General features: G+C 70.0%; 48 protein-coding genes and 2 pseudogenes (2 of these 50 cut by a window edge). 35 read left to right on the top strand and 15 right to left on the bottom strand.

From position 1 onward, the window contains the following. From ACH4SI_RS25665 to ACH4SI_RS25690, 6 genes are all read left to right on the top strand, one after another. Positions 1-64, top strand: partial view of an SDR family NAD(P)-dependent oxidoreductase gene (locus ACH4SI_RS25665; RefSeq protein ID WP_398299387.1) — the end only. It extends 728 nt beyond the left edge of the window; 64 of the gene's 792 nt are visible here — the last part of the coding sequence; its start codon lies off the left edge, out of view; it ends in the stop codon at positions 62-64. A gap of 97 nt (positions 65-161) precedes the next feature. After that, positions 162-1,289, top strand: coding sequence for an LLM class flavin-dependent oxidoreductase (locus tag ACH4SI_RS25670; RefSeq protein WP_398299389.1), 1,128 nt, complete (start codon positions 162-164; stop codon positions 1,287-1,289). A 20-nt stretch (positions 1,290-1,309) separates the two neighbouring features. Further along, on the top strand, positions 1,310-3,052 hold the full coding sequence (locus tag ACH4SI_RS25675) for an amidohydrolase family protein (RefSeq protein WP_398299391.1): 1,743 nt from the start codon (positions 1,310-1,312) through the stop codon (positions 3,050-3,052). Then, positions 3,045-3,848 (top strand): SDR family oxidoreductase, encoded by an 804-nt coding sequence (locus ACH4SI_RS25680; protein WP_398299393.1) that lies wholly within the window; start codon positions 3,045-3,047, stop codon positions 3,846-3,848. Before ACH4SI_RS25675 ends, ACH4SI_RS25680 begins: the two co-directional genes overlap by 8 nt. A 75-nt stretch (positions 3,849-3,923) precedes the next feature. Beyond that, the gene (locus ACH4SI_RS25685; protein WP_398299508.1) at positions 3,924-4,901 is read left to right on the top strand and encodes an endonuclease/exonuclease/phosphatase family protein; all 978 of its coding nucleotides are present in this window, start codon (positions 3,924-3,926) and stop codon (positions 4,899-4,901) included. A gap of 9 nt (positions 4,902-4,910) precedes the next feature. Continuing rightward, a complete protein-coding gene (locus tag ACH4SI_RS25690; protein ID WP_398299395.1) occupies positions 4,911-5,726 on the top strand; it encodes an APH(3'') family aminoglycoside O-phosphotransferase in 816 nt (271 codons plus the stop codon). Between the two features lie 68 nt (positions 5,727-5,794). Here the strand turns inward: ACH4SI_RS25690 and ACH4SI_RS25695 are convergent, their stop codons facing one another. Then, positions 5,795-6,388 (bottom strand): TetR/AcrR family transcriptional regulator, encoded by a 594-nt coding sequence (locus ACH4SI_RS25695; protein WP_398299397.1) that lies wholly within the window; start codon positions 6,386-6,388, stop codon positions 5,795-5,797. Positions 6,389-6,600: 212 nt separating this feature from the next. Here ACH4SI_RS25695 and ACH4SI_RS25700 point away from each other — a divergent pair, with 212 nt between their 5' ends. From ACH4SI_RS25700 to ACH4SI_RS25735, 8 genes are all read left to right on the top strand, one after another. Beyond that, on the top strand, positions 6,601-7,539 hold the full coding sequence (locus ACH4SI_RS25700) for an alpha/beta fold hydrolase (protein WP_398299399.1): 939 nt from the start codon (positions 6,601-6,603) through the stop codon (positions 7,537-7,539). Positions 7,540-7,606: 67 nt separating this feature from the next. Beyond that, positions 7,607-8,332 carry a transporter substrate-binding domain-containing protein gene (locus ACH4SI_RS25705; RefSeq protein WP_398299401.1) on the top strand — a complete coding sequence of 242 codons (726 nt, stop codon included), beginning with the start codon at positions 7,607-7,609 and terminating at the stop codon, positions 8,330-8,332. Positions 8,333-8,712: 380 nt separating this feature from the next. After that, positions 8,713-9,975 carry a dicarboxylate/amino acid:cation symporter gene (locus ACH4SI_RS25710; protein ID WP_398299403.1) on the top strand — a complete coding sequence of 421 codons (1,263 nt, stop codon included), beginning with the start codon at positions 8,713-8,715 and terminating at the stop codon, positions 9,973-9,975. Beyond that, complete coding sequence (locus ACH4SI_RS25715; RefSeq protein ID WP_398299405.1) at positions 9,972-10,685, top strand: aspartate/glutamate racemase family protein; 714 nt, start codon at positions 9,972-9,974, stop codon at positions 10,683-10,685. Before ACH4SI_RS25710 ends, ACH4SI_RS25715 begins: the two co-directional genes overlap by 4 nt. A 40-nt stretch (positions 10,686-10,725) precedes the next feature. Beyond that, positions 10,726-11,409, top strand: a complete 684-nt coding sequence (locus ACH4SI_RS25720) for a GntR family transcriptional regulator (protein ID WP_398299407.1) — start codon at positions 10,726-10,728, stop codon at positions 11,407-11,409. Next, positions 11,409-11,561: a hypothetical protein gene (locus ACH4SI_RS25725; RefSeq protein ID WP_398299409.1), complete on the top strand. Its 153-nt coding sequence runs from the start codon at positions 11,409-11,411 to the stop codon at positions 11,559-11,561. Before ACH4SI_RS25720 ends, ACH4SI_RS25725 begins: the two co-directional genes overlap by 1 nt. A gap of 17 nt (positions 11,562-11,578) precedes the next feature. Further along, complete coding sequence (locus ACH4SI_RS25730; protein WP_398299510.1) at positions 11,579-11,662, top strand: hypothetical protein; 84 nt, start codon at positions 11,579-11,581, stop codon at positions 11,660-11,662. 292 nt (positions 11,663-11,954) lie between these two features. After that, on the top strand, positions 11,955-12,407 hold the full coding sequence (locus ACH4SI_RS25735) for a VOC family protein (protein ID WP_398299411.1): 453 nt from the start codon (positions 11,955-11,957) through the stop codon (positions 12,405-12,407). A gap of 39 nt (positions 12,408-12,446) precedes the next feature. Here ACH4SI_RS25735 and ACH4SI_RS25740 read toward each other — a convergent pair whose 3' ends face one another. Continuing rightward, positions 12,447-13,961, bottom strand: coding sequence for a CehA/McbA family metallohydrolase (locus ACH4SI_RS25740; RefSeq protein WP_398299413.1), 1,515 nt, complete (start codon positions 13,959-13,961; stop codon positions 12,447-12,449). 143 nt (positions 13,962-14,104) lie between these two features. Here ACH4SI_RS25740 and ACH4SI_RS25745 point away from each other — a divergent pair, with 143 nt between their 5' ends. Both ACH4SI_RS25745 and ACH4SI_RS25750 read left to right on the top strand, forming a co-directional pair. Continuing rightward, positions 14,105-14,959 carry an LLM class F420-dependent oxidoreductase gene (locus tag ACH4SI_RS25745; protein WP_398299415.1) on the top strand — a complete coding sequence of 285 codons (855 nt, stop codon included), beginning with the start codon at positions 14,105-14,107 and terminating at the stop codon, positions 14,957-14,959. A 121-nt stretch (positions 14,960-15,080) separates the two neighbouring features. Continuing rightward, positions 15,081-17,675, top strand: coding sequence for a bifunctional FO biosynthesis protein CofGH (locus tag ACH4SI_RS25750; protein ID WP_398299417.1), 2,595 nt, complete (start codon positions 15,081-15,083; stop codon positions 17,673-17,675). A gap of 3 nt (positions 17,676-17,678) precedes the next feature. Here the strand turns inward: ACH4SI_RS25750 and ACH4SI_RS25755 are convergent, their stop codons facing one another. Next, entirely contained in the window at positions 17,679-19,616 is a 1,938-nt protein-coding gene (locus ACH4SI_RS25755; protein ID WP_398299419.1) for a heavy metal translocating P-type ATPase, read from the bottom strand. A gap of 67 nt (positions 19,617-19,683) precedes the next feature. Between ACH4SI_RS25755 and ACH4SI_RS25760 the strand changes: the two genes are divergently transcribed. Further along, positions 19,684-20,040, top strand: a complete 357-nt coding sequence (locus ACH4SI_RS25760) for an ArsR/SmtB family transcription factor (RefSeq protein WP_398299421.1) — start codon at positions 19,684-19,686, stop codon at positions 20,038-20,040. 186 nt (positions 20,041-20,226) lie between these two features. Here the strand turns inward: ACH4SI_RS25760 and ACH4SI_RS25765 are convergent, their stop codons facing one another. After that, positions 20,227-20,643, bottom strand: a complete 417-nt coding sequence (locus ACH4SI_RS25765) for a hypothetical protein (RefSeq protein ID WP_398299423.1) — start codon at positions 20,641-20,643, stop codon at positions 20,227-20,229. Between the two features lie 130 nt (positions 20,644-20,773). On the opposite strand from ACH4SI_RS25765, the gene ACH4SI_RS25770 reads away from it, so the two are divergent. The 4 genes from ACH4SI_RS25770 (at position 20,774) to ACH4SI_RS25785 (ending at position 26,053) form a co-directional block, all read left to right on the top strand. Next, a complete protein-coding gene (locus ACH4SI_RS25770) occupies positions 20,774-21,889 on the top strand; it encodes a helix-turn-helix domain-containing protein (RefSeq protein WP_398299425.1) in 1,116 nt (371 codons plus the stop codon). A gap of 13 nt (positions 21,890-21,902) precedes the next feature. Further along, positions 21,903-22,481 (top strand): HD family hydrolase, encoded by a 579-nt coding sequence (locus tag ACH4SI_RS25775; RefSeq protein WP_398299427.1) that lies wholly within the window; start codon positions 21,903-21,905, stop codon positions 22,479-22,481. A gap of 63 nt (positions 22,482-22,544) precedes the next feature. Then, entirely contained in the window at positions 22,545-22,991 is a 447-nt protein-coding gene (locus ACH4SI_RS25780) for a GNAT family N-acetyltransferase (protein WP_398299429.1), read from the top strand. A 65-nt stretch (positions 22,992-23,056) separates the two neighbouring features. Continuing rightward, entirely contained in the window at positions 23,057-26,053 is a 2,997-nt protein-coding gene (locus ACH4SI_RS25785) for a tetratricopeptide repeat protein (protein ID WP_398299431.1), read from the top strand. Here ACH4SI_RS25785 and ACH4SI_RS25790 read toward each other — a convergent pair. After that, positions 26,041-26,301, bottom strand: coding sequence for a hypothetical protein (locus ACH4SI_RS25790; protein ID WP_398299433.1), 261 nt, complete (start codon positions 26,299-26,301; stop codon positions 26,041-26,043). The genes ACH4SI_RS25785 and ACH4SI_RS25790 overlap by 13 nt on opposite strands. Positions 26,302-26,412: 111 nt before the next feature. Between ACH4SI_RS25790 and ACH4SI_RS25795 the strand changes: the two genes are divergently transcribed. After that, complete coding sequence (locus ACH4SI_RS25795; protein ID WP_398299435.1) at positions 26,413-27,174, top strand: class I SAM-dependent methyltransferase; 762 nt, start codon at positions 26,413-26,415, stop codon at positions 27,172-27,174. A gap of 370 nt (positions 27,175-27,544) precedes the next feature. On the opposite strand, the gene ACH4SI_RS25800 is transcribed toward ACH4SI_RS25795, so the two are convergent. Further along, on the bottom strand, positions 27,545-27,892 hold the full coding sequence (locus ACH4SI_RS25800) for a MerR family transcriptional regulator (RefSeq protein WP_398299437.1): 348 nt from the start codon (positions 27,890-27,892) through the stop codon (positions 27,545-27,547). A gap of 908 nt (positions 27,893-28,800) precedes the next feature. On the opposite strand from ACH4SI_RS25800, the gene ACH4SI_RS25805 reads away from it, so the two are divergent. From ACH4SI_RS25805 to ACH4SI_RS25820, 4 genes are all read left to right on the top strand, one after another. Next, positions 28,801-29,004 carry a cold shock domain-containing protein gene (locus ACH4SI_RS25805; protein ID WP_391171564.1) on the top strand — a complete coding sequence of 68 codons (204 nt, stop codon included), beginning with the start codon at positions 28,801-28,803 and terminating at the stop codon, positions 29,002-29,004. A gap of 245 nt (positions 29,005-29,249) precedes the next feature. Then, positions 29,250-30,701, top strand: a complete 1,452-nt coding sequence (locus tag ACH4SI_RS25810; RefSeq protein ID WP_398299440.1) for a DEAD/DEAH box helicase — start codon at positions 29,250-29,252, stop codon at positions 30,699-30,701. A gap of 57 nt (positions 30,702-30,758) precedes the next feature. Beyond that, the gene (locus ACH4SI_RS25815; RefSeq protein ID WP_398299442.1) at positions 30,759-31,067 is read left to right on the top strand and encodes an SCO5918 family protein; all 309 of its coding nucleotides are present in this window, start codon (positions 30,759-30,761) and stop codon (positions 31,065-31,067) included. Between the two features lie 256 nt (positions 31,068-31,323). Further along, complete coding sequence (locus ACH4SI_RS25820; protein ID WP_398299444.1) at positions 31,324-32,448, top strand: ADP-ribosylglycohydrolase family protein; 1,125 nt, start codon at positions 31,324-31,326, stop codon at positions 32,446-32,448. Here the strand turns inward: ACH4SI_RS25820 and ACH4SI_RS25825 are convergent. The 3 genes from ACH4SI_RS25825 to ACH4SI_RS25835 all read right to left on the bottom strand — a co-directional run bounded on the left by ACH4SI_RS25825 (position 32,426) and on the right by ACH4SI_RS25835 (position 36,609). Next, positions 32,426-33,754 (bottom strand): glycosyltransferase 87 family protein, encoded by a 1,329-nt coding sequence (locus tag ACH4SI_RS25825; RefSeq protein ID WP_398299446.1) that lies wholly within the window; start codon positions 33,752-33,754, stop codon positions 32,426-32,428. The two genes, ACH4SI_RS25820 and ACH4SI_RS25825, sit on opposite strands and share 23 nt — an antisense overlap. A gap of 187 nt (positions 33,755-33,941) precedes the next feature. Then, entirely contained in the window at positions 33,942-35,513 is a 1,572-nt protein-coding gene (locus ACH4SI_RS25830) for a sodium:solute symporter family protein (protein ID WP_398299448.1), read from the bottom strand. A gap of 316 nt (positions 35,514-35,829) precedes the next feature. Next, entirely contained in the window at positions 35,830-36,609 is a 780-nt protein-coding gene (locus tag ACH4SI_RS25835; protein WP_398299450.1) for an SDR family oxidoreductase, read from the bottom strand. A gap of 145 nt (positions 36,610-36,754) precedes the next feature. Between ACH4SI_RS25835 and ACH4SI_RS25840 the strand changes: the two genes are divergently transcribed. Further along, positions 36,755-36,904 carry a hypothetical protein gene (locus ACH4SI_RS25840; protein ID WP_398299512.1) on the top strand — a complete coding sequence of 50 codons (150 nt, stop codon included), beginning with the start codon at positions 36,755-36,757 and terminating at the stop codon, positions 36,902-36,904. A gap of 152 nt (positions 36,905-37,056) precedes the next feature. Here the strand turns inward: ACH4SI_RS25840 and ACH4SI_RS25845 are convergent, their stop codons facing one another. After that, positions 37,057-37,485, bottom strand: coding sequence for a tyrosine-type recombinase/integrase (locus tag ACH4SI_RS25845; protein ID WP_398299452.1), 429 nt, complete (start codon positions 37,483-37,485; stop codon positions 37,057-37,059). Positions 37,486-38,047: 562 nt separating this feature from the next. Between ACH4SI_RS25845 and ACH4SI_RS25850 the strand changes: the two genes are divergently transcribed. Further along, entirely contained in the window at positions 38,048-38,905 is an 858-nt protein-coding gene (locus ACH4SI_RS25850) for a hypothetical protein (RefSeq protein ID WP_398299454.1), read from the top strand. Positions 38,906-39,850: 945 nt separating this feature from the next. Here the strand turns inward: ACH4SI_RS25850 and ACH4SI_RS25855 are convergent. Beyond that, positions 39,851-40,293 (bottom strand): annotated as a pseudogene (locus ACH4SI_RS25855) (dihydrofolate reductase family protein); the annotation flags it as partial. 169 nt (positions 40,294-40,462) lie between these two features. Between ACH4SI_RS25855 and ACH4SI_RS25860 the strand changes: the two are divergent. The 5 genes and pseudogenes from ACH4SI_RS25860 (at position 40,463) to ACH4SI_RS25880 (ending at position 44,221) form a co-directional block, all read left to right on the top strand. Next, a complete protein-coding gene (locus tag ACH4SI_RS25860) occupies positions 40,463-40,681 on the top strand; it encodes a DUF5988 family protein (protein WP_398299456.1) in 219 nt (72 codons plus the stop codon). 91 nt (positions 40,682-40,772) lie between these two features. After that, positions 40,773-41,503: pseudogene (locus ACH4SI_RS25865) on the top strand (thioesterase II family protein); the annotation flags it as partial. A 328-nt stretch (positions 41,504-41,831) separates the two neighbouring features. Beyond that, complete coding sequence (locus tag ACH4SI_RS25870; RefSeq protein WP_398299458.1) at positions 41,832-42,644, top strand: methyltransferase domain-containing protein; 813 nt, start codon at positions 41,832-41,834, stop codon at positions 42,642-42,644. 264 nt (positions 42,645-42,908) lie between these two features. Continuing rightward, positions 42,909-43,259, top strand: a complete 351-nt coding sequence (locus ACH4SI_RS25875) for a hypothetical protein (RefSeq protein ID WP_398299460.1) — start codon at positions 42,909-42,911, stop codon at positions 43,257-43,259. Then, a complete protein-coding gene (locus ACH4SI_RS25880; protein ID WP_398299463.1) occupies positions 43,256-44,221 on the top strand; it encodes an NAD-dependent epimerase/dehydratase family protein in 966 nt (321 codons plus the stop codon). Before ACH4SI_RS25875 ends, ACH4SI_RS25880 begins: the two co-directional genes overlap by 4 nt. A gap of 430 nt (positions 44,222-44,651) precedes the next feature. Here the strand turns inward: ACH4SI_RS25880 and ACH4SI_RS25885 are convergent, their stop codons facing one another. Genes ACH4SI_RS25885 through ACH4SI_RS25900 form a run of 4 tightly spaced genes read right to left on the bottom strand, consistent with a single transcriptional unit; the run spans position 44,652 to position 49,852 of the window. Then, entirely contained in the window at positions 44,652-45,629 is a 978-nt protein-coding gene (locus ACH4SI_RS25885) for a hypothetical protein (RefSeq protein ID WP_398299465.1), read from the bottom strand. Continuing rightward, positions 45,626-48,352, bottom strand: coding sequence for a PEP/pyruvate-binding domain-containing protein (locus ACH4SI_RS25890; protein ID WP_398299467.1), 2,727 nt, complete (start codon positions 48,350-48,352; stop codon positions 45,626-45,628). Before ACH4SI_RS25890 ends, ACH4SI_RS25885 begins: the two co-directional genes overlap by 4 nt. An 8-nt stretch (positions 48,353-48,360) precedes the next feature. After that, the gene (locus ACH4SI_RS25895; protein WP_398299469.1) at positions 48,361-48,972 is read right to left on the bottom strand and encodes a methyltransferase family protein; all 612 of its coding nucleotides are present in this window, start codon (positions 48,970-48,972) and stop codon (positions 48,361-48,363) included. 55 nt (positions 48,973-49,027) lie between these two features. Next, positions 49,028-49,852, bottom strand: a complete 825-nt coding sequence (locus ACH4SI_RS25900; protein WP_398299471.1) for an AfsA-related hotdog domain-containing protein — start codon at positions 49,850-49,852, stop codon at positions 49,028-49,030. Positions 49,853-50,804: 952 nt separating this feature from the next. Between ACH4SI_RS25900 and ACH4SI_RS25905 the strand changes: the two genes are divergently transcribed. Together ACH4SI_RS25905 and ACH4SI_RS25910 are read left to right on the top strand one after the other, a co-directional pair. Beyond that, a complete protein-coding gene (locus ACH4SI_RS25905; RefSeq protein ID WP_398299473.1) occupies positions 50,805-50,945 on the top strand; it encodes a hypothetical protein in 141 nt (46 codons plus the stop codon). A 102-nt stretch (positions 50,946-51,047) separates the two neighbouring features. Beyond that, on the top strand, positions 51,048-57,671 hold part of the coding region annotated (locus tag ACH4SI_RS25910; protein WP_398299475.1) for a type I polyketide synthase (this coding region is incomplete at its 3' end). Its footprint extends 6,281 nt past the window's final position; 6,624 of 12,905 annotated nt are visible.

Raw genomic sequence — 57,671 nt, forward strand, 5'->3', positions numbered from 1 at the left:
GTACATCACCGGCCAGCCGCTCGTCGTCGACGGCGGCTGGCTGAGCGGCGTGTCGGTGTTCTGAGAGCTGCCCGGCCCTTGACGCTCCACCCTCCCGGTGCCATGGTCGAACTCAAATCTGACGGTGCGTCAGATTATTGCAACCGGAGGCGGTGACCCCCTTGGAATTCGGACTGTTCGTACAGGGATACGTGCCGGAGCGCCGACGCCGCGCCGACCCCGAGGCCGAGCATCACGCCCTCATCGAGGAGACCGAGTACGTCATCCAGGCCGACCGGTCCGGCTTCAAGTACGCGTGGGCCTCCGAGCACCACTTCCTGGAGGAGTACTCCCACCTCTCCGCGAACGACGTCTTCCTCGGCTACCTCGCCCACGCCACCGAGCGCATCCACCTCGGATCCGGCATCTTCAACCCCCTCCCGCAGGTCAACCACCCCGTCAAGGTCGCCGAGAAGGTCGCCATGCTCGACCACCTCTCCGGCGGGCGGTTCGAGTTCGGATCGGGGCGCGGGGCGGGCAGCCACGAGATCCTGGGGTTCATCCCGGGCGTCACCGACATGAACCACACCAAGGAGATCTGGGAAGAGACCATCGGCGAGTTCGCCAAGATGTGGCTCAGCGACGAGTACCCGGGCTTCCAGGGCAAGCACTGGTCGCTCCCGCCCCGCAAGGTGCTGCCCAAGCCGTACGGCACCGGCCACCCGGCCATGTGGTACGCGGCCGGCTCCCCGTCCTCGTACGCGATGGCGGGCCGCAAGGGCCTCGGCGTCCTCGGCTTCTCCATCCAGAAGGTCTCCGACATGGAGTGGGTCCTCGACTCCTACAAGAACGCCGTCAAGGACGCCGACCCGGTCGGCGGCTTCGTCAACGACAACGTCATGGTGACCTCGACCGCGATCTGCGCCGAGACCCACGCCAAGGCGGTCGAGATCGCGCTCGGCGGCGGCCTCAACTACCTCCAGTCCCTCCTCTTCCGCTACCACGACACCTTCCCCCGCCCGGACGGCATCCCGGAGTGGCCCGAACTCCTCCCCGAATACACCGAGGAGATCATCGAGCTGCTCATCGCCGAGGAGCTGATGATCTGCGGCGACCCGGACGAGGTCTTCCGGCAGTGCAAGCGGTGGGAGCAGGCCGGGGCCGACCAGCTCTCCTTCGGGCTGCCGATCGGCATCGGCTACGAGGACACCCTGAACACCATCAAGCTCATCGGCGAGCACGTCATCCCGAAGATCGACACCGACCCGGTGCACCGCACGACCCGCTTCCGCCGAACCACGGCGGGCTGACGCCAGAAGGGACCCCACCCGTGCTCGACCACCTCATCAAGGGCGCGACCGTCGTGGACGGCACGGGCGCGCCCTCCCGTCTCGCCGATGTCGGCCTGCGCGACGGCCGGATCGCCACCGTCGCCGAGCCCGGGTCCGTCACCGAACCGGCCCGCAGCAGCGAGGACGCCACCGGGCTCGTCCTCGCGCCCGGCTTCGTCGACCCGCACACCCACTACGACGCCCAGCTCTTCTGGGACCCGTACGCCACCCCCTCCATGAACCACGGCGTCACCACCATCGCGGGCGGCAACTGCGGCTTCACCCTCGCCCCGCTCAACCCCGAGCGCCCCGGCGACGCCGACTACACCCGGCGGATGATGAGCCGCGTCGAGGGCATGTCGCTCGTCGCCCTGGAGGAGGGCGCGCCCTGGAACTGGCACGGCTTCGGCGAATACCTCGACGCCCTGGAGGGGCGGATCGCGGTCAACGCGGGCTTCATGGTGGGGCACTGCGCGCTGCGCCGCCACGTCATGGGCCCGGACGCGATCGGCGGCCGGCCCACCCCCGCCCAGCTGGACGAGATGCTGCGGCTCCTCCACGAGGCGATGGACGCCGGGGCGTGGGGTCTTTCCACCACCCAGTCCTCCACCCACGCCGACGGCGACGGGCAGCCCGTCGCCTCCCGGCACGCGAAACCCGAGGAGCTCCTCGCCCTGTCCCGGGCCGTCGGCGAACACGAGGGCACCCAGATCGAGGCCATCGTGGCGGGCTGCCTCGACCGGTTCGCGGACGAGGAGATCGACCTGCTGGTGGAGATGAGCGCCGCCGCCGGACGCCCCCTCAACTGGAACGTCCTCACCATCGACGCCGCCGTCCCCGAGCGCGTCCCGCGCCAGCTCCAGGCGAGCGAACGGGCCCGTGAGGCGGGCGGCCGCATCGTCGCCCTCACCATGCCGATCCTGACCCCCATGAACATGTCGCTCGGCACGTTCTGCGCGCTCAACCTCATCCCGGGCTGGGGCGACATCCTCGGCCTGCCGATCCCCGAGCGCATCGCGAGGCTCCGCGACCCGGCCGTACGGTCGGAGATGCTGCGCCGCGCGACCAGCCCCGAGGCCGGGGTCTTCCGGCGGCTCGCCGACTTCGAGCGGTACGTCATCGGCGACACCTACAGCGAGGCCAACGCCGGACTCACCGGCCGCGTCGTCCGCGACATCGCCGCCGAGCGCGGACAGGACGCCTTCCACACCCTGGTGGAGATCTGCGCCGCCGACGAGATGCGCACCGTCCTGTGGCCGATGCCGACCGACAACGACCCGGCCAGCTGGGAGCTGCGGAGGCAGACCTGGGAACACGAGGACGTCCTGCTCGGCGGCTCCGACGCCGGCGCCCACCTGGACCGGATGTGCGGCGCCCCGTACACCACGCGCTTCATCGGCGACTGCCTGCGCCGCCGGAAGCTGGTCCCGCTGGAGCGGGCCGTCCAGATGCTCACCGACGACCCGGCCCGGCTCTTCGGCCTGCGGGAACGTGGCCGCGTCACCGAGGGCTACCACGCCGACCTCGTCCTCTTCGACCCCGAACGGATCGACGCGGGGCAGGCGACGCTGGTGCACGACCTCCCCGGCGACAGCCCGCGCCTGGACTCCCGGGCGGAGGGCATCGTGAGCGTCCGCGTCGGCGGCGTCGAAACCATCCGCGACGACGAGATCACGGGCGCCGTACCGGGCAAGGTGCTCCGCTCGGGCCGCGACACCCGCAGCGTGTCGACGCGTGGCTGAACCGGTGCTGCGCGCCGCGCTGGTCACCGGCGCCTCGCGCGGCATCGGCCTGGCGGTGGCGGCGGCGCTGATCGCCGACGGCACATCGGTGTGCGTGACGGCCCGGGACCCCGGCGAACTCGCCGAAGCCGTACACCACCTGGGCCCGAACGCCCTGGCCTGCCCCGGGGACGTGGCCGACCCGGCCCATCTCGACGAGGCGGTCTCCCGCGCCCTCGCCACCTTCGGCCGCCTCGACATCCTCGTCAACAACGCCGGCACCAACGCCCCCTTGGGGCCGCTGATCGACGCCGACCCGCTCGCCTGGCGCAGGGCCTTCACCGTCAACGTGGAGGCCCCGCTGCGCCTGACCCAGGCGGCCTGGCGCGCCTGGATGCGCGACCACGGCGGCGCGGTCGTCAACGTCTGCACCGAGGGCACCCACGGCGTGGGCCCGGGCGTCGGCGCCTACGGCGCCAGCAAGACCGCCCTCCTCCGCCTCACCCGTCAGCTCGCCGCCGAACTGGCCCCGGGCGTCCGCGTCAACGCGGTCTCCCCGGGACTGATCCGCACCGAGATGGCCCGCTTCGTCTGGGAGCGCGACGAGCCCGAGATCGCCGCCACCCTCCCCCTGGCCCGCATCGGCGAGCCGGAGGACGTGGCCCGCGCCGTCCGCTGGCTGGTCTCCGACGAGGCGTCCTGGATCACCGGCACCGACCTGGTCGTCGACGGCGGCCGCCGAGTCCGCGCGGCGTTCCCCGGAGGGACTACGGCAACGTGCGCTACTGGAACCGATCCGCTCGGCGCCCCGTCTTGAGGGGCGGGTCGAACGGATGGGACAGCGACAGCGGAGCGGCCGAGCAGCGGTGGGACGGCGATGGTGAAGGCGGCAATGCTGCGGTGGCTGGGGCGCTGGGGGCCGGACGTCAAGGGGCGCTCGGCCTGGACGCGGGGGCGGGTCCTCGCCGGACTGGCGGCGCTGACGGCCGGGCTGCTGGCGTTTCACCGGGCGGTGCCCAACTCCGTGGGACGGCTCGGCAGTCTGCTGGAGGCGTTCCTGCCGTGGCTCGGCCTGGTGGTCGTGGTGCTGTTCGGCCTGGCGCTGCTGCGCCGTTCGGCCACCGCGCTGCTGGCCCTGCTGCTGCCGGTGGCGGCCTGGACGTACGTGTTCGGCGGGCTGCTCCTGCCCGGGGAGACGAAAGGCGACCTGCTGGTCGTGCAGCACAACGTCAGCGACGAGAACACCGATCCGGCGGGCACGGCCCGCGCCCTGGCCGGAGCCGAGCCCGATCTCATCGCGCTGGAGGAGCTGGTGCCCACGGCGCTGCCGGTCTACGAGAAGACCCTCGCCTCGGACTACCCGTACCACGCGGTCCGTGGCACCGTCGGGCTCTGGTCGAAGCATCCGCTCACCGATGTCCGGCGGCCGGACATCAAACCCCGGGGGATCACCGAGCCCTGGAGTCGCGGGCTCCGGGCCGTGGCCCACACGCCGCGCGGCGAGATCGCCGCGTACGTCGCGCACCTGCCCTCGGTCCGCGTCGGGGCGAGCGGCCTCGCGTCGTCCTGGCGCGACGAGAGCGCCGGGCTGCTGGGCGAGGCCATCGCCGCCGAGCAGCGGGAGCGGGTGATCCTGCTGGGCGACCTCAACGGCACGGTCGAGGACCGCGGGCTGGATCCGCTGACCTCCCGGATGAACGTGGCGGAGCGGGGCTTCGGCCTCAGCTTCCCCGCCGGTTTCCCGCTGGCCCGGATCGACCAGGTCATGGCCCGCTCGGCGACCGTCTCCCACCTCCGCACCCTGCCCACCACTGGTAGCGACCACCTGCCGGTCGCGGCGCGGATCGCCCTGGGCGTGGCGCCCTCGTAGGCTGACGCTGTGATCGATACGAGCGCACTGCGAACCCTGCTGCCCACGGGCCGCGATGGCGGCGGCTGGGAACCCGTCACCGCCGGTGAGTCCGGGGCCGCCGTCTTCCGCTCCGATGACGGCGCGCGGTACGCGAAGTGCGTGCCCGCGCACCAGGTGGCCTCGCTGGAGGCGGAGCGGGACCGGGTCGCGTGGCTTCACGCGCAGGGTGTTCCGGGCGCACGCGTCCTCGACTGGCGCGTGGCCGATGCGGGCGGATGCCTGGTGACCAGCGCCGTGGCAGGCGTCCCCGCGGACCGTGTCCCGGCCGCCACGCTCCACGCGGCGTGGGGGCCGATCGCCGATGCCGTGCGGCACCTGCACGATGTGCCGCTCCAGGGCTGCCCGTTCAGCCGCGACCTCCGCCGGATGTTCGCCACCGCACGCGAGGTCGTGGCGCGTGGCGCGGTCAACCCGGAGTTCCTCCCCGTCGACCAGCAGGCCACCCCGCCCGACGAACTGCTCGCGCGCCTTGCCCCGCAGGTCGAGGGCCGCCTCGCGCAGGAGGCCGCCGAGGCGGTCGTCTGTCACGGGGACCTGTGCCTGCCCAATATCGTCCTCGACCCGGCGACCCTGACCGTGGCGGGCTTCATCGACCTCGGCCGCCTGGGACGGGCCGACCCCTACGCCGACATCGCCCTCCTGCTGGCCACCGCCCGCGAGACGTGGGCCGACGACCACCAGGCCAACTCGGCGGACGACGCCTTCGCCCACCGCTACGGCATCGCCCTCGACCGTGACCGGGAGCGGTTCTACCTCCACCTCGACCCGCTCACCTGGGGATAGGCGTGCGCTTGTGCTTGCGTCGCGTTCCACCTGGCCCGGTCCGATTGGCGACGAAGCCACCGGGCCCGTCAGATTCGTGACGCGCGCAGCGCCTGCGACAGCGCGTCCACGGTCACGCCCACGATGGCCAGGAGCTGCGCCGGGCTCGCCCCGGCCCTGCTCATGACGGCGAGCGACTGGTTCACGGCCGCCGCGTGTACAGCGAAGGCCTCGGCGCCCTGGTCGGTCAGTCGGCCGGCCTTCAGCGCGGCGCTCAGGCGCAGGCGCTGGAAGCCGAGCGCCTGCTTGGCGTGCGCTGCGACGCTCGGACTCAGCACGGGAATTGCCATGGCTGACTGGGCGATCAGGCATCCATCGGGTAGTTCGGGATCGGCGATGCGCTCAAGGGTGACGTCGAAGAACGCACGAACAGCGGCAACGGGTTCCGAGGCCGCACACGACAGGGCGGCGTCGTACTTCTCGCCATAGCGCGCGGCGTAGAGATCCAGGCAGCGCAGGAAGAGCGTGTCCTTGTCGCCGAGGGAGGAGTAGATGGAACTGCGGTTCAGGCCGGTTGCCCGAGACAAATCGTCCAATGAGGTGTCGGCGTAGCCGTCGCGCCAGAACTGGATCATCGCGGCGTCGAGCGCCGTGTCCATGTCGAACTGCTTCTTGCCTGCCACGCGGCACTTCCCGATGCGTCGCTGGTTCGGACTGTGTTGCGCACCATTCTATCTTGAACCAATCAGTTCAAGATGTGTTAGCTTTCAAGCGTGGTCATGACCGGGTATACCGCGCACTTCGCGACCGCGCGAGAGACACCCCACGTGGTCCCAGCCACCGCCGTCAGCCACGCCGTCCCCACCGCACACCTGACACCGATGGAGGGATCCCCGTGACCGGCCCGGCAACCAGCACTCCGCATGTCTGCGAAAGCAACCCCATCCGCGACCTGCCCCTGCAGCACCTGGCCGGATTCACTCACCGCTGGGTCGACGCGGAGGGCGTCCGCCTTCATGTCGTCGAAGGTGGGCGGCCCAGCGGCCCGGCCGTCGTCCTGCTCGCCGGATTCCCGCAAACCTGGTGGGCCTGGCGAAAGGTCATGCCCGGCCTCACCCGCCGGTTCCACGTCATCGCGATCGACCTGCCGGGCCAGGGCCACTCCGAGCGTCCGGAGCGCGGCTACGACACCCACACGGTCGCCGCGCACGTCCACGCCGCCGTGAAGGCTCTCGAAGTGTCGACTTACTCCCTGGTCGCCCACGACATCGGCGCCTGGGTCGCCTTCTCCCTCGCCCTCGACTACGAGAGCCACCTGCGCGGGGTCGCTCTGCTCGACGCCGGAATCCCCGGCATCACCCTCCCGGAAACGATTCCCACCGACCCGGATCGAGCGTGGAAAACCTGGCATTTCGCGTTCCACACCGTGCCCGACCTGCCCGAGACGCTGCTTGCCGGCCGCGAACGCGACTACGTCGGCTGGTTCCTGAAGGCGAAGGCCCTGTCTCCCGACACGTTCGACGACGCCGAGCTCGACCACTACGCGGCGGCCGTCGCCGTCGACGGCGGCCTGCGCGCTTCCCTCGCGTACTACCGAGACGCCGCGGAGTCAGCGCGCAAGAACCGCGAGGCGCTCAAGTGGCGGCACCTGACCGTGCCCATCCTCGGAATCTCCAGCAGCCACGGCTCCGTTCCGGACATGGCCGCCGCCATCAGCCCATGGGCCGACAACACCACCCGAATCGTCGTGCCCGACGCTGGACACTTCATCCCCGACGAGCAGCCCGAAGCCATCGCTGCCGCGATAACGGACTTCATCGCCGAGGACGACTGACACCCGTCGCTGCATGCCGAACGGCTGGCCGCGCTGAGGGATGCCGACCGCACCTGGACTCGGCGCCATGGAGCCCACTGACGCCACCGCGCTCGCCCGCGACCTCGCCCCCGTCGGAGTGCTCCGTGTCTCCGTCAATCTCGGAAACCCCGTCCTTGCCCAGGGCACCCCGGACGCGCCGCGCGGGGTCACCGTCGATCTCGCCGGTGAGATAGCCCGACGCCTGGGCCTGCCCGTGGAGTTCCTCTGCTTCGACGCGGCCCGCAAGTCCTACGAGGCGATGGCCACCGGCCGCGCCGACCTGTGCTTCCTCGCCGTCGAACCGGCCCGTGAGGCGGAGATCGCGTTCACCGCCCCGTATGCGCACATCGAAGGGGTGTACGCCGTCCCGGCCGAGTCCACGCTGCGGGCACCGGAAGACGTGGACCGCGCGGGCATCCGGATCGGGGTGAAGCGGGGCTCCGCCTACGACCTGTACCTGACGCGCACCCTGCGCCACGTCACCCTGGTCCGGGGCCCGGAGGGGGTGGACGTCTTCCACACCGAGAAGCTGGAGGTCGCGGCGGGAATCCGGCAGCCACTCACCGCGCATCTCGCCGAACGGCCCGGACTGCGCCTGGTCGAGCCCGCTTTCATGACCATCCGGCAGGCCGTCGGGACCACGAAGGAGCGCCGACCGGAGACGGTGCGGTTCCTGAGCGAGACAGTGGCTCACCTGACGGCGTCCGGGTTCGTCGCCCAGGCTCTGCACCGGTCCGGACAGGATCCGGCACTGGCCGCTCCCGCGGCGTAACGAACCCCAGGACCTTTCGCCCGCGAGCGGGCGCCCGCCCCGTCCTGGACGGGGCCGACGACGACCTGGTCGGCGTCATCCGGCGATCGCGAATTCTCCACGGCCCGCACCGCGTGCCCGCCGCGGTAGGCGTCGGCCGGGGCCTCCTCGTGTCCCACCAGATCGTGCTCAACGCGTGTGGCCTGTGCCATCCGTGCTCCTCGTCGTAGCCGCAGTCCGCTGCCGGACCCCTTGACAGGCCGCTGCCTGGGGCGCAGTCTTACGCCCCAATACGCAGAGCGCAATATATTGGAGCACGGATGAACGCACCACCTGCCCAGGCCACCAGCACAGACACACCATCCGGATCTCGGCCGGGGCTTCTGCGGCGATGTCTGCGGATGCCGATCGGTGTGCAGTCGATCATCGCCGTCGGACTGGGAGCCCTCATCGGGGCCCTCGCACCGTCCGTCGGTGAGCAGATGAAGATCCTCGGCGATATCTTCCTCAACCTGGTGCAGGTCGTCGTTCTGCCGCTGGTCTTCCCGCTCATCGTGCTGGGCATCGCCCGCATGGAGTCGGTCAAGAAGGTCGGCCGGATCGCCGGCAAGGCCATTCTCTACTTCGAGATCGTCACCACCGTCGTCCTGCTGATCGCCGTGGGCCTCGCGAAGTTCACCGGTATCGGCAAGGGCGCCCCCGTCGGGGCCGCCAACCCCAAGGACCTGGAAAGCCTCGACCAGGGGATCGACTTCCACGAGCTGATCCTGCACGCGGTTCCGAAGAACATCTTCGCCGCCTTCAGCGAGGGCAACCTGCTCGGCGCGATCGTCTTCGCCCTGCTGGTGGGCGTGGCCATGGCCGCCATCGGCGAGAAGGCGGCCCCCTTCGCCTCGGTGCTGGACTCCGTCGCGACGGTGATGTTCAAGGTCGTCGGGTACGTCATCCGCGTCGCCCCCGTAGGCGTGCTCGGCTTCCTCTCCTACGACGTCGCCCATTACGGCTTCGGCAACCTGCGCAGCCTCATGGGCTTCATCGCCGTCGTCTACGCGGGCCTGGTCATCGTGATCGGCGTGCTGTTTCCCCTCATCGCCGCGATCTTCCGCATCCGCTACGTCGCGCTGCTGAAGTCGATCGCCAACCTGGCCGGGATCGCCTTCGTCACCCGTAGCTCCGAATCCGTACTGGCTCCCCTCATGGGCAAGTTGGAGGACTTCGGCCTCAACCGGTCGACGACCTCGTTCGTCGTGCCCCTCGGCTATTCGTTCAACACCGACGGCTCCGTCCTGTACCAGGCCGCGGGCCTGGTGTTCATCGCCAACGCCTACGGCGCCGACACCTCCCTGCCCGCCCTGCTCCTCATGGTCGGTGTGCTGGTGCTCCTCTCCAAGGGCATGGCCGGTGTGGCCTCCGCTTCCGTCGTCGTCCTCATCGCGGCCGGCAACAGCATCGGGCTGCCCGCCGAGGGCATCGCCCTGCTCCTCGGTGTGGACTTCATCGTCGACATGGCCCGCACCGGCGTGAACGTCATCGGCAACGCGCTCGCCGCCGCCGTCGTGGACAGTTCCGAGAAGCGCCGGGAGGCCAAGCACGGCACGAGCGAGGCCCCTACCGGCCCCGAACCGCAGCTCGCCCCGGCCCTCCAGAAGGACGACGCACGGTGACCGACCCGGTCGACACCACGGAGATCATCGGCATCCTCGGCGGCATGGGACCGGCGGCCACCGCCGACTTCTACGCCAAGCTGGTGTCGATGACTCCGGGCCGCAGCGACCAGGACCACCTCAAGGCGGTCATCTGGTCCGACCCCACCATCCCCGACCGCACCGACGCCCTTCTCGGCAACGGCCCCGACCCCACCCCCTGGCTCCTCAACGGCGGCCGCGTGCTGCGCGAGGCCGGTGCGACCGTCATCGCCATCCCCTGCAACACCGCGCACGCCTTCGTGCCCCGCATCGCCGACCACGTCGGCCTGCCGATCATCCACATGATCGGCGAAGTGGCCGACCACCTCACCACCCTGCGGCCGGCCGTCCGCACCGCCGGGCTGCTGGCCACGACCGGCACCGTCCGGGCGGGCCTGTACCAGGAATGGCTGGACCGCTACGGCATCCGCCTCGTGCTCCCCGACGAAGCCAGTCAGGAGGGCGAGGTCATGGCCGCCATCCGCGCCGTGAAGGCGGGCACCCTCGGCACCGCGACCGCGTCCCTGGCCCGCGCCGCACGGCAGCTGACCGAACGGGGTGCACAGGCGATCATCGCGGGATGCACCGAGATCCCCCTCGGGCTGCCCGCCGACGCCGTCGACGTCCCCCTCATCGACCCCGCCGCCATCCTGGCCCGGGCCCTCGTCCGCCGGACCCGCGCGGCGTGAGGCGGCTGAGCCGGACAGGAGGCGATGTATTGTACGCAATATGTCACTGGACAGCCCTGTCTCCCGCCGCCTCCTCAGCGATGAGGTCTTCCACCGCCTGCGCGACTCCATCGTGCGCGGTGAACTGGTCCCGGGGGAGAAGGTCAAGGACAGCGAACTCGCCGAGCGCCTCGGGCTCAGCCGCACCCCGGTGCGCGAGGCGCTGGCCCGGCTCGCCGACATCGGACTGGTCGAGGCCAAACCGGGCGTCTACACCCGCATCACCACCCTCAACCGCCGCGACGTCGAAAAGACCCTCGCCGTCCTGCGCGCCCTCGACCAGCTCGCCATAGAGACCGCCGTGCCGGTCATGACCGAGCAGGACCTGACGCACATGCGCGAGGCCAACCAGGCCTTCGAGCGCGCCGTCGCCGACAACGACACCACGGCCGCGCTCGCCGCCGACGACCGCTTCCACGCCGTCCCCATCGCGGCCGCGGACAACCCCGTGCTCAGCCGGATAGTCGAACAGGTCCACCCCCAGATCCACCGCATCCTCTACCGCAAGTTCTCCACGCTGCTCGGCGGCCGCAACACCATCGAACACCACGACCAGCTCGTCGACGTCTGCGCCACCGGCGACGCCAGTGCCGCCGCCGAACTCTCCGGCCGGCACTGGTCCGCCCTCGGCGGGCACATCAACCAGCTCTTCGACACCAACCAATTCTCGGAAGAGCCCACCTGATGAGGCTGCCCGCGAGCGGTGATGGCGGCGGCTGGGAGCCCGTCACCGCCGGTGAGTCCGGCGCCGCCGTCTTCCGTTCCGATGACGGCGCGCGGGTCCTCTTCCATCACTTCGACGGTACGGAGAACTCGCCCCTGACGACGAGACCGTGACGGATGATCCGGCAACAGTGAGACTGTGCAGCTCGGCGTTCGAGGCGGTCTGGGAGCGAGCAGTGCCACATGCGGAGTACGCGCCCCCGTGCCGGTCCTGACGGAGACTCGGCATTGCCGTCATCATCCGCTGTTGCCGAAGCGCGGCGCGCACTTGGCCGGCGGGTCGGGCCGGTATGTGTCCCGTGGCCTGATCTTCTGCCCTCGCACGGCGAACGCTGCCCTCAGCCGCCCAGAAGCCAGTGGCTCGGCCCGGACGGTTGACCAGGAAGCGCGAGTAGGAGGGGCCGACGGCCGACGCGGCGGGCTTCCCTCCCGGCCGTGTTCATTCGTGGTCGCGGACGCCCATCCGCCACTATGGGTAAAAACGTCCGTTTTGCCTGGAGGTCTTGCATGCGCCGTGACGGTTTTCCCGCCCCGGATTCCGGACTCCTCCTCACTCACTTTCTGACGGTGGCCGACGTGGCCCGATCTCGCGCCTTCTACACCGACGTTCTCGGAGGTGAGGTGGTGATCGAGGAAAATCCCTGCACCGTCAAGCTCGCCAACGGATGGATCATCATGAACCCGGGCGGCGGGCCCACCCCGGACAAGCCGGACGTCACCCTGCGCCCGCCCACCGACCCGGGCACGGTCAGCAGCTTCCTCAACCTCCGCGTCGCCGACATCGAGGCATGTCACCGAGAGTGGAGTGCGAAGGGCGCCGAATTCCTCACGCCACCCATCGACCGCAAGGCGGAGGTGCGGTGCTACTTGCGCGACCCGGACGGCTATCTCATCGAAGTCGGGCAGGCCACCGGCATGCTGCGCGGCGTCTACGCCGATCCGCCCGCCGGCACGCGCTAGATGTCCCGTCCAGGGGCCCCGCTGGTGACGCGGCGGCCGTCAGCGCTCGCCCAGCCAGATCGGGTTGGTCAGGGCGACCATCGGGCCCGGTACGCCCGACGCGCCGCCGTCCGCCGCCGAGCGGCGGATCTCGGCGCGGACGTAGGCCGCGTAGGAGGGGGTGGTCTTCCACTCGACGGTGCCGGAGCCGGAGTCGGGCAGCGTGGTGGTGTAGAGCGGGCCCTGGTCGGTGATGAAGCGGACCTGGCGGCCCGCGCCCGCGCCGGTGACCTTCAGGCGGACCGTCACCTCCGCGTCGCGGGCGACCGCCAGCCGGTCGGCGATTCCGGCGTGGTTGCCGCGGCCGTCGACCGCCTCGAAGGTGAGGTCGACCGCCGAGGACTCGGCGATCCAGCAGCGGCCGGAGCGGATGCCGTCCTGGAGGGCGGTGCGTGACAGGTCGTCGGCGAGGACGACGGTCTGGGGGAGGCCGACGGTCTGGGGCTCGCGGTGGGCGTCGCTGTGGCCGACGGCAGGCAGCCAGCGGCCGTCGCCGCGGGCGGCGGCGACCAGGGTGTTGTCCCACTCCAGGACGGTCGCCTCGTCGTCCGGGCCGAAGTCGGCGTTCCACACCTCGACCGCGTCGGCCTCGTTGAAGCCGAACTTCCAGTTGCAGCCCACGCAGGTGCCGTGCGGGTGGGCCGGGATCACCAGACCGCCCGCTTGGCGGATCTTGCGGGCGAACTGGCCGAAGCGGTTGTCCCGGGCGCGGTAGCGCCAGTCGATGAAGGTGCCCGGGGCGATGCCGAGGGCCACCACATGGCCGTTCCGGGTGGTGATCTCCTCACCGGTGATGATCAGCAGATCGTCGCCCCACAGGCCCTCGAACGCGCCGTGGCTGGAGGTGGTGTTGTGCTCGGTCGTGGTGATGAAGTCGAGCCCGGCGGCGCGGGCGGCGGCGACCAGCTCGGCGGGCGTGCGCTTGCCGTCGGAGTGCACGGTGTGCAGATGGGAGTCACCCCGGTACCAGGCCCGGCCGCGCCCCTTGGCACGCTGCGGCGGGTAGACGGGCTTCGGAGTGGTGCCGGGAGGGCCGAAGCGCAGGGTGACCGTGACCTTGTAGTCCAGGCCCTGCGGGGCGACCGTGTACGGGCCGAGGACGACATGCCAGGTGCCCGCCCGGACGGGCCCGGCGAGGTATCCGGGGGTGGCCTGCGCGGCGCTGATGGCGAACTCCGTACGGGCACCGCCCGACCAGCCGCGGAAGCCGCGCCCGCCCAGCTCCGTACCGCGCTCGTCGAAGATGCCGATGTCGCACGCGTTCCCCTGCGTGCCCGCCGGAACGGCCGGTTTGTCGTACGAGTACGACACCGCGATCTCGCGGACCCCGCCCGGCACCTCCACCGGCAGATAGACGAAGTCCGGGGAGCCGGTGGGCAGATGGCCGGTGATCGTACGGGACCGATCCTCCCCGGGGTCCGCCTCGCCGGCCTGCGCGAAGGACACCGGATCGAGCGTGAGCACACCCGCCGCGCCCGCGAGCGCGGAGAGTCTGAGTACGTCCCGTCGCTGCATGCCTGCCCCCACACTCGGATTCGTGTCACCCGCGTCTCACCGTTGTACGCGTCGATGACATCCGCGGAAAGCCCTGTGGATAACCTTGTGGCGGTGAGGGAACATACGTCCCCTCGACCCCCGGCGGCAGGAGCGCCCCCTTCATGCGCATCGCGACCACCGTCTTCCTCACCGACGAGACCGTCCGCCCCGCCTGGCTCGGGCGCGAGCTGGAGCAGCGCGGGTTCGCCGGGCTGTATCTGCCCGAGCACACCCACATCCCGGTCAGCCGCGACACCCCCGCCCCCATGGGTGAACCGCTGCCGCGCCCGTACGGCCGCACCCTCGACCCGTTCGTGGCGCTCGGCCAGGCGGCCGCCGTCACCGAGCGGCTGGGGCTCGGCACCGGCATCTGCCTGGTGGCCCAGCACGACCCGGTCGTCCTCGCCAAGAGCGTGGCCACCCTCGACTTCCTGTCCGGCGGGCGCTTCACCTTCGGCATCGGCTACGGCTGGAACGTCGAGGAGGCCGCCGACCACGGCACCGTCTGGTCCGAGCGCCGCGAACTGGTCCGCGACCGGATGGCGCTGATGCGCGCCCTGTGGACGGAGGAGCCCACGGCCCATCAGGGCCCGTACGTGTCGGTACGGGCGAGTGTCGCGTACCCCAAACCGGTGATGCGGGAGCGCCCGTCCGGCGATCCGCTCACCGGGCCGCGCACCCTGATCGGCGGGGCGGCCGGGCCGCGCCTGTTCGCGCACATCGCCGCGTACGCGGACGGCTGGCTGCCGATCGGCGGCGGCGGGCTGACGGAGACCCTCCCCGAACTGCGCCGCGTCTGGGCCGAGGCGGGCCGGGACCCGGCGGCGCTGGAGGTCGTGCCGTACGCGGTGCGCCCCTCGCCCGGCAAGCTCGCCCACTTCGCCGACCTCGGCATCGAGGAAGTCGTCGTGCAGCTTCCGCCCGGGGACGAGACGGAGATCCTGCACACGCTCGATGAGTCCGCCCAGTACCTGTAGACCGGTGGCTGTAGGCGGCACGAATATTCCCGGCACCGGCGTCGAATTGTCGTGATCAGACCCACAAAACCGCAGGCCCGGCCGGTCTGGCGGTGTCGGACACCACTCGTATGCTCGGAGGATGACCACGAGCGCGCAGGGAAATGAACCGACGCCCCCCACGGCCAACGCGATGCGCCGTGCGCTCAAGCGTGCCCGCGAGGGCGTGGCGCTGGACACCGCCGAGGCGGCGGTGCTGCTCCAGGCGCGCGGGGACGACCTGAGCGACCTCGCCGCGTCGGCCGCGCGCGTGCGGGACGCGGGTCTGGAGGCCGCGGGCCGCCCCGGGGTCATCACGTACTCGCGCAGCGTCTTCATCCCGCTCACCCGGCTGTGTCGCGACAAGTGCCACTACTGCACGTTCGCCACCGTCCCCGGCAAGCTGCGCCGCGAGGGCCACGGCATGTTCATGTCCCCCGATGAGGTGCTGGACATCGCCCGCCGTGGCGCCGAGATGGGCTGCAAGGAAGCACTGATCACGCTCGGCGACCGCCCCGAGGACCGGTGGCCCGAGGCGCGCGAGTGGCTGGAGGCCGAGGGGTACGACGACACGATCGCGTACGTACGGGCCATGGCGATCCGCATCCTGGAGGAGACCGGGCTGCTGCCACACCTCAACCCCGGCGTCATGACCTGGACGGACTTCCAGCGGCTCAAGCCCGTCGCGCCCTCCATGGGCATGATGCTGGAGACCACGTCCGAGCGGCTGTGGAGCGAGCCCGGCGGCCCGCACTACGGCTCGCCGGACAAGGAACCGGCCGTCCGGCTGCGCGTCCTGGAGGACGCGGGCCGCAGCTCCGTCCCGTTCACCAGCGGGCTGCTGATCGGCATCGGGGAGACGTACGAGGAGCGCGCCGAGTCGCTGTTCGCGCTGCGCCGCGTGTCCCGTTCGTACCACGGCGTCCAGGAGGTCATCGTCCAGAACTTCCGCGCCAAGCCGGACACGGCGATGCGCGGAATGCCGGACGCGGAGCTGGAGGATCTGCTCGCCACCGTCGCGGTCGCCCGGCACATCCTGGGCCCCTCCGGCTGCATCCAGGCGCCGCCGAACCTGGTCGACGCGGAGTACGAGCGGCTCATCGGCGCCGGTATCGACGACTGGGGCGGCGTCTCCCCGCTCACCCCGGACCACGTCAACCCCGAGCGCCCCTGGCCCCAGGTGGACGAGCTGGCCGACCGGTCGGCCGCCGCCGGGTTCGAGCTGCGGGAACGGCTCGCCGTCTACCCCGAGTTCATCCAGCGCGGGGAGCCGTGGCTGGATCCGCGGCTGCTGCCGCACGTGCGCGCGCTGGCCGACCCGGCCACCGGCCTCGCCCGCCCGGACGCCCGGCCCGCCGGGCTGCCCTGGCAGGAGCCCGACGAGGCGTTCAGCGGCTCCGGCCGCACCGATCTGCACCATACGATCGACACCGAGGGCCGCACCGGCGACCGCCGCGACGACTTCGACGAGGTGTACGGCGACTGGGAGGCGCTGCGCGAGGCCGCCGCCCCCGGCATGGTCCCGTCCCGGATCGACGCGGACGTGAAGGCCGCCCTGTCGCAGGCCGCCGACGACCCCACCCGGCTCACCGACCCCGCGGCGCTGGCCCTCCTGCACGCCGACGGGCCCGCGCTGGACGCGCTGTGTCATATTGCCGACGACCTGCGCCGCGCGGCCGTCGGTGACGACGTCACGTACATCGTCACCCGCAACATCAACTTCACCAACGTCTGCTACACCGGCTGCCGCTTCTGCGCCTTCGCGCAGCGCCGCACCGACGCCGACGCGTACACCCTCTCCCTCAGCCAGGTCGCCGACCGCGCCCAGCAGGCGTGGGACGTGGGCGCGGTCGAGGTGTGCATGCAGGGCGGCATCCACCCGGACCTGCCCGGTACGGCGTACTTTGACGTCGCCCGGGCCGTGAAGGAGCGCGTCCCCGGGATGCACGTCCACGCGTTCTCCCCGATGGAGGTCGTCAACGGCGCGACCCGCACCGGGATGTCGATCCGCGAATGGCTGACGGCGGCGCGCGAGGCCGGCCTCGACACCATCCCGGGGACGGCTGCCGAGATCCTCGACGACGAGGTGCGCTGGATCCTCACCAAGGGCAAGCTGCCGACCGCGACGTGGGTGGAGGTCATCAAGACCGCGCACGAGCTGGGCATCCGCTCGTCCTCGACGATGATGTACGGCCACGTCGACCAGCCGCGCCACTGGCTGGGCCACCTGCGGCTGCTGGCGGAGATCCAGCAGGAGACGGGCGGCTTCACCGAGTTCGTCACCCTCCCCTTCATCCACACCAACGCCCCCGTCTACCTCGCCGGCATCGCCCGCCCCGGCCCCACCACCCGCGACAACCGCGCCGTGACGGCCATGGCGCGGATCCTGCTCCACCCGCACATCCCCCATATCCAGACCAGCTGGGTCAAGCTCGGCACCGAGGGCGCGGCCGAGATGCTGCGCTCCGGAGCCAACGACCTGGGCGGCACGCTCATGGAGGAGACCATCTCCCGCATGGCGGGCTCCTCGTACGGCTCCTACCGCTCCATCCAGGACCTCATCGGCATCGCCGACCTGGCGGGCCGCCCGGCCCGCGCCCGGTCGACGACGTACGGTCCGGTCGCGGAGGAGCGGCAGAAGGCGGCCCTCGCCTCGGACGGCCACCTTCCGGAGCTGCTGCCGGTGCTGGGCGACTGAGCCCTACCGCTGCTGCCACGCCGATTCGCGCAGCAGCCGCAGCCCGTTGAGGCCGACGAGGACGGTGGAGCCCTCGTGCCCGGCGACGCCGAGCGGCAGCGGCAGCTGCCCGGCCAGGTCCCAGACGACCAGCGCGGTGATGCACACACCGGCGATGACCAGGTTCTGGACGACCAGGCGCCGGGCGGTGCGGGAGAGCCGTACGACGGCGGGCAGGGCGGCCAGTTCGTCCCGTACGACGACCGCGTCGGCCGTCTCCAGGGCCAGGTCGGAGCCCGCCCGGCCCATGGCGACGCCGGTGTGGGCGGCCGCGAGGGCGGGGGCGTCGTTCACGCCGTCCCCGACGACCATGACGTGACGCCCGGCGTCGGCCAGCTCCCGTACGGCGGTGACCTTGTCCTGCGGCAGCAGCCCGGCGCGTACGTCGTGGATGCCGGTCTCGGCGGCCAACCGGTCGGCGGCGCGCCGGTTGTCGCCGGTGAGCAGCACCGGCCGGGAGCCGGTCAGCGCCGTGAGGCCGTAGACCGCTTCCGTGGCGTCGGGGCGGAGCCGGTCGGCGAGGCCGAGCACCCCGGCCGCCTCGCCGTCCACGAGGACGACGACCGCGGTACGGCCCGCCGCCTCCACCTCGGCGACCTCTACCACTGTGGACAGCCGCGCGGGCGCCCCGACCCGCACCTCACGGCCGTCCACGGTCGCGCGGACGCCGACCCCGGGCGCGGAGCTGAACCCCTGGGCGTCCGGCAGCTGTATCCCGCGTCCCGTCGCCGCGTCCACGACGGCGCGGGCCAGGGGGTGTTCGCTGGGCCGCTCGGCCGCTGCCGCCAGCCGCAGCAGCGCGTCCTCGTCCAGCCCCGCACCGGGCAGCGGGCGCACCTCGGTCACCCGGGGCGTGCCCTCGGTGAGGGTGCCGGTCTTGTCCAGCGCGACGGCGTCCACCTGACCCAGCCGCTCCATGACGACGGCCGACTTGACCAGGACGCCATGGCGCCCGGCGTTGGCGATCGCCGACAGCAGCGGCGGCATGGTGGCCAGCACGACCGCGCACGGGGACGCGACGATCATGAAGGTCATCGCGCGCAGCAGCGTCGGCTGAAGCGCCGCGCCGAGGGCGAGCGGCACCGCGAACAGGGCGACGGTGGCGGCCACCATCACCAGCGAGTACCGCTGTTCGACCCGCTCGATGAACAGCTGCGTGGGCGCCTTCGTCTCCGACGCCTCCTCGACCAGCCGCACGATGCGGGCGATCACCGAGTCCGACGGTTCGCGTGCGACCCGTACCCGCAGCGCCCCGGTGCCGTTGACGGTCCCGGCGAACACCTCGTCCCCGGCCGCCTTGGCGACCGGCAGCGGCTCGCCCGTGATGGTGGCCTGGTCGACCTCGCTCTCCCCGTCCAGCACCCGCCCGTCGGCCCCGACCCGCTCCCCGGGCCGGACCAGGACCGTGTCCCCGACCGCCAGCGCGTCGGCGGCCACCGTCTCCTCGCCGCCGCCGGGCAGCAGCCGGGTGGCGGTCGCGGGCGCCAGGTCCAGCAGCCCGCGCACCGAGTCGGCCGTGCGCGCGGTGGCGACGGCCTCGAGGGCGCCGGAGGTGGCGAAGATGACGATCAGCAGCGCGCCGTCCAGCACCTGCCCGATGGCCGCCGCGCCGAGCGCCGCGACCACCATCAGCAGATCCACGTCCAGGGTCTTGTCCTTGAGGGCCTTCAGCCCCTCCCACCCCGGCTCCCAGCCCCCGGTGACGTACACCGCGCCGTACAGCGGCCCCCACACCCACCCGGGCGCGCCGAGCAACTCGCCCGCCAGCGCGACCAGGAACAGCACGAGCGCCGACAGCGCCCAGCGGGCCTCCGGCAGGGCGAGCACCCGGGTACGGCGGCGGGGTACGGCGGCCGGCCGGGCCGTCGGCGGCGCGGATCGGTCGATGAGCGTGGAGGTCATGGCCGCAGACGTTACCACCAACATGTGAACAAGTATTCATGCATACTGCGGTCCGTAGGATGAGCCCATGGGCCATGGAGCACAAACCCCCGCCGGCGACGCCGCCGCCCCGCGCGCCCGCCTCACCCCCGAGAACGCCCAGACGGTCGCCGCCACCCTCCAGGCCCTCGCCACCCCGTCCCGCCTGCTGATCCTGGCCCGCCTCCGCGAGGGCCCCTGCCCCGCCACCGAACTCGCCGAAGCCGTCGGCATGCAGCAGTCAGCCTGCTCCCACCAACTCCGCCTGCTCCGCAACCTCGGCCTGGTCACGGGCACCCGCCAGGGCCGCTCCGTCGTCTACACCCTCCACGACAACCACGTGGCGGAACTCCTCGACCAGGCCCTCCACCACGTCGAACACCTCCGTCTGGGCGTCACGGACTGACGCTGTCGCCTGTTGGTGGCGCACGCCGCAGGGCGTCGATCTCGTCGAGGGGATCCGGCGGTGCCGGAAAACTGGGCGCGTGCGTGGGGCAGGCGTAGACGGTATGGCCCCCGCCGCTGGCGCCGTGGCCTTCCGCGACGACGACCGGCTCGGCGGTCGGCCGCTGGCAGCGGTAGCAGACCTGAATCACCGCCGCGCCACCTCGCCCGTCCCGCATTCCGCACCGGCGGCCAGCGCCAGCGCGCCCCGCAGCAGCGCGGCATCGGTGAGGTAGCGGCCGGGCCCGACCGGGACGCGCCAATGCGTGCCGGGCCGGGCGGTCCGGTGCACGGGCGGCACCCCGATGAAGCTCGCCGCGCCGACCCCGGCCCCGAGCACCCGTACGTCCCGCACATCCCACCCCTCCGCCGTCCCCGGCCGCACCAGCCAGTACAACGGGCCGTGCCGGTCCTGGATGACGGCACCGGACTCGGGCCCGAGCAGCCGTAAGGCGTGCTCCCCGACGGCCGCGGACGCACGGACGGCGTCCCACCATCTGCCGGTCGGGAGGACGGTGATGTCGCTGCCGTTCGGCGGTGTCCATGGCCTGCTGCTCGTCGTCATGTGAGTCCCTGGTCTCTCGGTCCAAACAGCGAGTACTTCGCTGGTCATGACGTTATGAATCAGTGCATTGGGCGCAAAGGGACCGCAGGTACGGGACGATGACGGCAGGACGACCCGGCTAGGGGGGCTCATGGCGAAGGCTGACCCACTTTCCCTGACTCGCAGTCAGGGAAAGGCTGACCGGTCCCGCAGGGGGATCGTTTCCGGGTACGTCTTTCGCCTGATACGGGAGCAACTGAATCTCACCCAGGACGCACTGGCCGAACGGTTCGGGGTCTCGCTCGACACCATCGCAGGATGGGAGTGCGGGCGGCGTCCTCTCACGGCGGTGCCCGTCGGACAGATGCTCGGCCACCGCCACCGGCTGATGCAGATGGGTGCCTCCCCGCAACTTCTCCTGGCCTTCGAGCGGGCCATGCAGGCGGACGTCCTGCTGGCCGGTGTACTCGACGGTGAGGTCTCCGTTCACGAGAACCCGCTCGGCGCCTGGGTCATGCAGCGCGACTTGGTGGAAGTGCTGGCCTGGCCGCTTAACGGACAGCCGCCGACTGCCGTCCGTGAGCTCCCTGTATCGCCTCGACAGCGCAGGGGGCCGGTTCCCTCGGGCCCGGAGCTGTCCGTGGAAGACCGTGATCGCTTCTTTTCAGAGGTACGGCGTACAGCCGAGGAGGCGCGGGGTGACGAAGGCTTTTTGCTGCGCCGCCAGTCCCTTTACCTCGCGGGGTATGACGACCGCGCGAACACCGGGGACTGGCTTGCGCATCAGCAGCGCAGTACGCGCCCCTCTGATTGGCTGAGCCGCTGGCTGAACGAGCGTTCCGTGGCCGCTGTCGCAGCGCGCCAAGGTGATCGAGAGCGTATGCGCCACTTCATCAGCGCCACCCTGGGTGAGGACGACGCCAGCGAGGTGGCCAACTTGAACTACTGGGCTTACTGGATCGGAGAAACGCAACATGTCGAGCTCTCCGACCAGTTCATCGCCTCTCGCAGCCTCGGGAACTGGGTGGGAGCGCGGCTTCTGAGGCACCTTGCGCAGGGCCTCGCACCACATCACGGATACGTCGACCTGAACGTCCACACCCTCTGGTCGTTGCTCACCGCGAAGCCCGTGCTGGTGCGCTCGGGAAGTGCCGCGATCGCCCTCCGGGAACGGCTGCCAGTGATGTTGGATAGCCGGGAGCTTTCCGTACCCGCTCGCCGTGAACTCGAGAGCATCCGGTACGCGATCCGCCTCGCCGAGGCGTGAGAGGAGTTGGACAGTGGCTGACGATCTTCAGGCGGTAGCCCGCTTGCTGTACGAGGCCGGGACGCTGAAGCATGCCCGGCGGACCGGCTGGTGGATGGCCGGGGTGCGGGACCCGGAGAGCGTCGCCGAGCACGCGTGGCGCACCTCGCTGATCGCTACGGTCATCGCCCAGCTGGAGGGCGCCGATCCCGCACGGGCCGCGCTGATGGCGGTCTGGCACGACTCGCAGGAGACGCGCACCGGAGACGTCAACTACCTCGGCAAGAAGTACGCGCCCGCCGCCGACCCACAGGCGGTGACCGCCGACCAGACCGATGGCATGCCGGAAGCCCTCGCCTCCGCCGTGCGGGGATGGGTGGCCGAGTACGAAGCCAAGGAGTCACCGGAGGCGGTCTGCGCCCGGGACGCGGACAAGCTCGAATGCCTCCTCCAGGGGATCGAGTACCGGTCCCAGGGCTACGAGAACGCCCAGCGCTGGATCGACAACAGCCGCGCCCGCCTGGTGACGGAAACCGGACGTCGCCTGGCCGACGAAATGCTCGGCCAAGGCTCCCTCGACTGGCTGCGCGCCGCATTGGGCGAGAAGCCTTAGGGGGAGATGGAAGGACGAGAAATCGCGTGCTGCGCGGCTTGGCGGACTGCCATGCTGCGCGTCATGACCACTGACGACCGCCCCGGTCCGACCCTGACCACTGGCGGAAGCGACAGCGAACTCAACGGCCGACTGACCGAGGAACTGATCGCCTTCAATACGGCCGCTACGGGCGCGGTCGACCGTAGCGAGTTCTCGGTGAAGGTCACCGATGAAGCGGGTGAGTTGGTCGGCGGGCTGACCGCGTGGACCTGGGGAGGTCTGTGCGGTATCGAACTGCTGTGGGTTCGCGAGGACAGTCGTCAGGACGGATGGGGCGGCAGAATTCTGCGGGCTGCCGAGGCCGAGGCGCTTCGGCGCGGCTGCGATCGTGTCGCGGTGTCGTCGTTCACCTTTCAGGCCCCCGGCTTCTACGAGCGCCACGGCTATGCCGAGACCGGCAGGACGCTCGGCATTCCCGGAGGCCACGCGGACGTGCACCTCTTCAAGCGGCTGACCGGCGAAGGGTAGGGCGTGCGCCTTCCGGCCCGGTGTCGTCGCCCACGGTTACCCTGCACGAGGGGGAAGGGGGAGCTGTGGGAGCGCAGCGGCCGACGATGCGGGACCTGATCCGGCAGCGGCGCCGGTTCGTGGGGCGGCGCCAGGAGATGGCCGCGTACCGGGAGAACTTCGCGGTACCGCCCGAGGACGAGGCGCACCGCTTCGTGTTCCATGTGCGCGGGGACGCCGGTATCGGCAAGACGACGCTGGTGCGGCAGTTGGAGAACACGGCACGCGAACACCGGGCGCTCATCGCCTATGTGGACGAGTCCGTGAACACCGTCCCCGAGGTCATGGCGGCCATCAGCGCCCAGTTCGCCCGCCAGGGGCATCCGCTGAAGTCGTTCGACAAGCTGCTGGCGACCTATCGGCAGCGGCGGCACGAGGCCGACTCGGCGGCGGGCGCCACGCCATTGGAGGAGGGCGCTACGGGGGAGGCCCCGGCCTCGGCGTCGAGCGCGTTCGTCGCTCGGGCGGGGCTGGTGGGACTGGGGATGGTGCCGGGCCTCGGGGCCTTCGCCGGGGCGGCGGAGCCGGAGCGGATCGCGCAGGCGGCCGACCGGGCGCGGGCCAAGCTCAGCGCCCGCTTCCGCAGCCATGACGATATGGACCTGGTGATGTCGCCCGTGGACGCGCTCACCCCGGCGTTCCTGAACGATGTGGCCGAGGTGGCTGCCTCCGTGCCCTGGGTGACCTGGTTCTTCGACACGTACGAACGCACCGGCCCGCTGCTCGACACCTGGCTGCGCGACGTGATGATCGAGGGCCGTTACGGGGCGCTCCCGGCCAACGCGGTGGTGACCCTGGCCGGGCAGGGCACGCTCGACCCGCGGTGCTGGGCCGACTACGCCGACCTCATCGCGGACATCCCGCTGACCCCCTTCACGGAGGCCGAGGCCCGGCAGCTCCTCTCGGCGAGAGGTGTCGTCGATGAGCAGGTGGTGGAAGTCGTGCTCCGCCTCACCGGAGGGCTGCCCGTCCTGGTGTCGATGCTGGCCGAGGCCCAGCCGGCCACCGCGGATGCCGTGGGTGATCCGAGTGGGACCGCCGTGGAGCGCTTCCTGAAGTGGGTGAACGACGAGGTGCACCGTTCGGCCGCTTTGGCCGCGGCCCTGCCTCGACGGTTGGACGAGGACATCTACCGGGCCGCCGTCGAAGACGAGGCCGCCGGGCTCTACGACTGGCTGCGGTCGCTCCCGTTCGTCAGCGACCGCTCCGGCCGCTGTGGGTACCACGATGTCGTCCGCACGGCCATGCTGCGGCTCCAGCGCAACCAGTCGCCCCAGGGGTGGCGGACGCGTCACCTCCGACTGGCCGACACCTTCGCGCGATGGCGGCGGCAGATCGAGGAGCCGCTTCGAGGCGATGAGCGGTGGGAGCACGAGCGGTGGCTGGACTACCGGCTGGAGGAGACCTACCACCGGCTGTGCGCCTCCCCGGAAGAGGCTCTGCGCGACGAACTGCGCAGGTATGTACGCGTATACGTGGGCTCCATGACGGCGTCATGGGAACGCAGGTGGATGCTGGTCCTCGTGGAGGCGGGACGGGAGTCCGGCGCCGGGTCCGTAAGCCTATGGGGCGAACGCTTTCTCGCGGAGACCACGAGGAGAGACAGGGCCGAGAACATGACGCTCCTGATCGATGAGGTGGCTCCGGACGGGCAGGCCCTGGCCGTGGCCTTCGTACTCCGTGGTCTGGCCCGTCGCGACATGGGAGAGCTGGAGGACGCACTGGCGGACACGTCGCGAGCGCTGGAGTTCGACGCCGACTACGCGGCCGCCCATTCGATCAGGGGGAGCGTGTACCTCGGCATGAAGCGCTACGAGCAGGCCGTGGAAAGCTTTGGCCGGGCCTTGGAGCTGGCTCCCGACGCTCCGAGGGTCCTCGCCCAGCGCGGCGAGGCATATTGCCTGCTCGGGCGGTACGAGGAAGGCTTGGCTGACCTCACCCGTTCTCTCGACCTGGACGACGGGAACGAGATGGCCCTGTCCACTCGTTCCCTGATGCACTACGGCCTACGGGACTACGAGAGCGCGGTTGCGGACATCACACGAGCGCTGGAGATCAGGCCCGAATGGGGCTGGGCCTACGGGGACCGGGCCAAGATCTACTGCAAAGTGGGGTTTTACGAGGAGGCGCTCGCCGACTCCGAGCGGGGCGTCGAACTCGGTTCCGACTACGCCGCGTCCATTCGCGTCGTCGCCCTCCGTAACCTGGATCGCTACGAGGAGGCGATCATCGCGGCCGACCGTTACCTCACGACTGATCCTGATAATGAGGAAGTGCTCACAGAGCGCGGCGAGGCGTGCCGGATGACGGACCGCTTCGAGGAGGCACTGGCGGACTTCAGCCGGGTCATCGAGATCGAGCCTTCGAACGTGTTCGCGCTGAACCGCCGGGGACAGACCTATGGGCACATAGGGCGACTCGGCGAAGCTCTGGCGGACTTCGACGCGGCCGTCGCCGCCGCCCCCGACGGCCCATGGATCCTGGCGGATCGAGGGGCTCTGCATCTGCGCATCGGTGATGACGAGGGTGCCCTCGCCGATCTCGACCAGGCTCTCCGGCTCGACCCCGACGATCTGTTCACGTTGGAGGTCAGGGCCAGATGCCACCGGCGGGCGGGCCGGTACGCCGCGGCCGCCACGGACATCGACCGGGCAAAGGCGGCAGACCCCGATGACCTCGACATCGCTTTCGAATACGCGATGTTGAAGAGCCGTACGGCCGGTCTCGCCGAGGCGCGGGAGCGGTGGACTGCCTTCGAAGAGCTGCTGGCCGAGGAGGGCGATCAGTGGGACGCGCAGACCAGAGTGGCCGCGCCGATCGTCAGCCGAGCTGCCCTCGGCGACTGGACCGGGGCGGAGCGGTTTCTGGCGGAGCTGGCCGCCGCCCGGCCGTACTGGGAAGTCGTGGACGAGACCGTACGCGCCCTGGACGACCTCGCCGAGGCCCCCGGAGCCGACCGCGCCCGGATCGCGGCCCTCCGCGCGCCGGTCGCCGACCTGCGGGCGGCGCTTCAGGTGTCGTAGCCGCTCAAGCCCTCGGCGGCGTCCTCGTTCAGCCGCTTGAGGTCCACGTCGCTGAGGAACGGCAGCAGGGCGCCGCAGTCGAGGCAGGCGCGGGCGAAGTCGACGTCGAACGTCGGGCGGAGCTTGAAGGCGCTGGGGCGGGGGAACTTGAGGCGGAGGCGGTCGTGCTTGCCTTCGATTCTGAGCTGCGCGACCGGGGTCAGTCGGCTGGATCCGCATATCCCGCAGTGCAATTCCCCGTTGTTCATGAGGCGACGCTATCCCAGCCGACCGGGCTGCGGTGCCCCCTGCCGGAGGGCCGTAGGGGCTGGGAGACTGTCTGCCTACCGAGACGCCCCGGGGCGGAGAGGCGGCGCGCCGTGTTCGATCGCACGATTCTGACCGAGAAGGAATACCGGGACGACCGCCACCTCGCGGCGCGGCAGGCGCTGTACGCGTATCAGGAGCCGCGGCACGATCTGCCGGGGCTCGCCGTCGCCCAACTGGGCGGCGTGCGGGGGCCGGTGGTGGACGTGGGATGCGGGAACGGGGTGTACGGGGCGCGGGTGCGGGCGGAGCGGCCGGAGGTGGCGGTGCTGTCGCTGGATCTGTCGCCGGGGATGCTGGCCCCGGCCGTGGGGCGGGCGGCGGTGGCGGATGCGCGGGCGCTGCCGCTGGCGGACGGGAGCTGTGGTGCGGTGCTGGCGATGCACATGCTGTACCACGTGCCGGACATCCCACGGGCGATCCGGGAGCTGCGGCGGGTGCTGGCGCCCGGCGGGGTGGCGCTGGTGTCGACGAACGCCGGCCGGGACAAGGCCGAGATCGCGGAGGTGTGGCGGCGCGCGGCGGGGGAGGAGCGGCCGTCGTTCAGCGGGCGGTTCACGCTGGAGGAGGCGCCCGCGCTGCTGGGGGCGGCCTTCGCCGAGGTGCGGGTCGTCGAGCTGACGGGAACGATCACGGTCCGGGAGCCCGGGCCCGTCATGGCGCACATGCGGTCGTACGAGACGTGGGCGGACGGCCGGGGCGGTGACGCGGGGGAGGTGTTGCGGCGCGCGGAGCGGCTGGTGCGGGAGGAGATCGACGCCAAGGGCGCCTTCGAGGTGACGAGCCGCTGCGGGCTCCTCGTCTGTTCGGGGTGATGCGCCGCCCGCGCGCCTGCGTGTGGGCGGGGCCTCAGGGGTCGCCGGGGCCGTCGCCGTTGAAGTCGTCGTGCAGAGGAGGCGCTGGTGGACCGCACACGCGCCCGGGGAGCCGCGGTGGGGGAGCCGTCGGTCAGGTCCGTGTGGACGGCCTGGACGCCGAACGCGACGGCTGCCACGGCGGCCATGGCAGGGGCGCCGCCGAGTTCGCTGATGCGCAAGAGGTCGTGAAACGTGAAGATGAACCCCGGGACGCCCGGTGACTTCGGGCGATGAATTCCTGCCGTGCGTAAAGGAATGCATCGCGGCGACCGACGTGGGCCGGGCGGCCTGCCGCCGCCTCGGGGACGGTGGGCCGGTGGGGCTGGGGTCAGCAGGCGTCGGGCTGGTTCGCGTCGGCGTCGGGCTTCCGTAGCTCTTCGTTGAGCCGCTGGGCCTCCTCCAGCTGATCTTCGAGCATGACGATGCGGCAGGCGGCATCGATCGGAGTGCCCTGGTCGACGAGTTCGCGAACCCGTGCCGCGATGCGCAGCTGGTACCGGGAGTAGCGGCGATGACCCCCCTCGGAGCGCAGGGGGACGATGAGGCGGGCTTCGCCGACGGCCCGCAGGAAGGCGGGTGTGGCGCCGATCATCTCCGCGGCGCGCCCCATGGTGTACGCGGGGTAATCGTCGTCATCGAATTTGTCGGCGGCTCGCTCTCGGGGCTTCGAATTCATCGCACCTCTCTGTGGGACGCGTCGAGGGGCCCTGGTGCCATATGACACCAGGGCCCCGAGGGTTCAACACCATCTACCGGCGCTGTGCACCGGCCTTCTGTTTCCGCTGCCTGCCCTGGGGGCGAGACGCGGGGATCGCAACTGCGTGACCGGGGACCACCTTCCAATCCGGGGCCTGCGGTACCCGAGCGGACCAGGTCCGTGCTCGGGCGATCCTGATGGCGTCTCCCTCCTTTCCTGTCTCTTCTCACTGCTCTTGCCAGTACTGCTGTCGTGCGTCATGCGTGGTGGCCCTGAGAGCCACCCGGCCCGGCAGCCAGTGGCGGGACCTTCCTGCACTTCCCGGCCCCGCCACTCCGCTGTCGTGCCGTGTTCCGCTCGCGGCAGTTCGTCTCTGCCGCGCCTGACTGACGTCGTTGGCTACGCAAGAAACAGTAGCTACATGAGCGCCGTATGTCTACCGCGGCCGACGCAGATTTACCTCTACTGCCGCAACAGGCCCAGGGCGGTCCGGGCCCGTGGGACCGGGGAGGTGAAGGTGGGGGTGTGGTGGCGGTGACCCGGTCGTCCACCGCGTGGCCGTCTTCCCGGCGGCTCGCTGATCTTCGGCGGCGCTCTCCCCGCCGATGCCCAATATGTAATGCCGCGACCGCAGAAATAACCTTGGAATTGGTAGGGAATTTCTACCCCACTGAGGGTGACCATCGATTTCCGTGCGTGACCCCGGTGGGTCATGCTACTGTCGTTGTCAGTTGCAGTTGTGGTTCCCAGACTTCAAGTGTCCTCGCCGTCGTACGCGGTGGGAATGCTTTTGTATTTTCCGGTGCATTTCCGGAGGGGCGATCATCGCGGCGACGCGGGGTCCGCAAAGTGTGGGCTCCGGGCACTGCGCCCGAAGGAGATATGGCATGACTACTGGCACCGTGAAGTGGTTCAACTCGGAAAAGGGCTTCGGCTTCATCGAGCAGGACGGTGGCGGCCCCGACGTCTTCGCCCACTACTCGAACATCGCCGCCCAAGGCTTCCGCGAGCTGCAGGAGGGCCAGAAGGTGAGCTTCGACCTCACGCAGGGCCAGAAGGGCCCGCAGGCCGAGAACATCGTTCCCGCCTGACGCTGACGCGTACAGCGACGTTGGGGCCCGCACCTTGGGTGCGGGCCCCGACTCGTTTTCCCCGACGATCCGGCATCTTGAGCGTCCGCCTCTGCGGCATATGTCGATCGTCTTTCGATGCGATGGGCGCATCTGTTCCGCCCCGTTTCGCTTCGTTTATCTATTCGGTTCGTTCTGGCGATTCTTTTATGTGCGGCTCACTGCTGCCGAGAATTCCTCGACGTGCCGCATCGAGGAAGGTTCGCATGAAACGCACTGCCCGAACGAACAACCGCTCCGTCCGCCCCCGCTCCGGTGGGAACGGCCGTCGTCCCGCCGCGCCGCAGGGAGAATTCGCCCTGCCCGTCACCCGTACCCCCGCTCTGCCTCCGGCCGAGACCTTCGCCGAGCTGGACATGCCGCCCGCGCTGCTGGCGGCCCTGGCAGGGGAAGGCATGGCCGTGCCGTTCCCGATCCAGGGCGCCACGCTGCCGAACTCCCTCGCGGGTCGCGACGTCCTGGGCCGTGGACGCACCGGCTCGGGCAAGACCCTCGCCTTCGGCCTGGCCCTGCTGGCCCGCACCGCCGGACAGCGCGCCGAGCCCCGCCGGCCCCTGGGGCTGGTCCTGGTCCCCACACGGGAGCTGGCCCAGCAGGTCGCCGACGCGCTCGCCCCCTACGCCCGGTCGCTGAAGCTGCGGCTGACCACCGTCGTCGGCGGTATGGCGATCGGCCGGCAGGTCAGCGCTCTGCGCGGCGGAGCCGAAATCGTCATCGCGACCCCCGGGCGGCTCAAGGACCTCATCGACCGTGGCGACTGCCGCCTGAACCAGGTGGGCATCACCGTGCTGGACGAGGCGGACCAGATGGCCGACATGGGCTTCATGCCCCAGGTCACCGCCCTGCTGGACCAGGTGCGGCCCGAAGGGCAGCGGATGCTCTTCTCGGCCACGTTGGACCGCAACGTCGACCTTCTGGTCCGGCGCTACCTGGCCGACCCGGTCGTCCACTCCGTCGACCCCTCGGCGGGCGCCGTCACCACGATGGAACACCACCTGCTGCACGTCGACAGCGCCGACAAGCACGCCACCACCACGGAGATCGCCGCCCGCGACGGCCGGGTGATCATGTTCCTCGACACCAAGCACGCGGTGGACAGGCTCACCCAGCACCTGCTGAACAGCGGCGTCCGCGCCGCCGCGCTGCACGGCGGTAAGTCCCAGCCCCAGCGCACCCGCACGCTCGCCCAGTTCAAGACCGGCGATGTGACGGTACTGGTGGCCACCAACGTCGCGGCCCGCGGCATTCACGTGGACAACCTCGACCTCGTCGTCAACGTGGACCCGCCCAGCGACCACAAGGACTACCTGCACCGCGGCGGCCGCACCGCCCGGGCCGGCGAGTCCGGCAGCGTCGTCACCCTCGTCCTGCCGGGCCAGCGCCGCGACATGGCCCGCCTCATGAGCACGGCGGGCATCAGCCCGCACAACACCCGGGTCCGCTCCGGCGAAGCCGAACTGAGCCGCATCACCGGCGCCCAGGCCCCGTCCGGTATCCCCGTCACCATCGCCATGCCGGTCGTCGAACGCGCCAAGCGCGGCGGCTCCTCCTCGCGGGGACGGCGTAGCCGCCCGGCCCAGGCCCGCCGCGCCGCCGGATCGGCCCGGACGGGGTCGGGGGCCTCGCAGCGGCGGTCCCACTTCGGCCCGGCCGCGTAAACCCTGATCCCGGCCGGCCACCCGGATCCGGCTTCTCTTCGACCCTGTTGAGGCATTATGCGCTGTGTTATCGCCCGCTTCCCCTTCGATCTGATCAAGAGTGAGGTTGAGGAAGCGATGGCGGGTATCAAACCCGAACCCGTCACGGGAGCCTTCGTGATCATCGGCCGCCGTCATTACCCGGTCAAGCAGGTGGGCGCGGTGATCACCCGTCAGGACCGCCGTGACTTCACCGCCGACGAGGTCACCCGAGCACTGACCCGACTCGGTTTCACCTGCCGTTCCCTTCCCGTATCCGTACCCGACGCGGCCCCCACTTCACTTGAGGCCGCCTCGGAACTGCTCGGCTCCCCGGAACGCGCCTGACCGGGATCGACGTGGTTGCACGATGAGGGCCCCGACCGCCGTGCGGTCGGGGCCCTCTTCCGTGCGCGTCCAGCGGTTTATGCACCGTCCGTTATCCGGTGCGCCATTTCGGAATGAGGTGGTCCGCCGCACTATCCGTGATGACGCCTTCACAATTCACCGCCCCATTGACGGCATCCGGAATCGATCAAAGGGTGTCCATTACAGTCAATGACACTCCCGGGTCATCAACGTACCGAAGAAAAGAGGAAAGGTCGTGACCGCAACCGTCAGTGCAGCGACCGGCGTATGGGGCCGCGCCGAACAGCAGGACTTCCGCAGCCGGGTACGGGGCTGTCTGCTCGGCGGGGCGATCGGGGACGCGCTGGGGGCGGCCGTGGAGTTCTCCTCGCTGGCCGACATCCGGGCGGACCACGGCGAGCGGGGCGTGACGGACTTCCTGCCCGTGTACGGGCGGCGCGGCGCGATCACCGACGACACCCAGATGACGCTGTTCACGGTGGACGGCCTGATCCGCGCCCAGGTGCGCCGCGACACCGGCGCCTGGCATCCGCCGACCGACATCCACTCCGCGCACCGCCGCTGGTACGCCACCCAGCGCGACTGGGGACCCGACGAGCGCCGCGAGGCCGACGGCTGGCTGGCCCGTGAGGAGTGGCTGTACGCCCAGCGCGCCCCCGGCCGGGCCTGCCTGACCGGGCTCGGGGACGCGACCATGGGCACCCTGGAGGCGCCCAAGAACCCCGACTCCAAGGGCTGCGGCGCCGTCATGCGCTCCGCGCCGTTCGGGCTGCTGGTGGGCTGGGAGCCACAGCTGGTGTTCCAGCTGGCCATCGAGTGCGCGGCCCAGACCCACGGTCACCCCACCGGATACCTCGCGGCGGGCGCGTTCGCGCTGATCGTGCACGGACTGGCGCGCGGGGAGGCGCTGGACGGCGCCGTCCAGCGCGCCCTGTCCCACTTGGCCGCCCGCCCCGGCCACGAGGAGACCACGGACGCGCTGCGGCGTGCGCTCGGCGCCGTACGCCAGGGGCTGCCGACGCCCGAGCGCGTCGAATCCCTCGGCGAGGGCTGGACCGGCGAGGAGGCGCTGGCCATGGGGCTGTACTGCGCCCTGGTCGCCGAGGACGTACGACACGGTCTGCTGCTCGCCGTCAACCACGGCGGGGACAGCGACTCCACGGCGTCGATCTGCGGCAATCTGCTGGGCGTGCTGCACGGCGAGACGGCGCTGCCGCCCGCGTGGCTCGCCGAGGTGGAGGGGCGCGGCACGATCCTGGAGCTGGCGGACGACTTCGCGATGGAGATGACCCAGGGCCCCGCCCTGCACAGCCCCGAGAACTCCGCCCCCGCCTGGCTCAGCCGCTACCCGCGCGCGTGAGCGTCCGCGACGCGGTCGCGGTGGGCCGCGGCGCGGGGCGGGAGGGGGCGCCGCCCGAGCCGCGCAGGGCGCGGAAGGTGATCCAGGCCGCGGTCGCCAGGAAGGCGAGGCCGATGATCGGGTAGACGGCGGTCATCAGCATCTGGGGTGGCGTCTGGTGCAGCTCGACCCGCTGTTTCACGCTGTGGGGCGCGTACCAGATCATGAAGGAGCAGAAGAGCAGCCCGGTCAGAGCCGTCCAGCCCGCCCAGGCCCGGGACGCCCGGCGGACCGTCTCGACGGCGAGCAGCAGCACCATCGGGACCGCCCACACCCAGTGATGGGACCAGGAGACCGGGCTGACCATGAGGGCGGTGACGGCGCAGGTGACGACGGCCCAGGCGCGGGCGTGCGGGAGGGCGCGGTCGTCGGCGAGCTGGGCGGCGACGGCGGTGGCCAGGCCGGCGCAGCCGATCAGCGTGGCGGCGGCGAGCCACCACGGGCCGGGGTCGGGGGTGTGCAGGAGGCGGGCGAGGGCGCCGAGCAGGTTCTGGTTGCCCGAGCCCTCGACGTCGCCGGGCCGGTCGGTGGCGAACACGACCTGGGTCCAGAAGCGGTGCGAGTCGTACGGCAGCGCCAGCGCCGACAGGCAGACCGTCCAGGCGAAGGCGGCCGTGGCGACGCCCGCCCGCCGCAGATGGTCGCTGCCGAAGGCGTGCCCGGACCGCAGCCGCCGGACGGCGTCGATCAGGCCGGCGGCGGCGAGGAAGACGATGAAGAGGCCGGGGGTCAGCTTGATCCCGGTCGCGATGCCGATGCCGGCCCCGGCCCAGCGGTGGCCGGTCCGGCGGGTCAGGTCCCACAGCACCAGGACGGCGACAGCCAGGTTGATCTGGCCGTAGCGCAGGGTCGTCCACACCGGTTCGCACCACACGGCGACCCCGGCCAGGGCCAGAACGGCGGCGGCGCGCGGCGCCCGGCGCGGGCGGCCGACGAGCCGCAGCGACAGATGGGCCAGGGCGACCATCAGGGCGAGGTTGGCGGCGGTGCCGAAGGTGCGCAGGACGCCCGTGCCCATGAGGGTCAGCGGGGTGAACAGCATGGCCGCGAACGGCGGATAGGTATTGGGCAGGTTGTGCACGGTTGCCCGCATCTCATACAGATCCGCGGCATTGCGTACGGTCCAGCCCTCGGCCTGGTAGACCAGCAGATCGACCATGGACACCTCGGCGGCGCGCTGCGCGATCCAGAAACCGGTGAACGACACCAGACAGAACACCGCCGCGCACAGCGTGGGACGCCGGGTGATCATCTGTGTCGCGGTCACGAAGGTCGCTCCAGAGGTTCATGGGGGCGGCAAACGGCACAGGAAGCCGACGATAGTACGTTCCGGAGGATGGCCGGTGGAGGGGTGTTGGTTGCCTGGGCGGGCCGTAAAACCACACGTCAAGGCCCCGGCCACCCCTGGAGAGGGTGACCGGGGCCCGTAGCGCTGCCGCCGCCGCGGCGGCGCGTCAGTCGGACGCGCCCGCGACCGTCGTACGGCCGGTGCCGTCCGCCGCCGGAACCGACCGCGCGGCACCCGCCGAACCCGGCCCGTCGCTGTCGGAGTTGAGCGAGGCGAGGATGGCGTCGCGCTCGGGGGTGTCCTCCGGCTTCAGGTGGCCGACGACGATGAAGAGCACGAGCGAGACCGCGAGCGGGACGGCGACCTGGTACTCCAGGTTGACGCCGCCCTCGACCGCGTCGTTGATCGGGTAGTTGACCAGGTAGAAGGCGATGAGGCCCAGGGCCCAGCTGGTGAGCGCCGCCGTCGGCCCGGACTTGCGGAAGGCCCGCAGCATGCCGAGCATCAGCGGGATCGCGATCGGCCCCATCAGACCGGCGACCCATTTGATGACGACGGTGATGATGTCACCGAAGAAGTCCGAGTTCACCTGGGTGGCGATGCCCATGGACAGGGCGAGGAAGAGCAGGGTGGTGTAGCGGGCGGCGAGCAGCCCGGTGCGGGTGCTCCACTGCCGTACGGACTTGAAGATCGCGGGCATGATGTCGCGGGTCACCACCGCGGCGATCGCGTTGGCGTCCGAGGAGCACATCGCCATGGTGTGGGAGAAGAAGCCGACGATGACGAGCCCCAGCAGGCCGTGCGGCAGCAGGTGTTCGGCCATCTCGGCGTACGAGTCGGCGGGCTTGTCCGTCTTGATGATCAGCGGCGCGACCCACATCGGGAAGAACAGCACCAGCGGCCAGACGAACCACAGGACGGCCGAGAGGCGGGCCGAGCGCTTGGCGGAGTGGGCGCTGTCGGTGGCCATGTAGCGCTGCGCCTGGTTCCACATGCCGCCGTTGTACTCGAAGGTCTTGATGAAGAGGTAGGAGAGCAGGAAGATCAGCGTGTACGGGCCCACGGTCGGCTCGGCGTGGCTGTCGGGCAGGTCGTCCCAGACGGTCCAGAAGGTGCTGAAGCCGTCCAGCTCGTTGAGCACGGCGATCAGCATCGCGATGCCCGCCACGAGCTGGATGACGAACTGGCCGAGTTCGGTGAGCGCGTCGGCCCACAGCCCGCCGACCGTGCAGTAGACGGCGGTGACCGCGCCCGTGATCAGGATGCCCTGGTTGAGCGAGACCCCGGTGAAGATGGAGAGCAGGGTGGCGATGGCCGCCCACTTGGCGCCCACGTCAACGATCTTCAGTAACACCCCGGACCAGGCCAGCGCCTGCTGGGTGGGCAGGTTGTAACGGCTCTTCAGGTATTCGAGGGGCGAGGCGACGCCCAGCCTGCTGCGCACCCGGTTGAGGCGCGGAGCGAAGAGGCTCGCGCCGATCGCGATGCCGATGGCGATCGGGAAGGACCAGGTGACATAGGAGGTGATGCCGTATTGGTAGGCGATGGCCGCGTAACCGGTGAACATCACGGCGCTGTAGCCGGACATGTGGTGCGAGATGCCCGACAGCCACCAGGGCATCTTGCCGCCGGCCGTGAAGAAGTCGCTGACGTTGTCGACGCGTTTGTGGGACCAGACGCCGATGCCGACCATGACACCGAAGTAGCCGACGAGTACGGCCCAGTCGAGATGGTTCATGTCCCCTCCCAGGGGTCCGCCTTGTGAACGGGGGCGCACTTCGCCGCGACGTTCCTCTTGGGCGGTTCCCCCGAGCGGGAGCGGGGTACTTCCGGGATTGAACCGCTTGTCCGGGTGGCCGGTCAAGGGTTCGAGAGGTCACGAGTGTGAACGCAAATCAGAAAGAAGAACCATTTTACGGTTTCTTGACTCGCCGAGACGTTGTCGTGCACGCGCCCGCGATCGCACGATGAGCGGGCACTTCGTCAGACGCACGCCCACGCATCGATGGGGTCGGTACGGGAGCGGGATCCCGCCAGGCCGGACAGGAGTCGCGCTAACGCATCAGTTCACCGGCGTTCACCAGCAGCGACTGCCCGGTGATCGCCCGGGCCCGGTCGGAGGCCAGGAACACCGCGGCCTCCGCCACATCGCCGTCCGTCGCCAGGTCGGGCAGCGCCATCCGGCCCGCGAGCCGCTGCCCGATCTCGGCCTCGGGTAGCCCTTCCGTGTGCGCGGCCAACTGGACGTAACGCCGCACCGGCGGCCCCCACATCCAGCCGGGCTGCACGGTGTTGACCCGGATCCGGTGCGGGCCCAGCTCGCGCGCCAGCGAGTACATCGCCGAGGTGAGCGCCCCCTTGGACGCCGCGTACGCGGCCTGTCGCACCTCGGTGGGGGCGGCGACCGACGACTGCGTGCCGATGAGCACCACCGCGCCGCCGTTCCGCTTGAGCGCGGGGAGGCAGGCCCGGGTCATCCGCAGCGTCCCGAACAGGTTGACGTCCACCACGCGCCCCCAGGACGCGAAGTCGGCGTCCTCCAGGCCGCCGAAGTGGCTGTCCAGGGCTGCCACGTTGACGACGGCGTCGATCCGGCCGAAGCGGTCCAGGGCGAGCGCGGCAAGCGCCTCGCACTGGGCCTCGTCCGCGATGTCGGTGGCCCGGTGGGCGGTGCGCGTGCCGTCCGGGTCGGCCTCCTTCGCGGTCTCGGCCAGCCGCTCGCCGGTGCGCGCCCCCAGGGCCACGTTGGCGCCCTCGCGCAGGCAGGCGACGACGACGCGGTGCCCGAGGCCGGGGCCGACGCCGGAGACGATGACCGTTCTGCCGCTCAGCATGGGGCCTCCTCGTGGCTGACGCCGCGTCAGGCTAGGCGCCCGGGCCGGAGATGGCCATACCCGGTTCGCGCCGGATGCCGCGTGGCCGAGGATCGTGCCGCCCCCCCCTCCCCAGCTGACGCTACGTCAGCTACACCTGATGGGCATGACGAGCGACGCGAGCGAGGACACACGCGGCGACCTCTACGGGGAACTGGCTTCCGTCGGCCCCTACGGGGTGCGCCCGGGGCACGCGCTGATCGCGATGGTCGAGCCGCATCCCGGCCATGAGTACGCGTACAACCGCTGGTCATAGGCGGTCTGTCCGGCGCACCACCCTTGGCCCTGGTCAGAGCGTTGATCCGCTCTGAGTGCACCCATAGGGTCGAATCGGGGTCGAATTGAGTGGGCGGGTCGTTCCACGGACCAGCTCACCCCTCGCGCCGCGGTGGTTAGCCCCAAGCTGCTTCAGAGTCTTGCACAGGAGGGGCCTGCCGGGGTCACGCCCGGATCGGCGCCCCCGTAGTGGGCGTTCCCGGACTGGACACGCTCCGCCGAGACAAACAGTCCCCCGAAGGTGCTCACCGTGACGCCCTGCACCGCGACCGGTGGGTGCACATAGGTATCCCACGTCTCGTTGAACTTGGCATGCCGGGCGAGCGCTTGGACGGTCTTGGGATCGAACTGTCCGGACGCTCCCAACCGTGTCGTGTAGAAGTGCCGGAGGTCATGGAAGCGAGTCCCCTCCGGCAGTCCCGCTCGCGCCACCGCTACACGCCACTTCTCGTTGAAGCTCCGCTGCAGCGGCCGGCCGTACCGGTTGGTCACGATCAGGCCCTCGTCCGGCGGCGCGACGTAGCCTCGTGCCCGGCGCTGGCGCTCCCCTTCCCGGGACACGGGCGCCACTTGAGGGACTTGGCGGTGTGCTCGGTCAGTCGCTCGATCAAGAAGCGGTCGACAGGCAGCGTCGCGTAGCTGGCCTTGGTCTTGAGTTTCGCTGCCCGCCCGTGCTGCCGCTGCTCCCGGATGTAGAGCAGACCCGCTTCCCGTCCACGGCGGACCGCTTTACTCATCGCAGCACCGAAGTGGATATTTCGAGTGAGGTCGGAGCGGGGAGTCCCCTGAACGTGAACCTGCTGCCAGACAACACCGCGCCTCCCGTAGCCACGTGCTTCCACCCTCGGATGGATATGGCGATACGGAGGTTGATGAAAATGTAGGTGTGGTCAGGCGGGCAGATGTCAGCGGATACGACCAGCCCGGAGGTGGGGTGGCAAGGTTGGGAATCCAGCCGTGACGCCCAAGCTCACTGAAACCGAGCCTGCGCCTGGCCAAGCGCGGGTTGCACGGGCCGTACATCTCGCTCGATTGGCTGCCGTAGGCGAGCAGGGCATGATCCATCCCATTGATGGTGGCCGCCCTCTTCCAAACCTGATGCATCGTCAGCTAGACCTGATGCATGACAGACGACGTGGTGCAAGCTGATGAAACCCGAAGCCGCACGTACGCGGAACTAGCCGCCGTTGGGCCCTATGGAGCCGACCTCGGGCATGCGCTCATCACCATGGTCGAGCCGCATGTTGGCCACGAGCGCGAGTACAATCGCTGGTACGAAGACGATCACTACATCGCAGGCGCAATGGCGATGCCCTGGATGTACGCCGGGCGCCGGTGGGTCGCCACCCGCGAACTGCAACTACTGCGCTACCCGAAGCAGTCTGCTGTCGCCCAACCCGTCACGGCAGGATGCTACATATCCACTTACTGGATCACCGCGGGCCGCTACGCCGACCACATGCGGTGGACCGTCAGCATCAACAAACGCCTCAACCACGACCGCCGTGTCTTCCAGGACCGTACACACATCTTCACGGCCTTCCAGGACCACGCGGCAACCGTCTACCGCGACGGGAACCAGGGCCCGCGTGACACTCACGCCCTCGACCACCCCTACGCGGGGCTCGTTGTCCAGGTAATCGATGCAGGCTCCCCCGGTAGGCGCGAAGAACTGATCGCGTGGCTGTGTGACGACCACCTTCCGAAACGGCTGGCCGGCTCGCCTGCGGCCATGGTGACCGTCTTCACGCCGACACCCCTACCTTTGGACCGGATGACCTACGTCAAACAGGTCGAGGGAGTCGGGACCCGACTGACACTGCTGTGGTTCCTCCAGCGCAATCCCCGTGACGTCTGGCGGGACCACTTCTCGGACCTGGACACAGCAGTTGCCGCCATGGGGCTAGGCGACGTGGAGTTCGTCGCGCCGTTCATACCAACAGTCCCAGGAACGGACCGTTACGTAGACGAACTGCGGTAACTTCCAGGCCGCGCTCCAATAGATCTTGAGCTTTAGGGAGAGAGTTCAGCAGCTCCGCTGGACAAAGGGTGGGCTGGCAAGAGCACGCATTCTGAAAGACATAGGGCTCGGATTCGCTGTCGCGCACGGCGATGCCAGCGGGCTAGGGTCGCGCAATGAAGACGAGAACAGCGCACCAGAAGCCCCTCTTACCTGTATTGGTGGCGCGAGCCGCCCTGGATGCCACCCGAAGCGACCAACTGCTTTACGCAGGAACCTCTCTATTGCTGTTGGCCGGCCTGCGGCGGGACGAGGCGACAGGCCTGCTTGCTCCAGCACCGTCTCCGACGCGATGGGATCCGCGCCAGGGGCCTGGTGGTCCGCCACCACAGGAGTAGCGGAAAAGATGGCGTTTCCTACCACCCGGTGGTCGAATTCTGAGCTGTTCCTCGCGCCTCCACCGCCCTGCGGACGCACCCGCGCCGACGGCAGCCACGGCCTCGCCAGCTCGCCCAGGCCACGAGCGCCCTCGGAGGTACTCACCTGCGCACAAACCTAAACCACTCCCGACCTGCCCAAAAGAAGAACAGCTGAGCGTCGGCCAGGAAAACTGACCAACCCTCAGCTGGTGGGCTGCCCGAAGAGTGCACTGACCTGGAAATATGCCGCGCAGGCGTATGCCCCCGGCGGGGGACACGGAACATGGGAACGGGGGAAGCCGCCGGTCAGGGGCGGGCAGCTGGTGATCGAGACGGTTGTCCGGCTGAATCGGTAGATCGTCGGCGACTGGCCGCAGGTTCGGGTCCCCGGCATGGCACCAGACAGATGGGAATCGTTGCGGGCTGTGGTCACCGGATGGTCGTCCGCGTGGCGCTGACCTGTGCATTGTGCCGTGGTGAGGGGGGGAGGGCGGTCTCGGCTGGTGTCGGTCGACGCGGTGATGGGCCGGTGAAGTGTCACCGAGCGGAGGAGGACCGGAACCAGGTGGATCTCCATCTCGTCCACCTGCCCGGCTCGGAGATGTGCCTGGGCCCCGCCCCATGGATCATGACCGGCCGGTCCCCTGAGGCTGCGCGAGCCTGACGGGCGCAGTCCTCGTCGTCGGTGACGAAACGCGCGTGGCCGGGTGGTACGTCCCCGTCATCCACCTGGTGGGTGAGGACGAAGATCGGCACGCCGTCGTGGTGATCGCCCTGTCAGCGCCCGGCGAGTTCGAAGGTCCGACGGCCGGAGATCACCGCGCCGGTCGCCGGCGCTTCGCGGTAGACCTGGCGGCTCGGACCGTCGGACTCCCGGCCGTCCGGCCAGTTGAAGAGCCGTCCACCGTCGCGTCCGAGCTCCTGCCCTGGCCGATCGTCCGGGCCGGCGGGCAGCAGCAGCCCGAAGACCTCCGGCAGTCCTGAGTGCAGGAAGAGGGGAGGTGTAGGGGGGGTAGGGGGTGTCCAGCGGGAGTCGCTCGGAAATACGCTCACGAGGAATACCAGTCGGATTCTGTCCGAATTCCCCGGGCGACACAGTGCTGTGTGATCACCGCTGCCTGGTGCCCGATGGCAGCGGACGTCGAGAGGAGTTCTCCGCATGTGTAAAGCACAGCCGAATGTGGTTCTTCGAGGCTGTCCCTTGCCCTACCTCGCTGAGGACGAGCGTATCCGTCACGTGCCACATCGGGGTGAGCATCTTAAATTCTATGCGGGTAACCGCTACAAGCATTTCGTGCCGGCCTCAGAATGGGAGATCCACGGGGGCGTGTCCCTGCGCGTCCTCGACTGGGCAGGAGCCACAAAGCCCGCCGATTAAGAGCGGTCGGTGCGCAGGCGGCGGCCCGATTGTTGCGAGCCGACCCGGGTCGCCCGGAGTGCTGTCAGTTGTTGTGACCAGAGAGGCCAGAATGTCCGCCACCGATACGTGGATACGGCGCTTCCTTCCAGCCCCCGACGCCGCCGTGCAGCTGATCTGTCTGCCGCACGCGGGTGGTTCGGCGTCCTTCTTCCTCCCGATGGCTCGGGCATTGAACCCCCGGGTCGAGGTGCTCGCCGTCCAGTCCCAGGCCGCCAGGACCGGCGTCACGAATCCATGATTGACAACATCGGCGATCTCGCGGACTGCGTGAGCCAGGTCGTACAGGACGTGGTGAACTGCCCCTTCGCCCTGTTCGGACACAGCATGGGCGCGACCCTTGCGTTCGAGGTGGCCGTCCGGCTGGAGCAGGCCGGGCGGGTCGCCGAGCGGGTGTTCGTCTCGGGGCGCCGCGCGCCGTCATGCCACCATGACGAGGGGGTGCACAAGCTCGACGACGCCGGAGTCATTGCCGAGTTGCGACGACTCAGCGGCACTGATCAGCGCGTCTTCGGTGATGAAGAACTGATGCGCATCGTGCTTCCGGCCATCAGGAACGACTACCGCGCGGCGGAGACCTACGTGTGTTCCTCGGACCACCGGCTCCGTAGCCCCATCACGAGTCTGACCGGTACCGACGACCCCAAAGCCGGCTACGACGAGGTATACGCGTGGAGGTGGCACACTCAAGGGGACTTCGAGCTGAAGCTCTACCCAGGCGGGCACTTCTACATCCTTGACCACTCCGCGGACGTCATCCACGCCGTCAGTCAGCGTCTGGCAGTGCCCGATGCCGCCCAGCAATCAGCGGGGACGGAAGGCCGTCCTCACCGTTCCATGAAACTCGGATCCCCGAGCCGGACGGAGACAGCCAGATCCGGACCTTCTCGGTTACATCACCGCTTCGGAACGCACGTTGAGCGATCGCGAGCCGTACCGGTTGGCCTCATGGATGGGACGACCGGGAGTGCCGCTCGGACGGCCTGCGGCGGCGACAGTACCTCTCCTGCGACAAGACGGGCAGTTCGGAGGCCTTTACGGGGCTACCGGCGCACTACAAGACGGTCCGGGCCCGCATGATTTCGTATCGAACCAGCAACTTGGAGGAAAAATGGTTGACTCGTGGAGTTTTGCGGTCGGAGATTACTACGACCAAGTCAATGAATTGCTGCCTGCCATGTTCACGGAGAATATCCACTTCGGGTATTGGCCGGATCCGTCCAGTAGCGCCTCACATGCCGACGCCGGCGAGTGGATGACCGAGCAGCTCTTCGAGCGGCTCGATGTGAGCGCTCGAGACAAGGTGCTGGACGTGGGGTGTGGTGTCGGTAAGCCCACGATGTGGCTGGCTCGGAGGTCCGGCGCCATCGTGAAGGGTGTCAACATCAGCCGTAAGCAGCTTGACATCGCGAATGCGAGCGTACGGTCCGAAGGGCTGCAGGACCAGGTCAGCTTCGAGGTCGCTGATGCCATGAACCTCCCATACCCTGACGACTCCTTTGACCGGGTCTGGGCATTGGAATCGATGGTTCATATGCCCGACCGTGGCCAGGTCTTGCGCGAAATAGCGCGTGTCCTGCGGCCCGGTGGGCGCCTGGCGATCGCTGACCCCGCGCTGCGCGGAACGCTCAACGACCGGGAGATGGACGTGGTAGAACGGTGGGGCGCTTTCAGCATGGTGCGTTCGGTGGAGCACATCGAAAACTACCCCGCACTCGTGAACGAGGCCGGGCTTGAGCTTGTGGAACTCGCCGATGTGAGCGAGCAGACGCGTCCAACCGGTGCGGCACTTCTGCCGGCCTTTGACGCTGTGCTGCAGTCGGTTGGCGAAGATACCGGTATCGTCGAAGCAAAGAAGAGCTGGGCTGAGCTGTTTGAACTGTCCCAGTTCGGCTACGTCTTGGTCGCCGCGCGTAAGCCCTGATGGGCGATATCGCGCGTGGCGCGCCCGGATTCACATTCTCTGCTTCTGAGTTTCCGCTTCGGGGTGACGTCGCGACGGTGTCTGTGAAACCGTGGCTGCGCGGCCACTGCGCCCTCACGGTGAACCCTGCTGCCTGGCGACAGTGGTGCTCAGCGATGGCTCTCTGTGAGCCGGCTGTTTTGCGGCAACAAGCACATTTCCCCTGTGGTTATGCGTGATCGCTGAGGGGTCCGTTTTTTGTCGAGGGCGAGGTGCGTGCAGCCAGTGACACGTAAGCAGCAAGAACGCTCGGTGATCACGTGTCAGAACATCCTGCGGGCGGCAGCCGAGGTCTCTGACGAGGCCCGTTACAGCGGCGCCAGAATCAGCAAGATCCAAGATCAGCGCCTGATCGACCTCACCTTCCGCTTCGCCAAAGAGCTGCAGAACAACGTCCTCTTCCGCGCCGGCGTCCGGCTCGCCGTCGAACAAGGCGAACTCGACATCAACAAAGACGACACCGCCTACCAGGAGTGGGTCGAGCAGTTCCACACCCTGTGGCGCTATCTGCTGCCGTCCCTGGCCACCGAAGAAGCCCGCACGCGCCAATCCGCCCCATCGGGCGCCGCCGCATGACACGGATCGCCCTTATCGGCGCCACCGGCTTCGTCGGCTCCGCCGTCCTCAATGATCTTCTACGCCACACGGAGCCCGCGCACCATGCCCCGCTGCGCATCCGTATCCTGGGCCGTCGGCCAACACCCCAGACATCTCAGCAACTGACCTGGCAACACGCCGATCTCGCCGAACCCGCCACACTGCACCGCGCCTGCCAGGACATGGACATCCTGCTCCACCTCGCTCCCCACATCGGACCGGACGAGGACACCTGCCGCAGCATCAACGACATCGGCACCAAGGCACTCATGGCCGAAGCCGCACGAGCAGGCGTGCGCCGCATCATCCACCTGTCCACCTCCGCCGTCTACGGGCCCGGCCCCCACGACGGCATCGACGTCGACGCCGTCACACCTGCGCCCCACTCCCCGGCCAGCCGCACCCGTCTCGCCGGCGAGCGCCACGCCCTGGCCGCCGACGCCACCGTGCTGCGCCCCGGACTGATCACCGGACGCGGAGACCGCTGGGTCGTACCCGCCCTCCACGAGCTGCGAACCCGCATCCCCTACCAATGGGACAGCGGCCGAGCCCGGCTTTCCCTCGTCGACGTCGACGATCTGGCCCGGCTCATCCGACGCCTCGCCACCGCACAGGACACGCCGCGAGGGATCCATCACGCCAGCCATCCCCGACCCGTACACAACGCCGACCTGATGGCCGTGCTCGAAGAGCGCGGCGACGTGCCGCCCGCACACGGCGACCTGCCCTGGCCGGACTGCATCAGCGAGTTGCGGCGTGTACCGGGCAAGGTCAGTGAGCGGCAGTTCGCCCTCCTGGCCCAGGATCACTGGTATCGCAGCGACGCCGTGTGGATGGCCAGCCGCACCGACCCAGGCCCGGGACCGGTGGCCCGGCTGGCCGAAGCATTCCGCCAACGCCCAGGTAGGCAGGGCGCCACAGGGGCCGGCCAGCGGGCTTGAGCACGGATCTACGGCAAGCCGCCGCGGCGCGGCCGGGCAGCCGTCTGCCGATCAGGTCGGGGCGTTCGCAGCTGCGTCCGCCCCACCCTCGGCCATCCCCTGTCTCCACGCCGAGCGTGCCCTCGAGGGCACGCTCGCCGTGGAGACGGTCAGGCCCGTTTCCCCCGTGCCGGCCATTACGGTGAGGTGATATCGCCCAGCGTCGGCGCCCACACCCGCAGCAGCGCCTAGCAGCGCCGCCTGCACGCTCGCGGCCGCCCCCTCACCGGACGGGCTACTGCGCAGCAGGAGGTTGCGCACCAGCACCTGGCCCGCGGCAGGACGGCGCAGCGGGACCCGCGCCGTCGCGAAGTGCTCGGGCTGCTCTCCGCGCCCGGATGCGCGGCCGGCCTGATCTCCCGCTGGACGGCGGGCAGCGTACGGGGCGCCGTCATCCCCCGAACTCCGGCCGGAGCACCGTCAGTGCGGCGGCGAACAGGCTGAGGTACAACCAGGCCAGATAGCCCATCGCCGGACCCGGCGGCCAGGTCGGCGTGCGCAGTGACGCGAACCGCTCCCCGCCGACCCACAGGAACCCCAGCGCGGTCAGCGGCAGCCAGCCCGCCAGCAGCGCCGGACCGTCCTGCTCCCAGGGCTGGACTACCGCGAGCGCCAGCCCGACCCCAGCCAGCGCGCAGCCCACGGTCAGCGCGATCGAGCCGCGCAGCCCGACGGCGTTGGAGTAGAGAGTGGCCCCGGGGAGCACCCGGGCGCCGGTCTTGCGGGCGAACTCGAAGTGCATGAAGACTGCCGCGCACAGCAGCGCCCCCACCACCGCGTCCGCCCCCGGACCGGTGCCGGTCGCCTCGCGGAACGACAGCCAGACGTGCACGCTGAGCATCGCCTGCACCGGATAGCTCACCAGCAGGTTGACGAAGATCCGGTCCCGTACGGTCGCCGACCAGCGCTCCAGCAGCACCAGGAAGCAGACGTAGCCGAGGACCAGCAGCAGCCAGCCCACCAGCAGGGGCGAGCGCCAGCCGGTGAGGGCCAGCTCAGCGACGACGATCAGCGCCATCGCGATCCGCAGCTCCCGCACATCGATCGCGCCGCGCGGCAGCGGTCGGCCGGGGTTGTGGACGCGGTCGTACTCCAGGTCCTTCTGCTCGTCGACAACCCGGATGAACAGCAGCGCCAGATAGACGGTGGCGATCTCGGCGAGGAGGGAGCCGCCGAGCCGCCAGTCGGCCTCCGGCGCGAGCAGCGCCAGGGTGCTCTGGAGGGCGAGGACCCACAGGACGGCGTAGGTGATGTAGATCCGGGCGGGCGCCCGCTCAGCGGAGAAGACGCGCAGCCGCCGGGCGCTGCGGGCGGCCGAGCGGGGCTCGTCGGCCACAGGGCGGGAGGAGCCGGTCACGGAAGATGTCATGCTTCGTCCTCCTCCAGGATCTTCACGGTGCCGGCCGCGCCGTCGATCTCCACGCGTGCGCCGTCGGGGATCCGGGTGGTCGCCTGCGGCAGAGCCACGATGGTCGGGATGCCGAACTTGCGCCCGGAGATCGCCGTGTGCGACAGCAGGGTGCCGCGCTCGACGACGATGCCCCGCGACGACAGCATCAGAAACAGCCATCCGGGGTCGGTCTCGCGGGCGATCAGGACCATGTCGTCGGTGGGCTCGCCGAAGTCGTGCGGGTCGACGACCACCCGGGCGGTGCCGCGTACGACGCCGCCGCTGGAGCCGAGGCCGTACAGCGTGCCGGACGCATCCGTCTCCCGGTCCTGGCCCGGCAGCCCGTCCCGTACCGGTCCCATCGTCACGAAGTCCGTGGGCAACTCGGCGCCCCGGGCGGCGAATTCGGCCCGGCGTACGGCGGCCAGGCCCCGCAGGTCCTCGGTGAGCGCGGTGCCGTCGTAGGTGCCGAGGATCTCCTCCTCGGTCAAGTGCACCACGTCCTCGGCCTTCTCCAGCAGCCCGCGCGCGGCCAGGTCGACGCCCAGCCGGCGGTACACCTGGCGGCCGAAGCCGTACAGCTCGCTGCGCCGGTAGCGGGTGTTCTCCCGCATGTTGATGTACCGGCGCTGCCCGGCCAGCACCGCGCGCAGCGCCGCGCGGCGCAGCGGCCGCCCGCCGAGCAGTTCGGCCAGCTGCTTCTCGCCCGACTGCCGGGCCTCGGCCTCGCGCTCGCGCAGCAGGGCTCGGGTGAGATCGCCGCGCGCGTACTCGGCGGCCGTGCGCAGGAGTTGGGCGGGCTGGTCCCGGGGGACCGGCACCTCCAGCTTCAGCTCTTGCAGGCCCCGGTCGCCGTGGAGGTGGGCGTGGGTGCGTATCCGCTCGGCCAGGTCGGCCCCGTAGGCGCCGTCGTCGATCTCGTCCCACACCTCCTCGGCGGACTTCACGGCGAGCACGTCCAGGACACCCGGGGTGGCCCGGAGGCGTTCGGCGATGTCGACGAGCGACATCAGTATGACGACGCTGCGGTTCTCCTCGCCGCCGCACAGCAGATCGCTGTGCAGGCCCGGGTCGGCCTGCGGCACCCAGCGCTCCAGCATTCTCATCGCCACCGTCTCGTGCAGTTGGAGCAGGAGGTCGTTGACCAGCGTGATGCCCCAGCGGCTACCGGCCTCCTTCCACAGCGACCGCATCAGCTGGGCCAGTTGCAGTGGGTCGGCGCTCTTCGCGGCCTCCCGGTGCTCGGCGATGACCCGCTGCCACCAGGTCTCGAAGGCGTTCACGGCCACACCGTGCGTCAGCAGCCGCCAGGTCAGCCGCAGCAGGGCCGCGGCCGTCGAGGGCAGCAGGGCGGGGTCGGTCAGCGGCGGGGTGGGGCGGACGTGAGTGACGGACGGCGACATGCCCATCATCCGCTCGAAGCTGCCCCGCCACAGCGGAAAGGTCCGGCTCAGCCCGTGCAGGGTGTACCAGACGCTCAGCGAGTAGTAGACCCGGCCGCGCAACAGGCCGATCATGCCGCGCAGTTCGCCCTCGTGCCGGTCGAGGACTTTACGGGGGACGCCGAGCAAGCGGTAGAAGTCGTGGAAGTCCTCGCGGTAGAAGCGCTGGGCGAAGGAATAGGTCAGCGCGGTGGTGACGTCCGGGTAGGACTCGGTGATGTTGGCGTTGCTCCACAGCCGCTGCCGGTCCAGCTCCAGCACCACCGGGCGGGCCTGGAGGATGTGCAGGCGGCCGTCCGCGGCGAAGGTGCCCTCGATGTCCTGGGGGCAGCCGAAGAGCTTCTCGATGCGGTCGCCGACCGCCACGACCTGCCGTATCTGCTCGTCCGTCAGGGCGGGGACATCCCACAGCTCCTCGGGCGCCGCCATCGTGCGCGGGCCGTCGGCGAGCCGCTCCGGGTTCTCCTCCATCAGCTGGGTCTTGTGCGCGAGCACAGACCGGATCGTGTCGCCGCGCCGGCCGACGAAGTAGTGGTCGACCGGCACCTTCTCCTGGACGACGCCCTCGCCGATGCCGAGCCCGGCCGCGACCACCCTGTCCCGGGCACCGGTCAGCGGGTCGCAGGTGAACAGCACGAAGGAGCGCCGGCCGAACTCCATGCGCTGTACGCCGACGGCCACCTCGAAACCGTGCTGGGTGCCGCTCCGGGCGGCCCGGTACAGCAGCGCCTGCGTGCCGAATCCGGAGGCCCAGCACTGCCGTATCTTGTCCAGGAGATGGTCGCGGGTGACGTACAGGAAGCTGTCGCTGATCCCGGCGAACGCGTCGTGCGCCGAGTCCTCCCCGGCGTCCGTGCCGGACCCGACGACCGACGAGCGCACCGAGACCACCGCGTCGGGCCCGAAGACCTCGTCGAAGGCGTCGTACACCTGCCGTTCGACCGCCGTCGGGACGGGTGCGCGCAGGACCATCTCCCGCAGCATGGACGCCTTCTTCTCCAGGGCGTCGGGGTCCTCGATGTCGAGGTCGGTGAGCACGGCGTCCAGTTCGGCGCGCACCGGGCGCAGCACCTGGGTGAACAGGGCGGCGGACAGACAGAAGAAGCGGGGGACCGGCAGGCCGGCCGCCGCCATCCGTGCCTGCCGGGCGAACTTCGGGCCGACGTCCGCCTCGTTCAGCAGCGCCCGCCCGCGCAGGACCGGCCGCCTCCTGGCCTTCGAAGGGGGTGTCGGGATGCGCAGTGCGCGGAGGAGGTTCATCGGACCTTTCACCAAACCCAGGGGATGACACGGCGGTGGGTCGCCGCATAGTCGGAGTAGCCGGGAAGCGTCAGCAGGGTCCGCTCCTCGACGAGGATGCGCACGACCAGCGTCGTGAGCAGGACCATCAGGGCGGCGACGCTGTAGGTGTTGAGGAAGAACAGCACGAAGACGATGTGGGAGACGGCCATCCCGAGATAGGCGGGGTGGCGCACCCACCGGTAGGGGCCGGTCCGGACGACCTGGTGGTCGCCGAGCACCCGGACCCGGTGCGAGTAGAACCGCCCGAGCGTGTGGATCCCCCACAGCCGGAAGCCGACCGCCGCCGCGAAGAGCACGGGTAACGCCGGCATCCACGGGTGGTACGTCCGGTCATCGGCCACCGGCAGGCAGGCCCCGATGAGGGTGGCCGCGCGGGCGGTGGCGTACACGTAGACCGTGCCGCGGTCGGTGGCCGTCTCCGTCGACGTCGAGCTGCGGACGGTCGTCCAAGCCTCCAGCAGCAGCCACAGCAGATGCATGCCGGCGAGGGCCACCGCCACCCGCTGCCACGGGGCGGAGAAGTCGAGCAGGCCACGGACTACGGCGGTGCCGATCGCGGCCAAGCAGATACCGAGCATGAAAAGGGGATATTTACGAAGTAACCACTGCATGAAAGCCTCCAGGAGACGGTGGTCAGCCGACCGATGGGCGTGCGGCCGGCTGACGGCTGGAAGAGGGCGCCGCCACCCCGCTGAGGGCCGGCTGCGCCGCCCTGTCCTCGGCCTCCCGGTGGAGTTCGGCCAGGGCGCGCGTCGTCTCCCGGATGGTGTCGGCCTCGATCCGGTCGGCCCGCTCCTCGTCCATCACCGTCACGTCCATCGAGCCCGAGGCGGCCAGTGTTCCCGCCTGGATCAGATCGCACCGGCATCGGAACCGGAGCTGGGTCGGGCCCTTGCGGCGGAGGTCCTCCACCGCGCACTCCAGCTGGGTCGGCAGCGGCAGCAGGAACTTGTGGAACTTCGTCTCAAGGGAGTTGAGGAGGAACCGGGACCGGCCGGACGACGCCAGCAGATACCTTTCTCCCACGGCGAGCGTGACTTGCCGCACCGCCTCCGTGATCAACATGCCCGTGATATGGGAGCCGGTGCTGTGGTCCAGGACCAGCTCCTGCCGGTCGGAAATCCGCAGCGTGGCCCGGAACAGGTCGTCCTCGACCCGGTGCAGCCCGGCGATCAGGACGTTGTCCGGATTGCGCTTGTGCACCTCGTCGTAGGGCAGCGGCACCGGCAACGGCGCGTCCGCCAGCATCGACTCCGGCAGCCCACGCCGGCGCAGCGTGGCGCGGATCATCTCCCGCTCGTACGCCTCGACCCCCTGACCCGGCACGACCACCGGCAGCGGGCCGGACAGCGGCTCCCCGTCGAGTAAGCCGCCCAACTGCGACAAAGCGACCAGATTCGAGCACTCCGACCTGCTGGACAGGTTGTCGCCCGCGACGAAAATCAATTTTCCGGACATGGATCCCTGCCTTCACCTTTCGATGTCATCTGTCTGCTTCACCACACTTCGGCAACGATTCACACGGCTAAAACGGCATGAGGCGGTTTGAAGCTCCTTCCGCGAGGCGACGTCGAGGGGCCACACATGACGTAGGTCCCGCGCCGGCGCCGCGAGCCTCTGCACCATGTCCGCAACCGGGCATTCCGAAAGGCGATTCCAAGGAAGGGTCAATTCGGTTTCAGGCAATGGCCCCGGCCGGCGAGCAGGCAACAAGCAGAGGATGGGAATCCGGTCGTGTTGCGTATGATGCCGCCCATCGCGGCTTGCGGGCGGAAACCAAGACGTGTCCCGGCTGGGGCAGTTCGAACAGCTCGGCCCAGGTCTTCTTACGCTCCGACAACACCGGCGACGCCATCTTCAGACTTTGCCGAAGGGGCCACCAGGGTAAGGGAATTCACGGCGTCGGCAAGTCGTCGGCCAGGCAGGCGAATCACTTGGGACGATCTGCCCGATACTCGAAGCGAGTCGAACAACATCATTCCCTTCGAATCTTGCCGGCTCGATACGTAATGACACCCTCAAGGAATCTCCCCGATCGCTATTCGGGGACTCAAGTCTGTTCGGCACCTTGCTGGTAGGGCAACCCCTAACTGCATCATTACCCCCTGCGGCTGCCACTGAGGCCATGGCGACGAGGAAGGCGTGGGCGAGCAGGGCCGGAGTGCCGTGCAGGAACCACCGCGGATGCCGGCGGACCGGCCAAGCCGTCGGCCCCAGGGCAGGCCGCGCACACGCTCCAGCCCCAGCCGACCGCGCACAGCGTCAGCGACGCCGTGCGACACGACCAGCTTGATCAAGCCCACACGGATCCGCACGGACCTGGGCCCTCACCGCCTCCTCCTGCACCCCACCGGCACAGCAGCCCGCGCACGCGGCAGGAGAGCGTCTCCGCAGGTGATCACAACCCTCGGTGACCAGACCGAACGCCCGCCGTCGGCAGTACGCCGCTGAGTGGCTGAACCGGCGGCTCGACGAATCCGCCTTCGTCGTCGAACTCCTTGTGGGTGACGAAGGTTTCCGCCGCACCCGGATCTCCTTGGAAAAACAATAGGGGGGCCGCAAGGGGGGGGAAGGGGTTGAAAGGAGGGGGAATCCGGAAGTAGCTTGAGTTCGCTGCGCAGATCTGGAGGCCGGGCGGAATGGGTGTAGCTGAATGACTGGTTCGAGTGAATTCGCGTCCGAAGCGGTAATCGGTCAGGATGCCATAGCCATTATCGGTATTTCTTGCCGGCTGCCACGAGCGGCCAACCCTCGGGAGTTCTGGGAACTCCTGCGGAATGGCGAGAGCGGTATTACTGAGGTGCCGCCCGAGCGGTGGGACGCGGCCTCTCTCTTCGACAGGGAGGCGTCCACGCCCGGGACGGTGAATACCCTTCGGGGCGGGTTCATCGACGGCGTCGACCAGTTCGACCCCGGCTTCTTCGGGATATCGTCCCGGGAAGCGGTCTCCATGGATCCACAGCAACGGCTGGTCCTGGAGCTGAGCTGGGAGGCGCTGGAGGACGCAAGAATCGTCCCGGAGCGCCTTCGCCACACCGCTACGGGTGTCTTCGTCGGCGCGATCTGGGACGACTATGCGTCCTTGATGAGTGCGCGTGGCCGAGAAGCGGTGACCCACCACACGGTGACGGGGACGCACCGCAGCATCATCGCCAACCGGGTGTCGTACGCCTTCGGTCTGCAGGGGCCGAGCCTGGTGGTGGACTCCGGGCAATCGTCGTCACTGGTCTCCGTCCATCTGGCCTGCGAGAGCCTGCGCCGGGGGGAGTCCACGCTCGCGCTGGCAGGCGGGGTGAATCTCAACCTCGTTCCGGAGAGCACCATCGGCATGGCGAAGTTCGGCGGACTCTCCCCCGATGGCCGCTGCTTCACCTTCGACGCCCGGGCCAACGGCTATGTGCGGGGTGAGGGCGGCGGTGTGGTCGTCCTCAAGCCACTGGCGACTGCGATCGCGGACCAGGATCCGATCTACTGTGTCATCCGTGGCAGCGCCGTCAACAACGACGGTCCCGGTGAGAACCTGACCACGCCAAGCGCCCAGGCGCAGGAGGCCGTGCTGCGCGACGCGTACCGGCGTGCCGGCGTGGACCCGGCCGATGTCCAATACGTCGAACTGCACGGAACCGGGACCCCTGTCGGAGACCCGGTCGAAGCCGAGGCACTCGCCGCGGTGGTCGGGAGCGCCCGTTCCGCGGGCGACCCCCTGCGGGTGGGATCGGCGAAGACCAACATCGGCCACCTGGAGGCCGCCGCCGGCGTCGCAGGCTTGCTCAAGGTCGTGTTGTCCATCAGGCACCGGGAACTCCCGGCCAGTCTCAACTTCGCCACGGCCAATCCGCGCATTCCGCTGGACGCGCTGAATCTGCGGGTGCACGACAATCTCACGCCGTGGCCGTCTGCTGACCGGCCGTTGACCGCCGGTCTGAGCGCGTTCGGAATGGGCGGTACCAACGCTCATGTCGTAGTCGAAGAACCTCCCGTGGCAGCGAGGCGGACTTCCGCTCCCGAGGACACGCCGAAGGACCGAGAGGGCCCGCTGCCGTGGCTGCTGTCGGGTAGGTCGGCGCCGGCGGTGCGGGATCAGGCAGCGCGGTTGCTGTCGCATCTGGAGGGCGGGGCCGGTTTCCGTCCTGTGGATGTCGGCTGGTCCTTGGCCACGGCGCGTTCGGCGTTCTCTCATCGTGCTGTTGTCGTTGCCGACGGTGGCGGTTACCGCCAGGCGCTCAGCGCGCTGGCGGCGGGCTCTGTGGACGCCGGGGTGGTCGAGGGCGTCGCCGACCTCGAAGGCAAGACGGTGTTCGTCTTTCCTGGTCAGGGGTCGCAGTGGGCGGGCATGGCGGTGGAGCTCCTGGAGAGTTCGGAGGTCTTCGCCGGACACATGGCTGCCTGTGCGCAGGCTCTGGAGCCGTTCGTGGACTGGTCTTTGGACGACGTCCTGCGCGAAGCGGAAGGCGCCGCGTCGCTGGAGCGTGTGGATGTGGTCCAGCCGGTGCTGTGGGCGGTCATGGTCTCCCTCGCGGAACTGTGGCGGGCCCATGGCGTGGAACCGGACGCGGTGCTGGGTCATTCGCAGGGTGAGATCGCCGCGGCGTGTGTGGCGGGAGCCCTGAGCCTGGAGGACGCGGCACGGGTGGTGGCGCTGCGCAGCCGCGCGATCGCCGATCTTCTTGCCGGGCGGGGCGGGATGGTGTCGGTGGGGGCGTCCCGTGAGGAGGCCGTGGCTTTGATCGGTCCCTGGGAGGGGCGGGTCTCGGTCGCCGCGGTCAATGGTCCGCGGTCGGTGGTGGTGGCGGGGAATCCTGATGCGCTCGATGAGCTGGTCGCGGCTTGTGAGGCGGGCGGGACGAGGGTTCGTCGTGTTCCGGTGGACTATGCCTCGCACACACATCACGTCGAAGCAATCCATGAACGGCTCCTGGCCGACCTCGCCGTGATCCGCCCGCGTGCCGCACGCGTTCCCGTGCTGTCCACGGTCACCGGCACCTGGCTGGACACCACCACGATGGACGCCGAGTACTGGTACCAGAACCTGCGCCAGACCGTGGAGTTCGAAGCAGCCACCCGCACCCTCCTGGATGAAGGGCATCGTTTCTTCGTCGAGGTCAGCCCGCACCCGGTGGTCACCACGGCGATCGAGGAGACGTTCGACGCCACGGACACTTCCGCTGTCGCCGTCGGGAGCCTTCGGCGTGGCCGTGGACACCTTCGGCGTTTCCAACTCGCTCTTGCCGAACTCGTCACCCGTGGCCTCACCCCACACTGGCACGCCCTCTATCCCGACGCGCGCCACACGGACCTCCCCACCTACCCCTTCCAACGCGAGCGCTACTGGATCAGCGGTTCCTCTGCGCGGGAGGAGCCGCCGGTCCCGCAGCCGGACCCGGCGACCGAGCAAGCGCCCGGCCGGGCTGCGGACCAGGCCGTCGCCCGTGGCGGCCACGGGCCGACGGACCTGCTGGCTCTGGTGCGCGCCCACGCGGCCGTCGTGCTCGGTGAGGCGACGCCGGACAGTGTCGATCCGAAACTGACCTTCAAGCAGCTCGGCTTCGACTCGGTCATGTCCGTCGAGCTCCGGAACCGGCTGAGTTCCGCCACCGGCTCATCCCTGCCAAGCACGGTGCTGTTCAACCACCCAACGCCGCAACGGCTCGCCCGTCATCTGTCGGCCGAGGCGGACGGCCCAATGGAAGGCGCGCACGACGCGGCGCCGACGGGCGCCGCCGATGAGCCGATCGCCATCGTGGGCATGGGGTGCAGGTACCCCGGAGAAGTCGCCTCGCCGGAGGACTTGTGGCGGCTGGTGACAGCCGGGGGCGACGCGATCTCCGGTTTCCCTGCGGACCGTGGCTGGGACGTAGAGGCCATCTACGACCCGGACCAGCAGCGGCCCGGCACCAGCAGCACCCGTGAGGGCGGGTTTCTGTACGAGGCCGGTGCCTTCGACGCCGGGTTCTTCGGCATCAGCCCGCGCGAGGCGTCCGCCATGGACCCGCAGCAGCGCCTGCTGCTGGAGACCTCCTGGGAGGCTGTGGAACGGGCAGGCATCGACCCGCTGTCTCTGCAGGGTAGCAAGGCCGGGGTCTTCGTCGGGGCCATGGCCCAGGAGTATGGGCCGCGCCTCGATGAGGGTGCGGACGGCTATGAGGGCTTTCTGCTGACCGGGAGCCTGACGAGCGTACTGTCCGGGAGGCTGGCCTACAGCCTGGGGCTGGAGGGGCCCGCAGTCACCGTGGACACGGCGTGCTCGTCATCGCTGGTCTCCGTACACATGGCCGCCCAGGCTCTCCGGCAGGGGCAGTGCTCCCTCGCGCTGGCCGGCGGTGTCACCGTCATGTCCAGCCCCGGAATATTCCTGGAGTTCAGCAGGCAGAGCGGACTGGCGCCGGACGGGCGCTGCAAGGCGTTCGCCGCCGGAGCGGACGGCACCGGCTGGGCCGAAGGCGTCGGCATGCTGGTGCTGGAGCGGCTCTCCGACGCTCGGCGCAACGGACATCCGGTGCTGGCGGTGGTACGGGGTTCGGCGATCAACCAGGACGGTGCCTCGAACGGCCTGACGGCACCGAACGGGCTCGCGCAGGAGCGGGTGATTCGTGAGGCCCTGGCGGACGCAGGGCTGTCTGCCGCCGACGTCGACCTGGTCGAGGCCCACGGCACTGGTACCACCTTGGGCGATCCGATCGAGGCTCAGGCGTTGATCGCGACCTACGGGCAGGAGCGTCCGGCGGACCGTCCGCTGTGGCTGGGTTCGCTGAAGTCCAACATCGGCCACACACAGTCCGCGGCCGGAGTGGGCGGAGTCATCAAGGCGGTGATGGCGGTCCGGCACGCGACCATGCCGCAGACCCTGCATGTCGACGCGCCGTCACCGCACGTGGACTGGTCGTCCGGCGAGGTCCGGCTGCTCACCGAGGCAGTTCCGTGGCCCGAGGCCGACCACCCTCGCAGGGCGGCGGTCTCGTCCTTCGGGATCAGCGGCACCAACGCTCACGTCGTCATCGAGGAGCCCCCGGCGGAGGTGACCGCGGTCGCGGGGCCGTCACCCACGGCGCCGGACGAGGCCGTGCCGGCTCCGGGGCAGCCGGTGCCCTGGCTGCTGTCGGGCAAGTCACGGGAAGCGGTGCGCGAGCAGGCGGCGCGGCTGCGGTCGCACCTGGCCGACCGGCCCGGCGCCGGTCTCGCCGACATCGGGTGGTCCCTGGTGTCGACCCGGTCGGCGTTCGAGCACCGTACGGTCGTGCTCGCGGCGGACCACGAGCAGTTCAGTCAGGCGCTGGCCGCGGTCGCGGCGGGTTCGGCGGACACCGGGGTGGTCGAGGGCGTTGCCGACATCGACGGCGAGACCGTCTTCGTCTTCCCTGGCCAGGGCTCGCAGTGGGTCGGCATGGCCGGGGAACTCCTGGCCTCCTCCGAGGTGTTCGCCGCCCGGATGGCCGACTGTGAGCAGGCTTTGGTCCCGTTCGTGGACTGGTCGTTGCGGGCCGTCCTCCAGAGGGCCGAGGGCGCCCCGTCGATGGACCGTGTGGATGTGGTCCAGCCGGTGCTGTGGGCGATCATGGTGTCGCTTGCCGACCTGTGGCGTGCTCATGGCGTTGAGCCTTCGGCCGTGGTGGGACACTCGCAGGGTGAGATCGCGGCCGCTTGCGTGGCTGGTGGGCTGACGCTGGAAGACGGCGCGCGGGTGGTGTCGCTGCGGAGTCGGGCCATCTCCGATGTGCTCGCCGGACACGGCGGCATGCTGTCGGTCGCCGCTGCCCGGGAACAGGCCGAGGAGTGGCTGCGCGCCTGGGAAGGCAGGATCTCGCTCGCCACCGTCAACGGGGCCGAATCCGTCGTGGTCGCCGGCGATACCGACGCGCTGGGGGAGTTCCGCGAGTGGTTGCGGACCCGAGAGGTCCGCAGCCGCACTCTGCCGGTCGACTACGCCTCTCACTCAGCACACGTGGAGATGATCCACCAGCGGCTGCTGGACGACCTGGCGCCGATCCGCCCGCGTACCGGCCGTATCCCGATGCTGTCATCGGTCACCGGCCAGTGGCTGGACACCGCCGCGATGGACGCCGACTACTGGTTCCAGAACCTGCGCCGGACCGTCGAGTTCGAAGCGGCGACCCGCACCCTGGCCGAAGAGGGACACCGCTTCCTCATCGAGGTGAGCCCGCATCCCGTGCTGGTCGGCGCGATTCAGGAAACCCTGGAAGCCGCCGGAATCCAGGCGGCTGTCGCCGGGTCACTCCGGCGTGATCACGGAGGTCTGCGTCGTTTCCGGCTCTCGCTCGCCGAGCTCGTCGCCCGGGGGCTGACCCCTGACTGGTCCACGCTCTTCCCCGGAGCGAGCCGCACCGACCTCCCCACCTACCCTTTCCAGCACAGTCGGTACTGGATCACCACGTCCGCGGGTTCGCGGAGTGTCCGCGAACCCCTCGACGCCGCGAACTCACGCTTCTGGGAGGCGGTCGACAGCGAGGATCCCCGGGAGCTGGCCGAGCTGCTCAACCTCGACGACGGCGCGTCGCTGGAACTGTTTCTCCCGGCACTGTCCTCGTGGCGGCAACGGCACCGGGTGCGGTCCACGCTGGACGACTGGCGTTACCGGGTGACCTGGCAGCCGCTTCCCGGGGCCGCCGCTCCGGTGACGGCGGCAACCCTCGACGGGGTCTGGCTGGTGGCGGTGCCCCACGAGGACACGTACGTCTCCCAGGTGCTGCGCGGGCTTCGCGACCGCGGCGCGACCGTGATCGTCCTGCGAGCCGACGATCCCCGGCACGACGCGCTCGCCGAGCAGGTCCGAGAGGCTCTCGCCGGAGCGGGCGAGATCACCGGCGTGCTGTCGCTGCTGGCGCTGGACGAGCGGCCGCATCCGGAGCACGCGGCCCTTCCCATGGGCCTGGCGCTCAGTACGGCGCTGGTACGGGCACTGGGGGACGCGGAGGTTCAGGCCCCGTTGTGGTGCGCCACCCGGGGTGCGGTGTCGGTCGGCCGTTCCGACCGTCTGGGCAGTCCCGCGCAGGCCATGGCGTGGGGGCTGGGCCTGGTGGCTGCCCTGGAACATCCGCGGCGCTGGGGCGGCCTGGTCGACCTGCCCGAAACCGTGGACGAGCGGGTGCTGAACCGGCTGGTGGCCGTGGTCTCGGGCGAGGGCATCGCCGGACAGGGAGCCCAGGGCCGGGACGGCGAAAACCCGGGCGGTGAGGACCAGCTCGCGGTGCGGGCCTCGGGACTGTTCGCGCGGAGGCTGTCGCACGCGCCGGTGTCGGGCAGCCGAGAGCGGGACTGGACG

Origin of the sequence: Streptomyces sp. NPDC021212 (assembly GCF_044332925.1) — a bacterium.
In the GTDB taxonomy this organism is placed as follows: Bacteria; Actinomycetota; Actinomycetes; order Streptomycetales; family Streptomycetaceae; genus Streptomyces.

Coding starts and splice junctions, on each gene's coding strand:
- ACH4SI_RS25860 (WP_398299456.1), top strand. CDS start 40,463: ATGTGTAAAGCACAGCCGAATGTGGTTCTTCGAGGCTGTCCCTTGCCC.
- ACH4SI_RS25815 (WP_398299442.1), top strand. CDS start 30,759: ATGCGCTGTGTTATCGCCCGCTTCCCCTTCGATCTGATCAAGAGTGAG.
- ACH4SI_RS25740 (WP_398299413.1), bottom strand. CDS start 13,961: ATGCAGCGACGGGACGTACTCAGACTCTCCGCGCTCGCGGGCGCGGCG.
- ACH4SI_RS25850 (WP_398299454.1), top strand. CDS start 38,048: ATGACAGACGACGTGGTGCAAGCTGATGAAACCCGAAGCCGCACGTAC.
- ACH4SI_RS25900 (WP_398299471.1), bottom strand. CDS start 49,852: ATGTCCGGAAAATTGATTTTCGTCGCGGGCGACAACCTGTCCAGCAGG.
- ACH4SI_RS25770 (WP_398299425.1), top strand. CDS start 20,774: ATGGCGAAGGCTGACCCACTTTCCCTGACTCGCAGTCAGGGAAAGGCT.
- ACH4SI_RS25805 (WP_391171564.1), top strand. CDS start 28,801: ATGACTACTGGCACCGTGAAGTGGTTCAACTCGGAAAAGGGCTTCGGC.
- ACH4SI_RS25835 (WP_398299450.1), bottom strand. CDS start 36,609: ATGCTGAGCGGCAGAACGGTCATCGTCTCCGGCGTCGGCCCCGGCCTC.
- ACH4SI_RS25780 (WP_398299429.1), top strand. CDS start 22,545: ATGACCACTGACGACCGCCCCGGTCCGACCCTGACCACTGGCGGAAGC.
- ACH4SI_RS25760 (WP_398299421.1), top strand. CDS start 19,684: ATGGGCCATGGAGCACAAACCCCCGCCGGCGACGCCGCCGCCCCGCGC.
- ACH4SI_RS25840 (WP_398299512.1), top strand. CDS start 36,755: ATGACGAGCGACGCGAGCGAGGACACACGCGGCGACCTCTACGGGGAA.
- ACH4SI_RS25890 (WP_398299467.1), bottom strand. CDS start 48,352: ATGAACCTCCTCCGCGCACTGCGCATCCCGACACCCCCTTCGAAGGCC.
- ACH4SI_RS25790 (WP_398299433.1), bottom strand. CDS start 26,301: ATGAACAACGGGGAATTGCACTGCGGGATATGCGGATCCAGCCGACTG.
- ACH4SI_RS25870 (WP_398299458.1), top strand. CDS start 41,832: ATGGTTGACTCGTGGAGTTTTGCGGTCGGAGATTACTACGACCAAGTC.
- ACH4SI_RS25800 (WP_398299437.1), bottom strand. CDS start 27,892: ATGAATTCGAAGCCCCGAGAGCGAGCCGCCGACAAATTCGATGACGAC.
- ACH4SI_RS25810 (WP_398299440.1), top strand. CDS start 29,250: ATGAAACGCACTGCCCGAACGAACAACCGCTCCGTCCGCCCCCGCTCC.
- ACH4SI_RS25745 (WP_398299415.1), top strand. CDS start 14,105: ATGCGCATCGCGACCACCGTCTTCCTCACCGACGAGACCGTCCGCCCC.
- ACH4SI_RS25885 (WP_398299465.1), bottom strand. CDS start 45,629: ATGACATCTTCCGTGACCGGCTCCTCCCGCCCTGTGGCCGACGAGCCC.
- ACH4SI_RS25830 (WP_398299448.1), bottom strand. CDS start 35,513: ATGAACCATCTCGACTGGGCCGTACTCGTCGGCTACTTCGGTGTCATG.
- ACH4SI_RS25880 (WP_398299463.1), top strand. CDS start 43,256: ATGACACGGATCGCCCTTATCGGCGCCACCGGCTTCGTCGGCTCCGCC.
- ACH4SI_RS25725 (WP_398299409.1), top strand. CDS start 11,409: ATGAGGCTGCCCGCGAGCGGTGATGGCGGCGGCTGGGAGCCCGTCACC.
- ACH4SI_RS25720 (WP_398299407.1), top strand. CDS start 10,726: ATGTCACTGGACAGCCCTGTCTCCCGCCGCCTCCTCAGCGATGAGGTC.
- ACH4SI_RS25750 (WP_398299417.1), top strand. CDS start 15,081: ATGACCACGAGCGCGCAGGGAAATGAACCGACGCCCCCCACGGCCAAC.
- ACH4SI_RS25895 (WP_398299469.1), bottom strand. CDS start 48,972: ATGCTCGGTATCTGCTTGGCCGCGATCGGCACCGCCGTAGTCCGTGGC.
- ACH4SI_RS25765 (WP_398299423.1), bottom strand. CDS start 20,643: ATGACGACGAGCAGCAGGCCATGGACACCGCCGAACGGCAGCGACATC.
- ACH4SI_RS25735 (WP_398299411.1), top strand. CDS start 11,955: ATGCGCCGTGACGGTTTTCCCGCCCCGGATTCCGGACTCCTCCTCACT.
- ACH4SI_RS25685 (WP_398299508.1), top strand. CDS start 3,924: ATGCTGCGGTGGCTGGGGCGCTGGGGGCCGGACGTCAAGGGGCGCTCG.
- ACH4SI_RS25705 (WP_398299401.1), top strand. CDS start 7,607: ATGGAGCCCACTGACGCCACCGCGCTCGCCCGCGACCTCGCCCCCGTC.
- ACH4SI_RS25755 (WP_398299419.1), bottom strand. CDS start 19,616: ATGACCTCCACGCTCATCGACCGATCCGCGCCGCCGACGGCCCGGCCG.
- ACH4SI_RS25710 (WP_398299403.1), top strand. CDS start 8,713: ATGCCGATCGGTGTGCAGTCGATCATCGCCGTCGGACTGGGAGCCCTC.